Below are 57,671 nucleotides of genomic sequence, written 5' to 3'. Positions count from 1 at the left end.
AGCCACCTGATCAGCCGCGCAGTTGTCGTTCAAGTCAATGTAACACCAGAAGGAATGTATTGTATCCGGTACCTTCAGATAAATCTGATCAGGATCAGGTTCGCCAAGCCAATACAAAAACCCAGCATTGCCCCGAAAAGATTGATGTACTTCAACTGTTCCTCCATGATGGACAGAAGCAACCGCTCCAACTGCAACAAATCAAGTCCATCGACCTTTTCGGTCACTACCCGTTTTATATTGAGGGATTCGACCACGCCAGGCACCTCCCCTATGAATAATCTGTTGGCAGAAAGGACGATATACTCGGAGATGCTCTTACGGATGCCATGGGGGACAAAGCTGTAGAGTGTACCAACCGGCTTGGCCATCAGCGCATCAACCATGGAAGCAGCCAGGGAGTTGACCATCTTTTTTGCAGCTTGTGAACGGATCAGGTTAAGGCTACTCTGCACGCAAACTGTCCGCAACCGCCCGCGCTCATTTTGAGAGAATAAAGCCCCGGCCAGGTCATCCAGCGAACGGCGACCACCGTCCAGCAATTCCTCCGCACCTCGCCGCACCATGGTGTTCAGTCCCTGCAACGCTCCTTCCGTCCTGACCACAGCCAGCAATTGCCCGGACAACACAGAGCACAGGGCATCCAGCCGCTCCTCGCCAATGGTCGCGATCACCTCGGACAACGGCTTTGTCAACAAGCGGTCAAAATGCTCTCCCAGCGCCTCCACCAGGCGTTTCTGGACCTCAGGGCTGTCCAGCCAGGTCACCAGATCATCTTGCCGCTCATCCAGGTAGGCATTGATTTTTCGTACAAAGGTCTCTTTTTCGAAAAATCCCCGGGCCACGGCACCCACTGGACCAAGAGAATCAAGAAAATGTTCGACCCCCCCAAGGATGCCCGCTACCATCGCGCTACGGGACTCAGGTTCAGTGAATTTGCTGGCCAGGTGCTCGAGGATGACTGGCGCCTGGGCATGAATGAAATCACGGAGGGTGACCACCATATCGTCCGGCAGTATATCGCCCATGGTCTTTCCCTCGGCTGCTGAACGCCGCACACCGGCTGCGAGAAAATCCGCCAGCCACTGACGGGTCTTATCGTTACTCAACACATCTCTGAGTACCATTTCGAGGAGAAGATAGAAAACCTCCCTGTTCTCCGCTGCCACAAGATCATTGATTGTCCGGTTGCCAAGGGTATCGAGATGTTGCTCGATCAGGGCTGTTATCTGTGCCTCGGATGATGCATCGGCCAGATATCCATGGATTCCTTCGCCCAACTGCAATTTCATGCTGCGCATACCCACCCGGAAATAAAATTTGAACCGCCCTGGAACAATTTCCGGCAAAGTACCTAGCTCCAATCTGCAGATATTTTCCACATGGCGCTCCACAAGGGCAATCAAGTGCTCCTGAAAGGGTTCCTCGGAAACAGCAGCGCCGATGTCTTTGCTGGTGAGCAGGTGCCGACCCACCATTTCCCCAATATTCACAGACAATTGACGACGCTGCGCAGGAATGACCCCAGGAGTCATGGGGACCCGGATACCAAAAACATACCAGGGATGCAAGGGCCGAAACAGCATGCGGATGGCAATTTTATTGGTGGCGTACCCGATGAAAGCACCGACACAGGGTAGCCCAACCAGGCTGAGCAATGATGGATCCAAAAACAACATTTTCTTTCTTGCGTAAAAAAAATCAGTAGGTAAGCAGTGGCAGCAGTTGGTCCGGCCGGCTGATCAGATAGCGTGCTCCGGCGGCCTGCAGTTCTTCCCTGGTTCGGAATCCCCAGAGAACACCGACGGCATCCATGCCGGCCGCGCTGGCTGTTTGCATGTCTACAGCGGTATCACCGACGTAGAGGATATCGTCAGGTTGACAATCGAGAAAGGCGGCTATCTCGAAAACGGCGGCAGGATCCGGTTTTTTCGGCACTCCAGGCCGCTGGCCGAGCAACGGTGCAAAGGCCCAGTGCGGCAGGAGGCGCTGAACACATATTCGGGTAAAATCATGGGGTTTGTTGGAAAGAATGCTCATCGGCCAACCCGCTGCTGTCAACTGATCCAGCAGGTCAGTGATGCCTGGATAGGGAGCGGAACGCTGGTGCCAGCTTGTTGCATACTCTTTTTCAAACAGCGCCATCGCTGTCTCGATTCCGGCTCGAGACTGCAAGGGCTCGGGAAGAATCCGCGCCATCAGGGTGCGGAGACCATCGCCGACAAAATAACGATAATTGGCAACCGGATGTCCAGGCTGGCCCATCGCTGCCAGCGCTTGGTTGGCTGCCGCGGCCAGATCATCGAGAGTGTCAAGGAGGGTCCCGTCCAGGTCAAAGATGATCGCCTTGTAGCGCATGGTATTGGTTCTCCAGTTCACCGAATCCTCTGTACCATATTTTTTTACTGAATCCATGACGGCTGTACTCTTGTTTTTGATATATCTTGCTGTACTCAAAATATAAATGAAGCGGAACCCTTGATAATACCCTTCACCAGCCGCCCTTCGGGGCGTGCGGACGTTCCCCCCCGAAGGCCGGCGGATGCAAGTTGTGATCAAGGATTCCGCTGCAATGCAATGACAACCTGATTTCAACACGATAAACCCCAACCAAGATTCCCGCAGTCACGGATCAGCATATTTTCAATGTAATAACAAACCACTGCGTTATACGTTGCCATTACCAGCCACCTGAAACCGCCGCCCAAGCCGCATCATTAATGCCGAAACAACACTCTATGGACTTGGAAAAAGGTGTATTTGAGGATATATAACTGAAATAATTCAGGAGCCTGAATCCGTGATAGCTGGACGCTTGTTTTGGATATATCTTGCTGTAATCAATTTATAATTGCAGTGGAATCCTTGATAATAACCTTCACCAGCCGCCCTTCGGGACGTCCGCTTACGGATCGAGGAGAAGAGGTTGCCCAGGCTACCTGGCTGAAGCAGGGCCTGGACACCGGTACCTGATCGTCCCCCCACAGAGCCGCTGAGTTGATAAAGGATTCCATTCAGCTGTTGACCCTGTACCATGAACCCTGTACCTTGAGCCAATGATTCAGGAAACCAGCCCAACCAGTATCATAATCGATCTGATCAAAGTAACCAAGGTATATGCCCCCGACGTGGAAGCACTCGTTGAAGTGTCTCTTTCCATCCATGCAGGTGAGCTCGTTTTTCTTACCGGCATGAGTGGTGCCGGTAAAACCACGCTACTTCGGTTGATCAGTCGCATGGAGCATCCAACCAAAGGCCTGGTCGAGGTAGCAGGGATCGACCTGGCCAAACTGCCACAGCGATCAATCCATCTGCTACGTCGCAGGATTGGTATGGCCTACCAGGATTTCAAGCTCCTGAACGATAAAACCGTGGCCGACAATATTGCCATTGCCATGGAAGTTGCTTACCGGCAACCGGCCTTCATTGAAAAACGGACCAGGGAACTCCTCCATCAGCTCGATATGACAAGAAAATATTCCACCCGCACCGGAGAATTGTCCCGGGGCGAACAACAGCGGGTGGCCATCGCCAGGGCTGTAGCCAACTACCCGGAAATCATCCTTGCCGATGAGCCCACCGGAAACCTTGACGCAGAAACCACCGCAAAAGTCATGGAACTGTTCCATCAATTGAATCAGAACGGCGCCACCATCGTTATTGCCACCCATGACAGCACGATTTACCAACAGGCAACTCACCGGATCGTCACCCTCCATGCCGGTCGCTTGCGGGCCTCGGCCTTCGGTTCACCGACCGCTTTCTCCGACACACGACCAAACGAGGACTCAGCACCGACCGAAGAGGCGCTCACCTCATGAATTTTATCGTCATTCTTCTCCGCCAAACCGGACGTAACATGTTCCATACCTGGAAGGCGCAGACCATGATCATATTCACGGTGGCTCTTTCAGTGCTCATTTTTTCCTTTTTCTACCTGATCTATTTCAATGCCCTCCATCTCGGGGAAAAATTAGGTGAAGACCTGCGTCTCATTGTCTACCTTGAGGAAGAACCGGTGGAATCCCTGCAGGAAGAGTATCGACGGCGAATCCTCCGATTCGATCAGGTCATGCGCATTGATTTCATTGACAGTCGTCAGGCATTCGAACGACTTGAGCGGCAACTGGGCCAGGACAGCGATATTCTTACCGGAGTGCCCAGGAATTTTCTGCCCCCGTCCATCGAAGTCTACCCGGTGCCGTCCCTGAATCACCTTTCCCGGATCAAACGCTTTTCCGACTATCTGCTGACCCTGCCTGGAGTGGTCAAGGTACAGTACGGCAAGGATTGGATTGACCGTTTCTATGCCTTCATTCAACTGATGCGCATAGTCACCCTCTTGTCAGGCATTCTGCTGATCATGACCACAACCTTCATGGTGGCCCATACCATCCGACTGACCCTGCTCTCCCGTCAGCAGGAACTGAAACTGCTGCGCCTGGTCGGAGCCACCAACACCTACATCCGCATGCCCTTTCTGCTGGAAGCCCTTCTGCAGGGCCTGCTGGGAGCGGCTTGCGGCATCACCGCCCTCTTGGTCCTTTTCAATTGGATTAAACTGCAGTTGGCCGGCCCCTTGCCTGCTCTCGCTCATCTGCCCTTTACTTTTTTCCCCTGGCCGATCATCCTCTGTATCGTGCTGCTTTCCTCCCTGCTCTGCACGGTCGGCAGCTATTCGAGTACCAGAAAAATTTTGCAACTCTGATTGTTGTCATGCCTGCTTTACTTGCTATTATCCTGTTCGTTCTCCTGGTGCCACCACCTGTGCTCATGGCGGTTTCTCAAGACCCGCAAGCAGCCTCCATAAGCATTGGCAAACTCCACCAGGAGATCAAAGCACATCAAGACCTGGTCGATCGCAGTGGTCAACAGGAGCGATCTCTTCTCGACGAGATCGAGCATCTGGATAAAAAAATCAGTGCATTGAGTGAACGAATCGAGGATCTCCGCATCCGGATCAAAACCCAGGAGGAAGTGATCGCTGCCGGAGAACAACAACTGGAGGAAATATCAAGGGAAAATGAAGAGCTGCTCCTCCATCTCATGTATCGCCTGCAGGCTTTTTACCTCATGGGAAAAACCGGTTTTGTTGATGCTGCTTTTTCCAGCCGCTCCCTGCCCGAACTGCTGGTGATCAACGATGCTCTACACTCTCTGGTCACCTATGATCAGGAGGTGTTCACCGCCTACCGGGAGAATATGGATACCTTGCAAAGGGTCAAGCGCTCGCAGGAACTGGAAAAAATGCTCCTGGTCCAGTTTCTCCAAGACGCTGACCAGGAAAACAATGCTCTGCAGCTTGCCGCGGAGGAGAAAAGCGAACTGCTGCATCTGGTCCGTACCCAGAAAGGACTCTACCAGTTGGCCCTGGCAGAGATGAAAAAAGCGGAAAAAGAACTGAGCGCGACCCTGAAACGACTCGAAACGCCACAGAATCAGAGAGTCCCAGTCTTCTCTCTGGCCAAGGGCAGCCTGCCGCCGCCGGTGCAGGGTACCCTTGTCAACCAGTTCAATCAGATCGTGCCAGGTGATGAGGAAACCACTTTTGCCAATGGTCTGACCATCAGTACTCCACAGGGGGCCGAGGTGATTGCCATCCATGATGGGGTCATCCTGTTTGCCGGACACATGCGCGGGTATGGACGTATTGTCATTATCGACCATGACCGGCAGTATTACACGGTCACCGCTCGTTTTGATCATATCCGGGTCAAAGAGGGGGATGCGGTCCGCCAGGGTCAGGTCATTGGCACCACCGGGGAGATGGCCACCCTGTTCGGCAAAGGCCTCTACTTTGAAATTCGCCACGGTTCCGTCGCCGTCGACCCTCTTGACTGGTTATGGCCCGGTGCCTATCGTCTGCAATAGAAACCTTCCTGGATCCGTGAGCATTCGTTCGTGCGTCAGCTTTATTGTCTGTGACCGTTCGATTAAAGTTAACTTTTTCGGACGTTTATGGGCAATGAAGATGGCGTGCGCACGGACGCCCCGAAGGGCGGCTGGTGAAGGTTCTCTTTAAGGATTCTGCTGTAATTATAGTATGATTACAGTAATATATATCCAAAACTAGCGCCCAGCCGTCACGGATTCAAGGACTTGGCCCAAGCTTTTTGTATCCCGCTTCATTTTTACCGTCCTTGTGGTCATTAACCGTTGCTTCAGCGATCTTTTCCCGTTACCTTGACCAGTATTCGAAAGCGGTTGTCCGTACGTCCACCAGGGCGGCTGGTGAAAGGTATTCTCAAGAATTCCACTGCAATTACAATGTGATTACAGAAAGATATATCCGAAACAAGCAGCCAGTCGTCACTGATTCGGGCTTGAAGGTGGCCAAAGCCCACCGGACATTTGCCCTGTGCAGGACAACCCCTGGTTATCGCAAACGATCTCTGGCAGCCCATCCTTGCGAGGTCGCCGCGACTGCGTCTATATCGGGAGGGCTTGAGTGGACTGTTATGCCTGCACAGTTCTGGGGCACCTGTAGCTGCGAACAACTCAGGTGCGTGGCGCAGCAAACAGGTCCCCCCCATGTTTGGCACCGTGCCATCTTCTGATTATTCAAGGAGCATCTCACAGATTTTTATCCATTTCCCTGGACGTTCCATGAAACACCCACTCCTTCTGCTGCTTCTGTTCGTCTGTTGCTGCTGCTCACCCGTTTTCGCAGCTGACGGCACAGAGAACCGCGACACCTACCGGCACCTGGAAACCTTTGCCAACGTACTGACCTTGATTCAGCAGTATTACGTTGATGATGTCGACTCAGGCAAGGTCATCAACGCGGCCATCACCGGTATGCTCAGCTCGCTTGACCCGCATTCGGCCTATATGAGTCCTGAGGATTTCCGAGACCTGGAAGAAGAAACCTCGGGCAGTTTTTCGGGAATAGGTATTGAAATCTCCATCCGCGACGGCATTCTCACCGCCGTGGCTCCCATTGAAGGATCGCCAGCCGACCGAGAGGGAATACAGCCGGGAGATCAAATTATTCGGATCAACGGTGAACTCACCAAGGCCATGTCCCTGCTTGATGCGGTGAAAAAACTACGCGGTGAAAAAGGTACTATGGTGACCATCACCATCCTCCGTGAAGGCTGGCAGAACACCCGGGATCTGACCCTGATTCGGGAAGCAATCCCTCTTTATTCGGTGCGAACCATGGAACTGGAACCCGGTTTTTTCTCCATCCGAATTTCCAACTTCCAGGCCACCACGACCAGAGACATCAGGAATGCGCTCAACAGCATGAGCAGGAAGCCGCCTGTTCGCGGTGTGATCCTCGACCTGCGCAACAACCCCGGCGGTCTGCTTGACCAGGCGGTCAAGGTAGCCGATTTGTTTCTCGATCAGGGCATCATTGTTTCGACCCGGGGAAGGGACAAAGAGGAACAGATTGTTTTCCGGGCCCATGACGACGGCGGCAGGAATGATTTCCCCATGGTGGTGCTGGTGAACAGCGGTTCCGCCAGTGGTTCAGAGATAGTTGCCGGCGCCCTCCAGGATCATAAACGGGCAATAATTCTGGGAACCCCCACTTTTGGCAAGGGCAGCGTGCAAACCATCCTGCCCCTGCCCGATGGATCGGGTATCCGCCTGACCACCGCCAAATATTATACACCCAGCGGCGGATCGATCCAGGCCACCGGCATCACCCCCGACATGCTGGTGCCCTTGACCACCCCGACCACGGCAGCGGAAACGCCATCCGAATCAGCCCGGCCGGACACAATCATCCGGGAAAGAGATCTTCCCCATCATCTGAAAAACGATACGCACACCGAACCTCCACCCAAGGAAATCAAAGGGATGGAGCATCCCGAAGATTTTAATAAAATTCAGGAAATCCAAAACATTGAGACGCTGCTGAAAGAAGATAACCAGCTGCGCACTGCATTAATCATTCTCCAGAGTCTGGATCTGGCCACAAAAAAACAGCCGTCAAAAAAATAAACCTGAATCCGTGACGGCTGGACGCTTGTTTCGCAAATATCTTGCCGCTATCAGCTTATAATTGCAGCGAAATCCTTGACAATAGCCTTCTCAAGACGCCCTTCCGGGCGTCCGTCCGCATGCCATCGTCATTGCCCGTACCCGTCCGATACAGTGTCCTTTGATCAAACGGCCACGGACAAGGAAGCTGGAGCACGGACGAAGGTCCACGGATCGAGGATAAAAGGAAGGTCATGCTTAAAACGACCGGAGACTGCCCCTGCACCAGGTCTCATCACAGTTTATTTCGCAAACCCCGTTTCAGTGGATGCATGTGCATGAATCCCGCACCCTGAAACCTGGAGGGCATAAGCAATCACCCAGGGGTTGCAACTCTGTGGTTGACCACACTCCGATCGTACCCGTTCAGGCCAGTCCCAGTTCCCTGAGAATGGCGGCATTACCAGTCCAGTTCTTCTTGACCTTGACCCAGAGGTTCAGACGCACCCGGCAGCCCAGCAATTGACCAATATCGGCAACGGCGCTCTTGCGGATCGCCGCCAGCATGGCTCCTCCCTGCCCGACAAGAATCCCTTTCTGTGAACTCCGTTCTACCAGGATCGTCGCCCGAATACTCACTGGCCGGTCCGTTGCTTCTTCAAACGCATCGATTACCACAGCGGTTGAATAGGGCACCTCCTGCCGGGTGAGGAGAAATATTTTTTCCCGGATGATTTCGGCGGCAATGAACCGTTCCGTCGCATCGGTGGGAATGTCATCGGGATAATATTTGGGCCCTTCCGGTAAACGGGCGCCCAGTTCCATGGTGAGAAGGTCAACTCCCTCACCGGTTAAAGCTGAAACAGGGATTATGGATTCAAAGTCATGCAGGGACCGGTACCAGTCAATCACCGGCAAAAGTCGCCTAGGCTCCAATAGATCCCTCTTGTTCAGGGCCAGCACCACCGGGGAGGTTATCCGGTCCAGGTATTTTTTAAACTCCTCCGCCCGCTGCCCCAGTTTTTTTTCTGCCATATCGGTACTGTCCGCCAGAAAAAGAGCCACATCCGCTTCATTGAGACTTTCCAGGGCCACCCGCACCATCAGCCGGTTCATTTCTTCTCTGGCCTCATGCAATCCGGGGGTATCGAGGAGAATCATCTGATACCCTTCACCATTGACAATGCCCATGATCCGATTCCTGGTGGTCTGGGGCCTGGGCGTGACAATGGCGACCTTCTGCCGAAGCATCTGATTGAGCAGGGTTGACTTACCGGCATTAGGTGGGCCGATGATGGCGACAACCCCGGAGTGAAAGATTGATGTTTCCACAGTTTTGTCCTTTCTGGTTGAGAATCATTATTTCCTCGAAGAAAATAATGACAAAGAGGAGTAATATTGCTATCGAGAGGGATTTATTATGACTCCAGAATTTAGCAATGTGTTGCCACGATGATCGTTCCCGGCAGTCTTATCGAATATATGGACGGCGGCAAGTTGTACTGCGCCCTTGTTTCCGGCGTTGCCGACCGCAAAATCCACCTTGTCAATCAGACCGGCAGGGAAGTCAAACTTCCAGAGGCCAGGGTTCTCATCGTATCCCGGCAACCAGCCCCCCCAAGCGCAGGACGCGAGGCCGCCGTTGCCATGCTGCAACAATGCGCCACCCGCCGGGCTCACCTTGCCGAAGCCATAGTTCTGGATGAACTTTGGCAGGTGCTCTGTGAAGAGCCGGCACGGGAATATTCGCTCGATTTTCTCGCCGAACTCCATTTTGGCGTAGCCGTCGACGATGACCGCCGCGCCGCCTTTCTGCGGGCTGTTTTTGCCGACCCGTTTTTCTTCAAATACAAAAACAGCCGCATCACAGTCCATAGCCCCGAACAGGTCGAACACCTACAGGCCCAGAAGCGGCGAATGGAAGAAAAAGCACAGCTCCTTGACCGCACCGCAGCCAACCTGCGGCAAATCATGCAAGGAGTAGACATAGCAGTTGAACAATGGCCGGACAGGGAGCGCTGTCTGCAGTGGCTCGCCCAGTCTGTCCTGTTCGGCAGCGAAAACCCGGAAGACGATTTTATCCGTCAGGTTCTAAAAAAAGCGGAACTCAATGCACCCCATGCTGGACGGGAAATCCTCATCAAGGCAGGCATCTGGGATCAGGATGAAAATCTGGCACTGCTCAGATCGGACCAGCCGGTAGAGTTTCCATCATCCTGTCTCGAGCTTGCCGATACTCTACGTGAGGCCACGGCGGAGGAACTTCTTGCCAACCCTCGCCGCAGAGACCTGCGGGCTCTGAACACCATGACTATCGACGGCAGTTCCACCCGGGATTTCGACGATGCCATCCATGTCCAGCCTTTGCCGGACGGCTCCATTGAAATCGGTATCCACATCACCGATGTCAGCTATTATGTCCCTCCCAAGGGACCCCTTTTTGAAGAAGCCAGGGAACGATCGACCTCAATTTATTTTCCCGAGGGGATCATTCCCATGCTTCCCAAAAATTTGTCCCTGGACCTCTGCAGCCTGATTCAAGGCAAAGCCCGGCCGACCATCAGCATCCTGGTCACCCTGGCCGCGGACGGCTCTCTGCTGAAGACAAGCATCGTGCCAGCGGTGATTGAAGTTAAACGCCAGTTAAGTTATCGTGAAGCGGACGCTCTTATTGAAAGTGACCCTGACCTACGGACCCTGGATGCGGTGCGCCGACAATTACGACAGCAGCGGATTGACCGGGGCGCGCTGCTCCTGTCCCTGCCGGATGTAAATATCGACATCCGCAACAGGGAACACATACAGGTCTACCTGGCGCCCATGGATACCCCGTCCCGTAATCTGGTCGCGGAGCTGATGATCCTGGCCAATGGGCTTACCGCGGCTTACCTGGCTGCACGGGAGGCACCGGGTCTTTTCCGCTCCCAAGCGCCGCCGAGAAAACGGCTCATCTCCGGGGACCGGAACAGCCTTCAGGATATCGCCCAGCAGCGTCGTTTTCTGGCTCGAGGCGAACTGACCGCCCATCCCAAGCCGCATAGCGGTCTCGGGCTCAACAGCTACACCACCATCACCTCGCCGATCCGCCGCTTTCTCGACCTGGCCATGCAGCATCAGTTGAGCCACATGATCCACGGACGAGGTATCCTCTTTTCCGGAGACCACTGCAAGACCTTTGCCGGCATTATCCAGCAGAAACTCAGCCGGGCCAACGCTTTGCGCCAGCAACGTCATCGCTACTGGATCCTCCGCTACCTCCAGCCTCGAGAAGGACGCATGGTCAACGCTCTGGTGGTGAGTATCGGCCCTCATCGGGTCAACCTCCTGCTTTGCGACTGCCTCTTTGATGTCGATCTTCCCCCCAATCCTGCCTTTCCGGTTGAACCCGGCGACACGGTGCGCATCCGGCTGGCCCGGGTGAGACCCCTGGATAATGTCCTGCGGGTTGAATGGTAGTCTTTTTCAAGGGTACAGACTACCTGGATCGGTGAGCGTTCGTCCATGCGTCAGCTTTGCAGTTCATGCCGCCCGATTCAAGGACACTGTATCGGACGGGTACGGGCAATGAAGATGACGGACGGACGCCCCGAAGGGCGGCTGGTGAAAGGTATTATCAAGGGTTCAGCTGCAATTATAATGAGTACAGCAAGATGTATCAAAAACGAGAATCCAGCCGTTACGGATTCAGGATTCATCTTCTGAAGGGTGCCACAACAAAGGGTCCATTCCCTTGACAGGTGAACGTTGATGGTCTCAGGAATAGACTTCAGCCTCCCGCAGCAACGGTGCCACTCGATCTTTGGCCGAGAGGATCGGTTCTCCACGTATCGGCCAGTTGATGCCCAGATCCGGGTCATTCCAGATAATGGCCCGTTCATGTTCCGGCGCATAGTAATCGGTGGTCAGATAAAGGAATTCCGCCACTTCGGACAGAACAACAAAACCGTGGCCAAAGCCCTCAGGGACCCAGAACTGTTTTTTGTTCTCCGCGGACAGGTGCACTCCTGCCCAGCACCCGAAAGAAGGAGAACCGCGGCGGAGGTCCACGGCTACATCAAACACCTCGCCGACAATGACCCGCACCAGTTTCCCCTGGGGTTGACGAATCTGATAATGGAGGCCGCGCAGGACATTGTGGCTGGATCGTGAATGGTTTTCCTGCACAAAAGTCGTTGTCAGGCCGGTCGATTGCTGCCATTGCCGCTGGTTGAAACTCTCGAAAAAAAAACCCCGCTCGTCACCGAAAACACGCGGTTCGACTATCAGCACATCCGGGATGTCCGTCACCTCTATCTTCATGGTGTTTCTGCTGCCCCCTGGCGGTCGCTGTACATTTTCTGATAATACTGCTGATACGTACCGTTCAAAACCCCCTGCAGCCAATCACCATGGGCAAGATACCAGTCCACGGTGCGCTCAATGCCTTCGGCAAAGGTGAACCTCGGCGTCCAGCCCAGTTCCCGTTCAATTTTGCCGGCATCGATGGCGTACCGCCGATCATGCCCAGGCCGGTCACGAACATAGGTGATCAGCGATCTGCGCGGATTTCCCGAAGGAAGAGGGCCCACCTTCCGGTCGATCATGTCACAGAGCAATTCGACAATTTCGGTGTTTTTTTTCTCGTTGTGCCCACCTATGGCGTACGATTCCCCCGGCCGGCCCTGATCCAGCACCCGGACAATGGCCTCGCAATGATCCTCGACGTACAGCCAGTCACGGACATTGGCGCCGTCACCGTACACAGGCAGGGGTTTTCCTTGCAGGCAATTATTGATCATCAAGGGGATGAGTTTTTCCGGAAATTGATACGGCCCGTAATTGTTGGAACAATGAGTAATCAGCAGCGGCAGCCCATACGTATGGAAATAGGCCCGGGCCAGATGATCGGAAGCGGCTTTGGAGGCTGAATACGGAGAGCGCGGGTCATAGGCAGTCTCCTCGGTGAAATACCCGGTGGGCCCAAGGGATCCAAACACTTCGTCGGTACTGACATGGAGGAAACGGTAGGGGTTCTTCCTTTTGCCCACAACAGACCAGCTGTTTTTCGCCACTTCGAGCAACGTAAAAGTGCCGTGTATATTGGTACGCATAAAAGCGTCCGGACCTTCAATGGAGCGATCGACATGTGATTCAGCGGCAAAATGGACCACCGTATCGATCGCCTGCCCGATGAACAAACTCTCCACCAGTTCACGATCGCAAATATCCCCATGGACAAAAGTGTAGCGGGAATCATCGGCCACATCGTCGAGATTTTCCGGATTTCCCGCATAGGTCAGTTTATCGAGATTAATCACCTGCCAATCCTTTGCAGAGGCAAGAAGCAGGCGAATGAAGTTGGCGCCGATGAAACCGCATCCGCCGGTTACCAGAACATTTCGCATCATGTTCCTCTCTCTCTTGTTGTTTCCCATCCTGAATCCGTGACGGCTGGGCTCTTTGTTGTTGATGTAATCTGCTGTACTCGAGTTAAAAATACGACGATATTTTTGGCGATTCTTCATCACCAGCCGTTCTTCGGGGTGTCCGTCCGCCATCTTCATCGCCCAAACCCGTCCGAAAAAGTCTCTTCTCATCGAACGGTTACAGGCAATAGAGCTGACGCACGGACAAACGCTCACGGATCCAGGCTGAAAAAACACCTATGTTCCAACCGGGCAAGATAAACCAGAGCAGCCCAATTCGTCAATGATCCTGGAATCGATACCCATATAGTCAGTCTCAGACCTGTTCTATTTCAGGAGAAAAACTGCGTCGCCTGTTCACTGACTTGTCATGGACAAAAGGATACCTATCATGTATATGCTATGTATCCTTTTGTTCTCTCCGCCTTGGACCGGTCACAATCTCAATGAACAAAGACTTTGTCCGCCTGATCATCCTGTGTACATTTCTGATTCTCGTTCCGTCCGGCCTCTTGCCGGCTGCCGACAAGAAAGTACCCCCCTCTGTCAAAGACATTATTGTTACCACCTCGGACACCGATCTGCTGCTTTTTGCCACCGTAGAGAACGGTTTTACGCCGAAAATGCTCACCAGCCTCCACAATGGCGTCCCCATTGTGTTCACCTTTCACCTCGAACTGGTCAAAATCAAGAGGACATGGCTGAACACCACCCTTGTCGATTCCACCGTCACCCACACCATGACCTGGGATGAACAGCGCCAGGAATACCGTGTTTCCCTGTCGGAAAAAGAAGGCAAAGACATCGTCACCCGGAACTTTAAACAGGCCAGCCGGCGAATGGCCGAACTCAACGGAGCCAAGGTCATTGCTCTCGACCGACTGATTCCAGATGCCCCCTACGCCATTCATTTTAAAGTGACCCTGATGGAAAGGGACCTCCCCCTCGGTTTGCACCGCATAGTCCCTTTCTCATCGCTGTGGAATATTGAAACCGACTCGCGCACTATCGAGTTCAGATTTTAAAGCGACCGGAAGCGACCACAGGCGCCCTATTCCCCTACCATCGCGACTGCTCCCCATGCTCACCCCGGAACAGAAAAAAAAGAAACAGTACCTCGTTCGCTGGGTCATCATTTTCTGCCTTGTCCTCATTCCCCTTCTGGGCTACCTGCAGAAGGGCCTGCTCACCGGTGACTCCCTCCTGCCGCTGAGCAGCACTATTCTCATTTTCGCTCTGATCAACATCAACGGCCTGTTGCTGTTGCTCATGCTCTATCTGGTGCTGCGCAACCTGGCCGAACTTGTTTTTGAGCGCAATCAGCGCATCCTCGGTTCCAGGCTGCGGACCCGATTGGTGGTCTCCTTTGTTGCCCTGTCGCTGGTGCCGACAGCAATCCTCTTTTTCGTTGCCCTTCGTTTTGTGTCCACCTCCATGGATTACTGGTTCAACGTCCAAGTGGAGGAGTCCCTGCAATCTTCACTGAAATTAGCGAAATTGGTCCTCCACGACACCGGTGAACAAGCCGAATATGCGGGACGACACCTGGCCGCGATTCTTGAGAGCGGCACGCTGGACATCCAGAACCTCGCTGATCTGGAGCAATTCTTTACCTTGACTCTGGAGAGCGATCTGGCCGGAGCGCCGGACAGCGTCCTTCTAATCAACGCCGATCGCAACGTGGTTCTTTCAGCCCGTGGTCCACAGCTCCGTTCCATCGCCCCGCCGATCATCCCCTCGGAAGCCCTGCGGGTAGCGGCTGCCGGCAATCGGGTCGAAGTCCTCACCCAGATGACCACCATCGGTGAACTGATTCAGGCTATTGTCCCCTTTCAGGTGCACACCGATTATTCACCACAAACCTGGTTTCTCATCACCACCCAGCTCATCCCCTTGAACACACTCGAAACAATGCAGTCCGTCTCCCAGGGCATTACGGGATACCAGCAGATGGTCATGTTCAAGGCTCCTATCAAACTCAGCCTGATCATCATTCTCCTCATCATCACTCTGCTGATCCTGTTCGGGGCGATCTGGTTCGGTTTCTACATCGCCCGCAGTCTCACCGGTCCGATCAACAAACTGGCCGAAGCCACCCGACGCGTTGCCGACGGCGACCTTGATTTTATCCTCGAAAAAGAGTCCGACGACGAAATGGGACTCCTGGTGGATTCTTTCAACTCCATGACCTCGGATATCCTGGCCTCCAACCGTAAGCTGGCCAGCGCCCATGCCGAGCTGCAACGCAGCAAGGAAATCTCGGAACAACGCCGCCACTACCTGGAAACTATTCTCGAAAACGTGGCCGCCGGCGTCATTGCTTTGGATGAAAACAACCAGATAACCACCATCAACCGTTTTGCCGAGGAACTACTTGCCATTCAAACCGATGTGTACCTTGGTAAAGATTTTCATCAGACCCTGCCCAAACAGCATATTCTCATCGTTGAGAGTTTTCTCAAGGAACTGCTTTCTTCAGGAAAACAATCCATCGAACGCCACCTGCGGGTCACCATTCGCCGAGGCGAAACCCTGTCTCTCCTGGTCAATGTCACTCGAATGGTCGATGACCGTCATAACCCCATCGGCTTTGTCATTGTCTTTGACAACCTCACCAACCTGGAAAAGGCCCAGCGGTTGGCGGCCTGGCAGGAAGTGGCCCGCCGCATAGCCCACGAAATCAAAAATCCGCTGACCCCTATTCAGCTCTCGGCCCAACGGCTTCGCAAACGTTTTCTCAACCGGATCAACGAGGACCGTGACGTCTTCGACCAATGCACCGCCACCATTGTCAACCAGGTGGTCGAAATAAAAAACATGGTGAGCGAATTCTCTGACTTTGCCCGCATGCCCAAACTGCACAAAGAGCGGAAAAATCTCGGTCAGCTGGTGGAAGAGGTGGTTTTCCTTTACCAGGAAGCCCACAAGCATATCCACGTTCATTGTCGCATTGACTCTGCGGTGCCCGCGTTTCTCTTTGATGGGGTCCAGATCAAACGGGTCCTGATCAATCTGCTCGACAATGCCGTTTCCGTACTCAGTGACAAAGGCACCATCGAAGTCAGCCTGGGGTTTGCTTCCGATCCCCGGTTTATCCGGCTGGAGGTTGCGGACAATGGGCCCGGGATCGCCGAAGATGTCAAAATGCGGATCTTTGAACCATACTTCTCGACCCGCAAATCCGGCACCGGTCTCGGCCTGGCCATTGCCCACACCATTGTTTCCGAACATAATGGCACTATTCGCGCCCGTGACAACAGTCCCGCCGGCACCGTCTTTACGGTTGAGCTGCCCCTGGATACCTGATAAGGTGTGTATCCAATGGACAACCGATTGCCAATAACCTCACCGACACCCACAGCCGAGAACCATGAAAATCACTGAAAACAAGTCCCTTGGCGCTGCCGTTGTCCTTGGGCTTTTTCTCTGTCTGGGCCTCGCTCTGGCCGGCTACTGGGTCGGCAAGGGCCTGGAGCGGTTCCGCTCGGATTCGCGCAGCGTTATTGTCAAGGGCCTGGTGGAACGGGAGGTCAAGTCGGATCGAGCCATCTGGACTTTACGTTTCCGCCGGGCAGGTGACAGTATCCGGGAGGTCCACACGCAAATCAGTGCTGACCGGGAGGCTGTCATGGAGTTTCTTTCCAGACAGGGCTTCAGTAATGAAGAAATACGGCGTCTGCCCACTCGAACCATCGACAAGCTGGCCAGAGAGTATGTCAGCCCCGGCCAGGAAGGTTTTCGCTACCTGGTCACCGCCTCCCTGGCCGTGGCATCCACCGAGGTCGACCGTATCACCGCGGCACTGGAAGCGACGGAGGAACTGCTGACCCTGGGCGTCCTTCTTGACCAGGAAGAAGGCAGCGCCAATCCCAGATACATTGTTTCGACCTTCAACGCCCTGCGACCCGAACTTCTGGCCGATGCCACCCGTAACGCCCGCTTCACCGCCCAGCAGTTTGCCGACGATGCAGGCACCCGGGTCGGCAGGATCCGCTCCGCTAATCAAGGAAGCATCCAGATTTTCGGCAGCGACGGCAACAACGAATCATCCCCGTACAGCGCAACCAGCACACCGGTTAAAATAATTCGCGTTGTTAGTACCTTTGAATTCGAATTGCAGTAACCGGCAATCCGTGTGTTTACCCGCTTGCAACCATGACCAACACCATCCTGATTATCGACGATGAAAGCGCGATCTGTGAGGCCCTCTCGGGTATTCTCGCCGACGAAGGGTTCGCTTCGCTCACCGCCTCTTCCGCTGAAGAAGGGCTGCATGTGCTCGAGGAAAAGGATATCAGCCTCATCCTCCTCGACATCTGGATGCCGGGCATGGATGGTCTTGAAGCCCTGCGTCTGATTAAAAAACGATTCGATCTGCCGGTGATCATGATCTCCGGTCACGGCACCATCGAAACCGCGGTCCAGGCCACCCGCAACGGTGCCTATGACTTCCTTGAGAAACCACTTTCCTACGATAAGGTTATCCTGTCAGTAAACAAAGGGATCCAGTTGGCCCGGCTGAAACGGGAAAACCGCCTGTTGCGCGAAAGCAGCCCAAGCGAAAACTCCATCACCGGGAACAGTCCCGCGGTTCTCAGGCTTCGGGAGCAGATCGAACGTGTCGCTCCCACCGATGCCTGGGTCCTTATCCGCGGTGGTCACGGCACCGGCAAGGAACTGGTAGCCCAGACCATCCATCGATATTCAGCACGATGTAAACAGCCGATGATCGCCGTCAACTGCGCCGCAATTCCCGAAGAACTGATCGAATCGGAACTGTTCGGCCATGTCAAGGGTTCGTTTACCGGGGCCACGGAAAACAAGAAGGGCAAATTCGACCAGGCGAATGGATCCACCCTGTTCCTCGACGAAATCGGTGACATGAGCCTCAAAAGTCAGGCCAAGGTCCTGCGCATCCTCCAGGAACAGAAATTTGAGCGGGTCGGTGGCAGCCGCACCATCGAAGTTGATGTCCGGGTGCTGGCGGCCACCAATAAGGACCTGGACGAAGAAATCGACAAAGGGACTTTTCGGGCCGACCTCTTTTACCGGTTGAACGTTGTTCCCATCATGGTTCCGGATTTGCTCGACCGGCGCGAAGATATTCCGTTGCTGGTCGAGGATTTCAGCAACCAGTTCAGCAGAAAGGGACTTGGCCGAAAAAAATTCACCGATGAGGCCCTTTATCTGCTTCAGCGCCACTCCTGGCCCGGCAATGTCCGTGAGTTGCGCAACCTGGTCGAACGCCTGGTCATCATGACCGGCGGCGATCACATCGAGGCAGCTGATGTTGCGCTCTTCCTTGGCAATGCCCCCCTCCAGCCTCCCCCTGCGCCTGTTGCAGACAGTGATTACCGACTGCTGTCCTTCAAGGAGGCCCGGCGTCAATTTGAGAGCGAATATCTCCTGGCCAGACTCCGGGAAAACGATGGCAATGTCTCGAAAACAGCTGAGCAGATCGGTATGGAACGCAGCCATCTGCATAAAAAGGTCAAAGCTCTGGGCATCGTGGTCAAGTAATTGATCCCTGACCTTGGATTATCCCTGAATCCGTGACGGCTGGACAATTGTTTGCGTTTTGTTTTACTGTCATCAGCTTATAATTGCAGCTGAATCCTTGATAATACCTTTCACCCGCCGCCTTCGGGTTATCGGCTTCTGGTGCCACTGGACAGTGAATCTCCATCTTCACCGGATACACGAACAGGTCTGCCCGGCCTGAAACCTGCGGCCGGATCCCAATCGATGCAAGGTTTTCCAACCACATTTTCCCTGAGGCACCCCATGGTTTTTCCAGAATATCGTCCCCGTAGAATGCGACAGAACGAAACCTTCCGCGCCATGATCCGTGAAACCAGATTGATGCCGGAACAGATGATCTATCCTCTTTTTGTCCGTCCCGGAAAGGACGTTCGGGAAGAGGTCCCTTCCATGCCCGGAGTTTTCCGGCTCTCCGTGGATCAACTGGCCAGAGAGGCCAAGGACTGCCTGGCTGCCGGTGTCCGCTCGGTCATTCTCTTTGGCCTCCCCGATAAAAAGGACGGTCTCGGCTCCGGTGCCTATGCCGGCAACGGCATTATTCAGCAGGCTATCCGTGAACTGAAAAACAAGATCCCGGACATGACCGTGGTGACCGATGTCTGCCTGTGCGAATATACCGATCACGGTCATTGCGGCTGTCTGGCCGGCCAGGAAGTGGATAACGACGCCACCCTGGAATTGCTGGCTCAAACCGCCCTGTCCCATGCCAAGGCCGGTGCCGACATGGTGGCTCCTTCCGACATGATGGACGGACGGGTGAGCGAAATCCGCACCGCTCTTGATGAAAATTCGTACCACATGGTGCCGATCATGTCCTATGCGGTCAAATACGCATCCGCCTTTTACGGGCCGTTTCGCGATGCCGCCGACTGCGCTCCCCAGTTCGGAGACCGCCGCAGTTATCAGATGGATCCGGCCAACAGCAGAGAGGCCCTGCGGGAGGCGACCCTGGATGTGGAAGAAGGAGCGGACATTCTCATGGTGAAACCGGCTCTGGCCTATCTGGATATCATCAGCCGCCTGCACGACGAATTCGACCTCCCGGTGGCCGCCTACCAGGTGAGCGGCGAGTATGCCATGATCAAGGCAGCCGCCGAAAAGGGTTGGATCGACGGGGAGCGGGTTATGGCCGAAACCCTCATCGCCATCCGCCGGGCCGGGGCCGACATCATTCTGACCTATTTCGCCAAGGATATGGCTGGTCTTCTGGCGGCCAACAAGTAATTTTCGAAATCACCTGGCCAGGATTGACACCAGCCTGAATCCGTGACCGCTGGCCGCTTGTTTGGGTTTCATTTTGCTGTCATCGTATTATACTAGCTCCGAAATCTTTAAAAATCACCCCCTGAATCCGTGCGCGTTATGGGGCGAACGCTCATGGGTCCAGGTTTTTTGGTTGATCAGTTTTGGTATTCCGGGGTAATAATATCCATTCAGACTGCAACAGGCAGGCATACGCCCTGTTGCTTGAGATGACATCGAGGAAGAGTAACCATGGCAAAAATCGGCAGAAATCAACCCTGTCCCTGCGGTTCGGGGAAAAAACACAAACACTGCTGCCTCTACGCCGCTGGGTTGCAACAACCAGTCGCCGATCAGGCCAAGGGTTTGAAGATTTCGCTGCTGGCCGAGATTGAAAAAATCCAGCAGGCGGCATCGGTTAAAAAAGAACTCTTCCATGAACTCGGAGTCTTTCTCTTTTTCAGCACCACCAAGGGCGATGCCTGGTTACTGGAAATGACCGATTCCGATGCTCTCCAGGTTGCCCGGGAAAGTGAAGCCCTGGAAGTGGATATCGATGAAAATTCCGAGACCATCGAACTCACCTACAGCCACACATTCACCGTTGCCGATCGCCGGTTGCTGCTGACTTCGTATACCGACAAAAGCGAGATGCACCTGGACGATGCCCCTGGCCTGCGGATCCGTAACGCCATGCGCCGTATCCGTAAGCGCTATCCCGCCGCCATGCTCGATCGGGTTCATGTTCCCGGGTAACCGAGACGGCTGCCTCGAAACAACAACTGATGACGATCTCTGCTCATCGCAGGGTGGATGTTCACCCGGTGCAAGGAAAAGACGCTATGAGCTGGACACAGGAACCATGTACCTTTTGCCAGCAGTGCCTATGTGGATACGCAGGCTGAAGAGCTGGAGTGATTGGATGGACGGTAGCCTGATCGTCTGCGAATCATGCGCTGGTCAACGATTACACTCCCTGGCACATGGTGCCGGGACAGACTGATCAACTAAACTGTTGCAACCATGTATTCTCTGCGCAGAAACTGGTATCGTCCCATACCGTTGCTTCTGGTCATGGCGATGATCTTCTACCAGTCGCACCAGCCCGGCGACAGTTTTTCCCTGCCCCGAATCGCCCACATCGACAAACTCCTGCACCTGCTGGTGTACACTGTGCTGGGGTTGACCGCCCTTTATGCACTGCCACCTGCCTGGCGGCAACAATACCCTGCTCGGGCAGGAGTTGTCGTGGTCCTGTTCTGCCTGCTCCATGGAATCGCCGACGAGTTCCATCAGTCTTTTATCCCCGGACGCTTCCCCAGCTGGGCCGATGTGGTGGCGGACACTCTGGGGGGCGTACTGGCAGTTATTATCGGCTTGGGATGGCAACAAATGCAAACATGGAGAGTTGCAAGGGGAGTGAAATGAGCACGCTCAAAATCGATGATGATTATCATCTTTATTACGAACTGTACCAGGGACGACCGGATCACCCCTGGCTGATTTTTCTCCACGAGGGTCTGGGGAGCGTCGCCCAGTGGCGCAACTTCCCGGAACAACTCTGCCGCAAAACCAGCTGTCCCGGGCTGGTATACGATCGGATCGGCCACGGTCGTTCAACATCGCTGCGGAGCAAGCGCACAATCCACTACCTGCATGAGGCAGCGCTTTGGGAACTACCTCGAGTCCTCTCTGCCCTGATCCCCGACCACCCTTTTATTCTCATCGGCCACTCCGATGGCGGTTCCATCAGCCTCATTCTCGGTGCGGAACAGCCGGCCAACCTGCGCGGCATCATCACCGAGGCAGCCCATGTCTTTGTCGAACCGGTGACGCTTGAGGGTATTCGCGGTGCCGCGGACACTTTTTCCCGGGAAACTCAGACGAAATTGCATCAGCACCACGGAGATAAAACCGTGGATCTGTTCACCGCCTGGTCGGCGACCTGGCTGCAGCCATGGTTTTCTTTCTGGAATATCGAATACCTGCTTCCTGCCATCCAGGTGCCGCTGCTGGCCTTGCAAGGCCGTGACGATCATTATGGCACCCCTGCCCAGGTCGAAGCTATTGTGGCAGGGACAGCAGGGAGGGCAACGCCGATCATGATGGAAGACTGCGGACATGCACCGCATCTGGAATTTCCCGAGCTGACCCTGGACCTCATGTCCTGCTTCGTCAACCGTATTCGTGGTCTGGGGTAGGTCTTCTTTCCCTGTAGCCGTGACGGCTGGACTTTTGTTTTGGGTATATCTTGCTGTAATCAGGCGGTGGGCAAACGGCTGTATCGTTTGCCCACGCGGAATCGTTCCCGCGGCCGATTTCCAACGCACCACCCAGGGTGATGTTTTCCAGGTCGCCCTTGTGGCGCAACGCAACCGTAGCGATTTGTACAAATTACTCAACCGTCATCACAGAGGTTCCGCGTGGGCACGATACTGCTGTGCCCACCCTTACGGATCCCCGGTTGTGACCGAAAGGGATACGAATAGTTTGATGCAGCGGGTGGGGTAAGACACAAAACCCAACTAAAAAACCGGTTGAAACATAATGGTTCATCAGCCGGTTTTTTGAAAAATGGGTGCGACAACTCACCGATCTATCAAGGAAACTGCAAGCCTATGGAATTGTACCGTGCCCAGATATCCTGAAATTCCTCCTTGTTTTCAAGCAGGATATCGACGAGTTTGGGATCGAAATGCTTGCCGCGTTCCTCACGAAAATAGGCGAAAACCTTCTCCCAGGACCAGGCTTCATGGTAAACTCGCTTGTTGGACAAGGCGTCGAACACATCAGCCACCCCGATGATCCGGCCATGGATATGAATTTCTTCCCCTTTGAGCCCCTGAGGATAACCCGTCCCATCCCAGCGCTCATGATGAAGCAGAATAATCCGGGCAGCTGCCTGAATGATCGGATTCGCTGAATGCATCAGCAGGTCATGCCCCCGATACACATGGGACTTGATCGTCTCGTATTCTTCGGGAGTCAAGGGCCCTGGCTTATTGAGAATAGAATCCGGCATGCCGATCTTGCCCAGGTCATGAGGGGTAGAGGCAAGTTTGAGCATGTCCGCCTCTTCTTCGTCAAGCCCGTACCTGATCGCCAGCAGACGCGCATATTCCGACACCCGGCGGACATGACTGCCGGTTCCAGCGGAACGGCACTCCATGGTCTCGGCAATATGAAAGATAATCTCTTTCTGGGTTTCCTCGATGCCTTTATTGAGAAACAGGTTGTCAAAGGCCAGGGAGACATTGGCAAAAAATAGTTCCAGCAGATCGTAGTCATCGTCGCTGAGTTCCTTGGCAATTTCATAATAAAGAAAATTCTCCGGCCCGGTATGACTTTTGAAATACCAGGCACACCTGGATCCCTGACAATAAAATCCGTGCGGCTGAGTCCGAGCCTGATCCAGAGCTGTCTGGATCAATAGCGAATCCACCTCGTCAATTGGCCGATCAACATATTTCTGAAAAGCACCGGTGGCGGCCAGCACCACCGACTGGCCCTCAGCGCCCGTGGCGGTAAACCCCGAGGCGCCGTTGGTATTGAGATCTTCCTTGAATTTGAGAATAGCCGTGAGCTGGTTCAAAACACCGTCACCCAGTTTCTGCAGCGACTGACGTTCAAAAATATCTGAAGAGGCCTCGATAATCTTCCTCAATCCCTTGCGATTGGTTTCTATGGTGGTAATGAAACTGTAACTGCGCAGAGCTGCGATGATGGTGACCATCATCTTTTCCAGGGTCAGTTCGGTCTTCTCCTTATAATCGTTGATATCGTAATCGACGATAACCCGAGCGGCCGGAGCCTTACCGGGCTGGCCGGTGCGCAGAACTATCCGCACCGTGTGGTTTTCCAACTCCTCACGGATAAACTGAACCAGCCGAAGGCCGCTATCATCGGTCTCCATCACCACATCAAGGAGAATCACCGCCATATCTGGATGCCGAGCCAGGATCTGCTGAGCCTCCTCACCGCTGTAGGCATGGTAAAAGGCCAGGTTCCTTCCCATATACTCCAAATCCTTGATCATATAAGTGGTAACACTGTGCACATCGGATTCGTCGTCAACTATGAGAATTTTCCACGGCGCGTTGTTCTCCGTTGCCGCACCGTTCTTTTCCGATGTTTCGTCCTTGAACAGTATTTCATCAAAATCAGCCATAGTCATCTTGCAAGATTGGGTATGATCACTTCATATTTTGTCCCCAGGCCAGGGGCACTTTCGCACCGTATCTCACCCCCCAGGGTACTCGTAACAATATTGAACACAATATGCATCCCCAGGCCCGTGGAGCCCTGGCCCCGAGCTGTGGTAAAAAACGGCTCAAAAGCTCTGTTCAACACCTCAGATTCCATCCCCTTGCCGTTATCGCTGTACAGCAGGTGCAAGGAATTGTTTTGGCGACGTACTTCAATGCGGATTTCCCCCTCCTGCTCCGCATCAAAGGCATGAGTCAAGGAATTGATGATTAAATTAGTGAAAATCTGAGAGAAGGCTCCTGGATAGCTTTCAATATCCAGATTGTCGTCACAGAGAACCTTGACCCGGTGCCTGGTCTTTTTGAGTTTTGGCCGCAGACTGAGAAGAATTTCGTCGATATATTTTTTGACATTGAAAAACCTGCGGGTTTCGGAAACCTGGTCGGCAGCCACCATCTTGAAACTGCGAATCAATTCGGAAGCCCGGTTCAAATTGACCAGAATCATCTCCATGCCTTCCCGCAAATCTTCAATATGGGCAGTCAGATTGGAACGTTTCATCTCACCCCGGGCAAAGAGATCGGCAAGCTTCCGATTTTTTTCAGCCAGAGCGGAACTGGCGGAGAGGGCCACCCCCACGGGAGTGTTGATTTCATGGGCCACACCGGCCACCAGTTCTCCCAGCGCCGCCAGTTTTTCCGAAAGGACCAGTTGACTCTGGGTCCGACGCAGATCACTCAGGGCGGCCTCCAACTCCCGATTGGCAGCAGCCAGCTGTTCGGTGCGCTGCTCCACCCGCACTTCAAGCTCCTGGTTCAAGCGAAGGATCTCTGCCTCGGCCAGACACCGCTCCTGTTCCTTACGTTCCAACCCCTCGGCCATGCTGTCAAAAGCCGCGGACACCTGCCCTAATTCCCCGTCCTCCGCGGACATCCCGGTTCGTACACTCAGGTCCCCGGTTTCCAAACGGTTAGCGGCGGTCGTCAATATTCCCAAAGGGCGCATAATAAAGTATTCGCCCACCAATCGGGCAGTGATCAGAGCAAGAATTGCCGCCAGGACAAGGAAAGCGATATTGCGAACAATCACCTGCCGGGCCCCGGCCAGGGCCTGATCCACTGGGATCCCCAGTCGAATCATCAGATAGGGAAAGGTGGCGCCCTGAAAATGAAGCCGTTTGAAACCGTACAGCCGGCTGATACCGTCCACACCTGTTTCCAGAAAAGTGCCCTCCTCTTCCTGACCGGACATACGGGCCACCATGGCGGGCAGATCCGCGACCCAGGTATGTTTTTTTGTTTCCGGAAAGCGGGTGAGACGAATGCCATAAGCATCGGTGAGAGTGAAAACCGAGTGTTCCGGCAACCGGTTATCGGCAAAAAGTTGGCCAAAAAAATTAAGGTCAAAAGCAGCCACCAGCATCCCCACCGGATTACCGTCACCGTCAATGACCGGCTGGGCGAACTGGACAATCACCCGATGCTGATCTTCGAGCAGGGTGTACTCTCCGACGGTAAACATCAGGGTATCCATGGCGGCGCGAAAATAGGGCTTGTCGCTTATATCAGCAAAATCGTCGACAGGGACCGACATCAACACCCGTCCCCGGACATCGGTCAAGGAGAGGGCAACATATGCGGAATGACCGGTAAGCACATCGCTGAGCAGAACCTTGCAGGCCGTTACGTCAAGCTGACGGATCTCCACCGTTCTCGCCAGGGTCATAAGCAGCAATCGGGCGTTCTCGACAACCCGCTCGTGGTGGGCAGCCATGGCTTGCACCTGGCGTAGGGCATGCTGTTCAGCATCGGCAACCACACTGCTGCGTAAACCATATCCGGTATAGAGAACAATAGCCAGTGCCGGCAGGACCGCCAGCAGGACGAGAACAATCAGACTGGTCCGAAGAGAGTTAATAAAGGCAAAACGCATGGTTTTTCCAGGTGACATTTGTAAAGGTCCGTCGTTCACGGACCGATTCCAGGAACAACATGCATGGTTGTTGTTCTCTCAACTCAATCCACCCGATGCAGAACCGAGACGGTTACCTCGCCGGTTCGGACCGGGACCAGCCAGTACAATTCAGGCTCGGCGGCAATGGCGTCTGCGAGCTTTGCACTGACCCGATGGGAGTCCTCCACCAGGTTGTAAAAAGCAGAATCAATGCCGATGAAGCCATCCAGGAGATGGGTCAGGGTGTGGAGAATCTTGGTGGCATAGCCCTGTTCGAGATCCACCAACTGATTTAGGTGGATGAGTCCTTCCTCTTTGAGATGGTCCAGCATCAGTTGAGCAAAGGCACGGTTGGCCGCCAGGCCGCGATCGAGATCGACCTGGAACCGCTCATCCACGGCGTTGTGGATCTCCTCTTCACGAACAATAAATTCTGCGTAGGTGATGAGTTGATTGCTGGCAAGGTAGCGTTGCACATGACGACCCGCCAACGTTTTCGACCGGGAACGAACAAGAAAAGTGTGCGAGACGGGATAGTCCATGGGAGGTTCCTCCATGATGGCCTTGTTCAACCCTTGGGCGGGCAGTCGGCACGGGCAACGGCCAACACCTGGTTGAGACAGTTGATATCCTGAACACCACAGAACCCCATATCCATGTTCACGTACCAGCTTTCATGCCGGCCATGACGATCGCAACTCCACAACCACTTCAGCGGCTGCCCGCCAACGCGGGGAAACATTTCACAATCGCCCTCGGGCAGCAGGGTCAGCAGTTCGTTGACCGTGGGCAGCCGCCACAATCGTCTCCCCCCGAAAGTATTCTCATTCAAGCCAACCACCAATTCAAAGGCTTCGGTAAAAGTGACCGGATAGCGGCTGGGCTGTCGTTGCCAGACCAGATTTGTAGCCCGGTCAAAGACCACAGCCGCGGAGACTTCCAGCTGATTGAACACCGGATGCAGCGGCCGATACAGTTCGTTGACGGCAAACAGGGCACGGGCTTGCCGGCCGCCGACATTGGCCGGTTCACTCCGTAACGGCGCGGAGGTGTTCTGGCCAGATTTGTCCGGAGGACCTGGCAGGCCGCATCCCTCCCGGAGACGAAGGTGCTCCAGAGCAGCCAACATTTCTCCCGCCGTCTGAAAACGGGCGGCGGGATGCCACTGCAGGGCACTGGCAAAAAAATCATCCCAGGCCTGATCATAGAGGGGATTGATCAGCGAAAGAGAAAAACTCTGCATGCCTGGAAGCTTGCCGGTGAGCATTCGATACATCAGGACCGCCGCTGAATAGAGGTCAGCCCGGCCATCCACTTCTCCAGGATTTTTGCGCTGTTCCGGCGGGGTGTAGCATGGTGAACCGATCTGCATATTGTCCGGTCCGGAAAAGGCAATCCCCTTGACCAGGGCCATGCCGAAATCACAGATTTTGATCCTGTCATCATCAGTGACCAGGATATTCTGCGGTTTGATATCCCGATGGATGATGGCGTTGTGATGGAGAAAATCAAGGGCCTTGAGAATCTGCCTGCCATAGTGAAGGACCTTGGGGGCGCGGATGACCCGGGAATCCTCTTCAATACGAAAGGTTTCACCGATCATATCGCCGAGATTGTTGCAGATATACTCCATGACGAAATAAGGTCGCCCCTGCTGATCCTCAGCAAAGTCATAGGCCGTGACCAGAAAGGGTTGATTGAATGAGGCCATGGTGCGGGCTTCGAAGGTAAAGATCTCCCGCAACCGAGCCGCACCGACCACATCTTCCAGCAGTTCAGCCGGATCCAGCAGCTTGATGGCCACCACCTTGTCAATCACAGGCGTCAGGGCCTTGTACACCGAGCCCATACCGCCCTTGCCCAGACGGCGGATGACCTCATACCTGCCGATCCGTTTCATGAAAACTCCAATGAACAATACAGATAACTTGGGGATAATCCCCGTGCTCCGCGCACTCCTCTCATAACAACCTCCGGGCATTGACCGCGGGAAAGTGCCGCTCTGCAAGCAGCCGAACCGTCGCCTGGACGTCATAGGCCAGGGAGCGGATCTCGATACGATTCTCAACCCGATCCCACAGCAGGTATTTGGCGTAGCGGTTGACGTTGTCCCGAGGCTGACCAACGCTGCCGGGAAGCACAAGATAGCGGGACTCCTGATCAAGGCGCAGCTTGCCCACGGTCAGTTTCCGCCTGTCCACCCGGCCGCCTTGCTCCGCATACAGGCCGAATACATGGGTATGGCCGACAAAACAGAAGCGTTCCGGATAGGAGGCAAACACTCGCTGCAGGCGGTTTTCCGTGGGCGAAAAAAGATACACGGTCATGGACTCGGGCGGGCAGCCATGGACAAAGCGGGCATCATCACGGATGTGCACCGTCGGCAGATCCTCGAGCCAGGCAAGGGATTCAGCGCTCAGCAGGGAGCGGGTCAGAGCCAGCGATTCCCTGGCCGTGCCATGCAGGCGGCGATAATAACTCCGACTGATCAACCCCAGTTCGTGATTGCCCATCACGGAAACGACCTGATGATGCCGGAGGGCCTGCACCACCTCCTCGGGTTCGGGTCCGTAGCCGATGTTATCACCGAGGGAAAGTATCAGCTCGACCTTCATGACGGCGATATCCGCCAGTACCGCCTGCAGTGCCCGGAAATTGCCGTGGATGTCGGCAACGATGGCCAGCCGGTTCACCACCACTCCAGCCCTTTAGAACCTGCCGCTGAGCAGGACCGCTGATCCGATATCCAGGTCAGTCCGGTCCAACCGGTTCTGGAGGTAGGCGCGCACAGTTGAGCACTTGACCAGAAAAAGAAAAAAAATCGGTGCCGGAACATCGGAAAGACATTCGAAGTTGCCCATGCCTTTACTGATGATGCAATCAGCAGCAGCAAAATGGCGGCGGAACTCGTCACTGCACATGGACAAAGGTGTTCCGGGGACATCAGCGCCATTGGTGATCACCGGACAGAGCCGGTCCAACCCGCAGAGGACCGCATCATCAAGGGTCGCATCATTGATGATGGGATCCTGCCGAACAGCCACGGTCACCCGGCAGCCCCGGGCAAGCAGCAGCTCGATCAAAAGCTTGTCAAAAACGATCTCGCCGCAGTTGTCGGCGAGATAGAGGATATCGGGTCGTCCCTCCAATTGCTGGGCCAGGGCGGAAAAATGATCGATAACCGGTGCCTGCCGGCAGGAGTTGAGTATCATGTCCCGGTCGAGCTGATGCTGAGCCCCGTAATCGAGAACATTGGCATTGATGGCAAACTGAACCGCTGCCCGCAGAGGATCGGCTTCCGCGCGGATTACTTCTCTAGTTTGGGCTTCGAGGGCCAGGGCAAAGGCATTGCTCTCCTGTTTTTCAGCGGCATAGGGATCGCGCAGACCTGTTCGCCGGGCAATAAGCCGGTAATAGTGCACGGCATTTTCCGGCGGTGGAATGCGGGAATCAAAAGAGGAGAGCATGGCCCCCACTTCGGCGGTCAGCTGCCAGTGCAGTCGGGGGTCACTGGTGCTGCGACGGGCGGTGGTCAGGGCCTGACGGAGAAAACAGACCAGACAGTCATTGCCGGTTTCCATCTCGCCCCTCCCCGGCTTTTGTCTGCTTGAGCAGGTACTGAGAGCGAACATTCCCCAGAGCGGCAAAAATCTGTTCCCTCGACCCTGGAATCCGTCGATAGATATCCTCGGCCAGGCGTCGGATTTCCAGGCGTCGGGTCTTTTCCCCGAGGGGACAGGAGGAGGAGACAGGCTTCAGCTTCAGATCAGTCCCGAGGGCTTCGATTTCCCGTTTATCGAGGTAGGCAAGGGGCCGAATCAAGCTCAGTCGGCCGGAAAAGAGATCCTGCCGCGGCGCCATGGTGCTGATATTCCCGCTACAGGTGAGATTAAGAAGAAAGGTTTCGATGATATCGTCGCGATGATGGCCAAAGGCGATTTTATTGCAGTCGAATCGGCGCGCCCAGGCAAACAGCTGGGTGCGCCGGGAACGGGCACATTGAAAACAGAGATCTTTTCCCCTCCCGGCCGCTTCGAGCTGCGAGCGGTCCGGGCGCCAGCTGGCAGGAAGTATTTGGACCTGCAGACCAACCGCAGCCAGACAAGCGGCAATCTCCCGGGCTGCCTCACCAGGAGTTTCGATCCCGGGAGCCATGTCAACATGGACTACATGCAGGCTGTATTTGATCGGCGCTTTCCTCTGCCAGGCAAGGAGCAGGCAGGCAAGCACCAGGGAGTCCATCCCGCCGGAAACAGCAACAAGGACCCGGTCACCATGATCGAGCATGGCATAATCGTGCATGGCCCGACCGACGCGCCGGTTGACCTCTGGTGGCAGACGCATGGATCGCAGAAACAGAAAAACCTGGTTTACCTACCGACAAGATAAGGACATCGTTCCAGTTTTTCCTGCACTCCTTCGCGCAACAACTCTTCAGCGGTAATCCAGGTCAGCCCGCGACTCCTCGCTTTGCTCAGAGAGAACAGATTCTCCATGACCGACTGCTGCTGTTCGTCGAAGCGGCCCTGACAAAGCACCCGCCCGGTTTCGGCATGGTAGAGTCTGTAGGAAAAGGTGACTGCCGCCGGCTCCCGGGCGCCGTATTGACCACCGATTCTGTGCCTGTATCTGCTCAGGATGGTTTCCATCACCAGGCTGCAACCGGTCTTTTGCGCAATAATTTTCAGAAAGGGATGATCAACAACGCCGCTTTGATCGTCAATCGCAACAAGCTGCGATTCGGTGAGAAAAACGAGATTCGCCGTGTCCTGCAACTGTTCTCTGAGGAGAACATTGAGGATCTGCACCCCTTCCTGCAAAGTCCTTGTTTCAGCAGTGGAAACGGTATGATCAAAATCAACAGCACTTCGTGCCGGTAACACGGCGATACAGGTCACGGCCACAGCAGGGTCGAGGGCGAAGGGAACAGGTTCCTCAACCCGGGCACAGCCTGCGACAATGAGCAAACAACACACAGTTATCCATCCTTTTTGTATCCGTACAAGTGCTGCCACCCTGCTCCTCCTTTCATGAATCTCTGATCTCTGTTGATTGTCTTGACGGTTCTGTCGGTCTTTTCAGAACCGTACGTCTCCTGGAAAGTCGAGCGCCTACAAAACGCCCTTTGAAGACAGCTGCCCCTGGACCTTTGGATGCGTGGCAACCGCAGCGGAGACAGCCCGGCCAAGAGCCTTGAACACGGCCTCGATAATGTGGTGCCCATTCTCACCATGAAGGAGGTCGACATGCAGCGTCAGGCCGGCGTGGAGCGAAAAAGCGCGAAGAAATTCCTTGGTCAGCGGCGTGTCAAAGGTGCCTATTTTCGCTTCAATCATCGGCACATGATAGTGAAGATACGGCCGGTTGCTGCAATCGACACAGACCCGGGCCAGAGTCTCATCCATGGGCACATAGGCGTGCGCATATCGGCAAATACCCGATTTATCTGCTAATGCCTGAGCAAAGGCCATCCCCAGACAAATGCCCAGATCCTCCACCGTGTGATGATCGTCGACCTCCGTGTCGCCTGTTGCGGTCACCTCGAGGTCAAAAAAACCGTGGACAGTAAACAGGGTCAGCATGTGATCCATGAACCCGACACCTGTGTCGACAACAGCGCTTCCCGTGCCATCCACATGCAGTGTCAGTCGAATATCGGTTTCTCTGGTCCTACGTTCTATACATGCTGACCGGTTGGCAACCTCAGCCATCATCTTCTTACTCCCCTGGGCAGCTCCATGGCCCGGTGAAAAACAATCTATAAAAAAAGCTTTCGAATCCTCCCTGTGGAGACGATAGCCCCCCTTTTCAGTGCAAATATACTCATCGCGACTGTAGTCAATTTTTCCAATGGACTCAACACCTGATCAGCTCTTCCAGGATCGGCGATGAAAAAAGTTGCCCGAGGTACCGCTTGGGCACGATACTGCCGGGCCCACCCGGCTTTCCTCCGTAAAAATATGGATGATGATAATGACAACGAGGCGGCAGGGATCCTGGATAGGGTTGTGTTGGGGTTCGTGCCTCCTCCCAACCTACAGCTCCTCGTTACCCGTACCCGTCTGATAAAGTGTTAATTAATCGAAGGTCACAGACAATCGATCTGATGCACGAACGAACCTTCACGGTTTCAGGCCCGGTCACCTTGGTGTGATTGTCGTCATCCTCATCCCCCAAGGTGAAAAAAACCACCAGAAAATTGGCTGCAAACAATAAAATTTGTATTGACACACCCTGGTAGTCCCTGGTAAATAATCCGGCTGTTACGGAAAACCACCAAGCGGGAATAACTCAGTGGTAGAGTGCAACCTTGCCAAGGTTGAAGTCGCGAGTTCGAATCTCGTTTCCCGCTCCAAATACATTCAAGGTTCGGACCTCCGTTCGAACCTTTTTTTTTCAAATGCTGAGGCGCAGAGCATGAAGACCTACTACACGCCGATAAAAGAAATTGATCGTAAATGGTTGGTAGCCGATGCCGACGGCAAGGTTCTTGGCCGCATCGCGACCGAAATAGCCAGCCGCCTGCGCGGCAAGCATAAGCCGACCTTCTGTAATTTTCAGGACAACGGCGATTTCGTCATCGTGGTCAATGCCGAAAAAATTCACCTCACCGGCACCAAATGGGACGACAAACTCTATCATCGGCATTCCGGATACCCCGGTGGCATCAAAACCCGAACCGCCCGGGAATACCTGGAAAAAAAACCTGAAGAATTGATTCGGATGGCCGTGAAAGGCATGTTGCCCAAGAACAAGCTCGGCCGGGCCCAACTGAAAAAGCTGAAAATTTATACCGGCACCGACCACCCCCATCAGGCGCAGAAACCGGAAACTTTCGAGATTTGATAACGGAGCAGAGCATATGGCCCAGGAAAAGACATACGCCACCGGCAGGCGGAAGACAGCAATCGCCAGAGTCTGGATTGCTCCCGGCAGCGGCAACGTCGAAATCAACAAGATGCCGATGGACGAGTATTTCGGCAATATCTACTTTGAACCAAAAATAGCCAAGCCTTTCGCCGTCACCGAGACCATCGAAAAATATGACGTCTGGGCGTCCGTGAAAGGCGGCGGTAAATCGGCACAGACCGAGGCGGTGGTGCATGGCATTGCCAGAGCTTTGCAGGAACTGAACCCGGAAATGCGGATACCGCTGAAAAGAGCCGGCCTGCTCACCCGTGATCCTCGGGCCAAAGAACGAAAGAAATATGGTCTGCGCGGTGCTCGGGCCCGCTTCCAGTTCTCCAAACGATAAACGATGTAACCGGACCAGCGGCTGTCGCCTATCGTCCTTACAGGCAGCTTCGGTACCCTATCCAGGGCATAACGAATTATCGTTATGCCCTTTTTTATTCAGCCTATCCCCTACGGGGAGAGAGTATCCATCTGGAAACCCGATATGTTACCCTCCATTGAGGTGCGCCGGTCAATTATCCTGAGCAGTACACCGGCCAGTACCACAAAGAATCAGGGGAAAAGAGCCGTTTCTGGACAGGCATAAACAAGGAGCCACCCCATGTTGCACGTCGGCATTGTTGGCGCATCCGGGTACACCGGCGTCGAATTGGCAAGATTACTGGCCACCCACCCAGATGTTCGCATCACTGTAGCCACCTCACGGCAATACGCTGGCTTGCCGTTGGCCGAAGTCTTTCCCAATCTGCGCAAACGGGTGGATATCCGTTGTGAGAACCTGAGCCCGGATGAACTGATTCCCCGGGCCGACTTCTTTTTTACTGCCGTACCCCACAAAACCGCCATGGAGATAGTGCCGCGCCTGCTTGATGCCGGCAAAAAGGTCGTCGACCTGAGCGCTGATTACCGACTCCGTGATGCCGCTGTCTATCAGAACTGGTATCAGGAACACACCAGCCCCCAACTGCTGGGCGAAGCCGTCTACGGCCTGCCGGAATTGTACCGGGAGCAGATCCGCACAGCGCGATTAACCGCCAATCCCGGTTGCTATCCCACCTCCGCGATCCTGGCCCTGGCTCCGGCACTGCGCCAGGGACTGATTGATCCGGCCACGCTGATTATCGATGCCAAATCAGGAACCTCGGGGGCCGGGCGTGCCGCCAGTTTAGGCACCTTATTCTGTGAAGTCACCGATGGATTCAGACCGTATAAGGTCGGCGGCCACCACCGTCACATCCCGGAAATCGAGCAGGAACTCTCTATCGCCGCCGGCAGGCCGGTGACTGTTTCCTTCACGCCCCACCTGCTGCCGCAGTCCAGAGGTATCCTGAGTACCATCTATGCCACTCTGACTCCGACAGCCGGCCATATCGACATCCAGGCCTTGTATGAGGCCGCTTATGCGGATGAGCCCTTTGTCCGAGTGCTGCCCGCGGGTTCCTTGCCCGCGACCCAGCACGTCCGCGGCTGCAACTGCTGTGACCTGGCCCTGCAGAAAGACGAACGCTCCGGCCGCCTGATCCTCATGGCGGCCATCGATAATATCGTCAAGGGAGCCTCCGGTCAAGCGGTGCAGAACATGAATCTGATGCACGATCTCCCGGAAACCGCAGGCTTGATGGGGGCAGCTCTGTTCCCCTGATGTCCAGGGTAATCCGGCTGCTGATCGCCTATGACGGCGGCAACTATCTGGGCTGGCAGCGTCAGTTGCAGGGCAGGACCATCCAGGGTGAACTGGAAAAAAGGCTGACCGCACTCTGCGGTCAAGTGATTACCCTGCACGGTGCCGGACGAACCGATACCGGTGTCCATGCCCTGGGCATGGTAGCTCATTTCCGCACGGCCACGACCATTCCCCTGGTCGCTTTTTTCAAGGGGCTCAACTCCATGCTCCCCGGGGACATTCGTATCCTGGCCGCTGAGCCGGCCCCGAGTGATTTTCACAGCCGCTTCAGTGCCCTTGCCAAAACCTATCGCTACGATTTTTTCACCGGCGCGGTAATGCCGCCATGCCAGCGGCAGTATCGGGCGCACTTTCCCGGCCCCTTTGATCCCCATCGGTTGCACTCGGCTCTGCAGACCATCACCGGCACTCACGATTTCTCCAGTTTTGAACGGGCCGGCTCACGGGATAAAAACGCACTCAGCGGCCGCGGCGCGGTTCGCACCCTGTTTGCCGCCCGCTGTTTTCCCAACCTGGGGCAGGAAGAGTGCTGGTCCATCAGGGTGACCGGGGACGGATTCCTCCGCCAGATGGTGCGGATTCTTGCCGGGACACTGATCACCATCGGCCAGGAAAAAACCGCTGCCAATGCCATGGCTGGGATCCTCGCCGCCCGGGACCGCACCCGGGCAGGCCTCACCGCCCCGGCCTGCGGCCTGTTTCTCGAACAGATCGCATACAGCCCCAGACCATTTCAGCCATAGACCAGGCTCTTTATGTTCACCACTCCCTGCCCGCTCATCCTCGCCTCGGCCTCGCCGCGCCGCCAGGAATTCCTCACTCAGCTTGGCCTTTCCTTTCACGTCCAGCCGGCAATCATCGATGAAACGCCCCGGCCGGGGGAAGCACCGGTCCAGTTCGCCCAGCGGTTGGCCACAGCCAAGGCTGAATCCATGGCCAGCGACCAGCCACAGGCCTGTATCATCGGCGCCGACACGGTGGTCAGCCTTGGCACCACCCTGTTCGGCAAGCCGGCCGATCAACAGGAAGCACTTACCATCCTCAAAAACCTGCAGGGCAAAACGCATCTGGTCACCACCGGACTGGCAATAATCTGCCGGCAGCGAGACATAAAGGAAACAACAACTGTCACCTCTCAGGTCACCTTTGACACCTTTCCCGACCCTGTATTGCAGGCCTATATCGAAACCGGCGACCCCATGGACAAGGCCGGCGCCTACGGTATCCAGGGACAAGGGGCGTTCCTCGTCCGCTCCATCACCGGTTCCTGGAGCAATATCGTCGGCCTACCGGTCAATACCCTGATCCGTACTCTGCTGCGTCTGGAATTGCTGCAGGCAACAGGTTGAGATTTCAAATAAAAGAAAATTCTACCCGCACATCAAAAAATGCCGTCCATACCGTTGGTGCTGTTTGCCAAATCCAAGAGGTGTGCCTCCGGTACAAATTCAGGATCAAGTTCTCTTCATTTATTATCGGCCTTGACTTAGGGAAAAGCGGCATGATACCTTTTAATAAAAGTTATTCAGTCTTACTATAACTTTCTCTTCTGGACATTGTCGATTGCTCCATGTCTCCAGCCAGATCATTTTTTTCGCGATCATTAACCATTACGCCTAAAAATAGAGTATACTCGACAAAATAAGAACAAAACCACATTGCAAGATGCTCAAAATGACAATATGTCAGGGCTCGATCAAATGACATTTATATTTTTCTTTATTCAGCCATTTGACACGATCCTCTCGCAGCGGTCGATTTCAGATTAAAAGCCCTACAGTCCTTAAAAAAAAATATATATATTATCAAAATGAAGCATATTTTCCTGACATCGAAAACTCTTGTATTTACAAAGACATGCCGATAAATTTGCCGAAGTCAAGACCTTACTTTTCGTAACCTGTTCATAACCGTTCATCAGCTCTCCACCTGCAGACGATCAGGCTAAACGTGCATATGATCACCAGAACCCATCAACCTGATTATCCCCATATTGTGCTGGTGAAAGGCCCAAGGACCAGAGATAACTATCATCCCCTTGTACCCGCTGAACGTTTACTGCTGTTCCAGAAAAATTCTCGATAACGAGCAGGACACCCATGGCCACTTCGCGGCAAACCCCTTCACCGGATAGAAGTACCCTGTTGCTCGATTTTCCCATGCGGATATATACGGCGCTGCGCACCATGCGCCTCTATCCTGCCGCCAATCCCCAAGTGCAGCGCAGTAACGATTTTGTCCTCAAGGCCTTCACAGCCCTGATGGCCGACAAGAACGATGACGCGGTCAACCTTGCCCTCTCAGATAAGAAAATCCTAGTCTGCGGTGACCCTCTGGCAGACAGGGACCAGGAACGCCCACAGATCCAGGGCCTGATTACCTTGCTGGACCGACTGAAAATCCATTCCTTCACCTTCCATTCCGGTTTTGATTTTGACCAGTGCGCCCTCTTTATCGAATCACTGGCCAACCTGCTCGGTGAAAGAGACCTCAGTGAACCCCTGGCTGATCTGTTTAACCGTGCAGGTCTCCATGCGGTGTCCGTCGATGCCAAGCGCTATGTTGCTGTGCATAAAGGCGAACAGGTTGTCCGTGAGGAGATGATCGGTGCCGGCCTCAATATCAGTGATGAGGAACTGGCCAATTACGTGCTCGGCAAATCAGGCCCAAATGGCCAGGCCAGAGCCATTGCCCCGGAACTCATCGAAGAACTGCTCAGTCGCCTGCCCAAAAGCGCCGAAGATCAGGGGCAGTCGCACATTCTCAATGAGACGGTTCTTGAACTGCTTGAAAAACTGAGCCGAGAAATCGACTTCGGCAAACGATCCGAGGGCATCAATCAATCCGCCACCGCTTTGACCCGTCTGGACCCCGCCCTGCTGGCCGGCCTGGTGGCGAAGATGCCGGCCACAGCCGTGGCCGATGAAGTGCTCGATTCTACTCTCGACCGGCTGTCTCCAAACCAGCGCAACACTCTGATCGCCAATCTTGTCGCCCGCCTACCGTCAGGAACTACTACCGGTTCCCGCGACCAACAGCGACAGACCGGCATCGATATCCTCGAGCGCCTGGCAGGCCTGCAGGCACAAGACGGCTCGCTGCAAGAGGTTATTGCCCAGAATCTCGACGCCCGCCAACTCCTCGACACCGCCAGCGATCTGGCGCAACTGCCTGACCATCTCCACCAACGGCTCAAAGTACCGCAATGGTCTGCTCCAGTTCTTGCTTCCGCGGTACAACAGATCACTGAATCAAAGGATCAACAAGACGCTGCCATTGATTTCACGGCTTTTGACCATCTTCTTGGCCAGTACGAGCAACTGCTTGACCAGAAAGAGCTGACCCAGGTGGCTCAGCAGGCCGGCGAACAGTTGGTAAGCATGGATGGATTGGCCTTGGGCAGCTTCATAGCCCGCAGATTCAAAGGATTATTTGGAGAACAGCTCTATCAGCAGATTCTCTCCCAGATGCCAGACCAACTGCTTGATGAAACCATCGAACATCTGACCCCCAGGCAGATCAACAGAATGATTGTCGCCCTCATCAGTGACATTCCCCTGTACATCAGCAAAGACAAGGACCCCGCCCACATCGCCGCGGACAATGAGATGCTGAAACGACTGGCCCGGACCAGCAAGGGACCTGAAATCACCAGAGCCGTAGCCCACAACATTGATGCCCATGTCCTGCAGGCGCCCCTTGAGCAGGGTGCTGCCCTGCCGGACCAGCTGGTGAAGCGACTGCAGCAACCGGCCTGGTCTGCCCCGGTCCTGGTCACCGCGGCCCAGCAATCCACCGATCCGGCCAATTTCAAAGAGGGCAAGGCGGATTTTTCCCAGTTCGAACGTATGCTGGCCAAATACGACTCCCTACTCAATAAGGAGAAACAGCTGCAGGTCGCTGCCCAGGCAGGCGGGCAACTAGCAGATTTTGATGAACAGGAACTCGGCCTCCTCCTGGTACAGAAATTCAAAAATCTTTTTGGGGATCAACTCTATCAGCAGGTGATCAACCAGCTCTCCGATGAGAAATTCGCGCACCTTGCCAGCCAGCTGCAAACACTCAGTCAAAACCGCGAAGGGTTACCACTGGACCTCAATGACCAGGATATCGAAAATGCCTACAATCGATTACTGCAGACAGTGCGCGGTGAAAAAATGCGGGCCGTTCTGGCCATGCACAGGAGTCAGCAGGAAAAACAGCAAGTCAAGGTCCGCAATAACCTGGACCAGCTTCTTCAGGGAGAACTCAAGCCTCTTGCCCAAAAGGAAGTACGCCGATCCCTGCCCGAGACCATTGGCACCCTCTTTTCCGAAGGTCGGGAAGGGGATGTCGACAGCCTGCTCATGCAGCTGGCCATAGGACTCCAGAACCAGGAGGTTCCGGTTCGTTCCCATGCGGCGCAGACACTGGCCGGCGTAGCCGAAAAGCTTGCCGACACCGGTCAATGGCAACGCCTGGAAAAACTGGTGCCAGCCCTTGAGCAGGCTGTAGGGACCCAAAACATGGGTGAGGAGGACATTGGTACATGCCTGGATGCAGTCCGTCGTCTCGTTGGCCACTATCTTGATCAAGAACAGCTTGACCGTGCCAATGCAACCATCCACTTTATCCGCAGGCTCTCCGAGACAACAAAACCGGAAGCCACGGCCCCTGCAATCAGGAAACAGGCCCTTGTCGCCCTGAACAATGTGGCTACCAAACCGGTTCTCAAGCACCTGCTGGAGCAATATCTCCACCCTGAACACTCACGGGAAGCAGCAGGCCAGATCCTTGCCGAACTGGGAACTGAATCCGCCAAATTTCAGCTGCAGTACCTGATGAACAGCGACAGCCGCTTTGAGCGCAAACAGTTGCTGACCCTGATCAAGCAGACAGGCAACCCGGCGGTCTCTATCCTTCTCGAACAACTCGACAAGCAATCGCCTTGGTTTGTGACCCGCAACATCATTCGCCTCTTGGGCGAGATCGGCAATTCGGAACTGTTTCCGGCGGCTCGACCCTTCATTTCTCACAATGATCCCCGGGTGCAGCAGGAGGTTTTCAACACCGCTCTCCAGATTGGTGGAGAACATCTCCAAGATTTCCTCCTCCAGGCGCTACAGACAGTGGATGACTCCCTCAAAGGCAAGGTCGTGCGGCATATGGCCACTGCCCACGACGAGCGTTTTGTCCGTCCACTGACCGATCTGCTGGAGGGTGCCAGTTCTATTGTCGGGAAAAATAAAGAGGAACTCCAACTGGCGATTTGCAATACCCTTGGTGCTCTAAGATCGAAAAGGGCGACAGCTCCTCTCAGCCGGGTGGTACAAAGCAAAACCGTTCTTGGCCTTGGTGGCTACAGTGATGCGGTTCGGCGGGCTGCTGACCAGGCATTGGATCAGATACGTGGACAGGCCGAAGTCAAGGCACCGGCAGCAGCCAGGCTTGAGCAGACAGTCGAAGCCAGTGACGACGAGCCTGGTCACGCAGGTGGTGTTCTTCCTGGTCAAGGTACCCGGGAACAAGAAATTTTCGCCCTCGTGGCGCAAGGCAATCGGGAACAGGCCAAGAAAGAACTGCTTGAGCTTATTGGTGTTACGGCTCGAGCCGGTGACTTTGAGACAGCGGAACGGCTTCGGGAGCGTATTTATGAAATTGACAGCCTTGCTCTCGGCGAAATTATCCGCTCCGGCGAAATCATCGAAGATGAAAAACGCGGAGCTGTCAAGGAAGAGGATCTGCAGATCTGGGCAAGTCTCACCGACCGTCTCACCACGGAAGAATTCCTGAACATCTACCACGCATTCAATGAACAACACTACAAAGCGGAAGAGGTCCTGGTCAGTCAGGGAGACAGGAACGATGCCCTTTTTTTTATCAATCAGGGCAGTATCAAGGTCTCGCACATGGCCGGCACCCGGGAACTGTTTATTACCAGCCTGAGCCGCGGCCAGATTGCTGGAGAAAATTTTTTCAGCCCCTCTTTCTGGACCGTCAGTCTGACGTCACTGACCCCATCCAAGGTGTACATTCTTCGCCAGGAAACCCTCAAGACCTGGGAGGAAAGATTTCCGGGACTACGTACCAAACTGCACGAATTCTATCTTGCCTCCAATAATATCAGCTCCATGCTGGAGAAAAAGGGACTCGAGCGACGTCGGGACCAGCGTTTCAATCTTTCACGAAAAATTCAGGTACAGCCAATCAATAATCTTGACGCACCCATTGGTCGCGGTTTCCGTGCGGAGACCGCTGACATCTCACTGGGAGGTCTACGTTTCCTCATCCGCATCTCCCGCCAGGATAATGCCCGCCTCCTTCTGGGAAGACGGATGCAGGTGGTGCTACCCGTGGGTGGGAAAACCAAGTATTTGTATCTTAAAGGTCTGGTTATCGGGGTGCAGCCCTTTCATGTCCTGGAAAATGATTTTTCCGTGCATTTCAAATTCGACCAATCCATGGATCAGCAAGGGTTGCAGACGATTCTCGGTTGAGGGAAGACAGGAATCTGGTCTTGCAAGGCGGATTGTGATGGGATGAGTTTTGGTTTTCTTTTGTTGGGGTTCGTGCCTCACCCCAACACCAATCCCTGCAATGTGACCATAACGGCCTCGTCACCACAGAGTATAGCTGCAACATGGAGTCACTATGTCCGATGCTGTCACCGCTTTTTACCATGACCAGTTTCCCCAGGCGGAACTGAAAAACAATATTCTCCAGGTCCCGTGCCCATTCTGCCACGGTGCCAGCAGTGGCTCAACCGCCACGTTGGTGGTGTATCTCAATCTGGAAAGTTTTTTCCACGGGTATTTCCGCTGCCTGAACCGCTGCCTGGCCGGCGGTTTCCCGCTGCATTTCGCCCGGTTACGGGGAATCAGCCTCAAGCTGGCACCGGGATTTGATCCGGACCGCGAATATTTCGGTCGCGAAATCGATTATCCGGCACGAAACATCAACCAGGAGATCATCGGTTTCACCGACAAACTTACCGCCGAAATCCACGCATTCTTTGCAGAGGGGAAGGTCTCGGCCCCAGTTTTGGAACAGATGCGAATCGGCTACAATGGCCGTTATTTGGTCTACCCTTACATCCAGGCCGATGGTAATTGCTATGCGGCCCATTGCGTTCATCCGGAAAAACCCGAAGACAGCTTCTGGTATGGCGACGAACGTTTTTTCCCCGAGCAGTTTCGCATTTTCAACCGCCAGGAAATCGAGCACTGTGAAAACGGCGCCCTCTTCCTGGTGGAAGGCGAGCACAACCTCCTGCCTTTAATACAGTTGGGCCTGCCGGCCATCGCTGTCCCTTCCGCCGCCGACCTCGAGCACCTTAACCCGCTGCTCCTCTCCTGGATTCACACCATTTTTCTCTGGGTCAACCACAACGCTGAATCCGAGGCCATGGCCAGGAGTTTTGCCACCAGTGCGGGACACAAGGTGCGCATCATCCGTTGGCCGGAAAGCACCCCCCGCAACACTTCACTGTTCCGATTGCCGGCTGGAAACGAAAGTGAGCTGCGTAAAATCGTGTTCACCATGGTTCGGGATGCGCAGGCCTTTTCACCCTTTGCCACTCCAGCCGCGGAATACCACGCCTTCCATGAACGTCTGGGATTGGAATCCGGTACGGCCTATTCCGGTTTGACCAGCGGTTTTTCCAGGTTGGACCAGACCCTGGATGGTGTCCACGGTATCAACATCATGGGAGGGAGCCCCAAGGCCGGAAAATCGGCTTTTTTTATTCAGATCGCCTCGGAAATGGCCTTCCGCAAAATACCGGTGATCTATTACGATTTTGAGAACGGCCGCCAGAAAATATATCTCCGCATCCTCAGCCGCCTCAGTCGTCTGCGGCCGGAGGAGATCCGCCATGCCGCATCTCAGGACCCCGCGGAACACGAGCGTCTGCGCCTGGCGCAGGAGACCCTGCGGACCACTCTCCACTGGCTGCGGGTCGTCAATGACCGCAAGCTCTCGCCGGAAACCATGCGCCGTCACATCGATTTTCTCCGCCACGAGACCAGGTCCGACTACGCGGTTGTGGTCATCGACAGTCTGCATAAACTGCCATTCAAGGATATCGGCCAGCAACGAAGCGGTATTGACGGCTGGCTGCGCCAATTGGAAGCCGTTCGCGATGAACTGGCGGTCAGTTTTCTGGTGATTTCCGAGTTGGAACGAGGGCCGCAAGGCCATTTCGACCGGCAGCCGCATCTCGGTTCCTTCAAGGGTTCCGGTGATATCGGCTACTCGGCGGACAATGCCATGGTATTTCTGCCCCAATGGGATCCCTTTGCCAGTCACCCGCCGCAAACCCGGACCAACGAACTCTGGCTGGTGGCCAGCCGGGAACACAGTCCGGGCCGCATTGCCTCGTATCGGCTTGATTATCCCTATTGGGGCTTTATTGAAGAGGCCCAAGCCGGAATCCCTTCCTGATATCAGGTCAACAATCGGTGCCAGGCATCGATAGCGAGCAGGGCATCTTCGGCCCGGACCCGGCCGCGGTCCCTTTTCGGAATTTTTCGCGGCAAAGGGGGGAACAAGCCAAAATTGACATTGGACGGTTGAAATCGAGCAGGATCGGCATCGGTCAAATGGTGCAGCAAGCCACCGTGGGCAGTGGCGGGCGGCGGTAGGAGACGCACTTTTCCCAGCGCCTGACGACCGGCGTTGATTCCGGCGACCAGGCCCATGGCCGCTGACTCGATATAGCCCTCGACACCGGACAGTTGACCGGCAAGATAGAGACCGGGTTTGCCCCGCATCTCCAGACTGCTTGTCAGGACCCGGGGAGCACAGACAAAGGTATTGCGGTGAATGGAGCCGAAACGAAGGAATTCGGCCTGTTTCAACCCTGGAATGGTGCGGAAGATCCGCTGCTGTTCGCCATAGGTCAGCTTAGTCTGGAAACCAACCAGATTGTACATGGTACCTTGCCGGTTTTCCGCTCGCAGCTGGACCACCGCATGGGGCAGATGGCCGGTTTGCGGATGGGCAAGACCGATGGGCTTCATCGGCCCATAGCGCAGCGTTTCCGGCCCCCGCGCGCACATGACTTCAATCGGCAGACAGCCCTCAAAATATTTTGGCTCTTCAAAAGCATGCAGAGGGACGGTTCGGGCAGCAGCAAGGTCAGCGATAAAGTGTTCATACTGCTGTTTATCCATGGGACAATTGAGATAGTCTCCAGGTCCACTCTCGTCCCAGCGTGATTTGCGGTAAATGACCTCCATGTCGAGGCTTTCGGCATCAACGATGGGAGCAATGGCATCATAAAAAGCCAGATTGTCGGTACCGGTGAGATTTTGCAGGTGATTGGCCAGCGGTCCCGACAAAAGCGGTCCGGCGGCCACAATGACCGGGCCGTTGTCAGGGTCTGGTATTCGCATGACCTCCCGACGGTGCACTGTGATCAGGGGGTGGGCAGTGATGGTCTTGGTGAGGAAATGCGCGAACTGTTGGCGGTCAACGGCCAGTGCTGTACCAGCGGGCACACGGGCCGTATCAGCGGCCCGCATCACCAGGGAGCCCAGGCGGCGCATCTCTTCCTTGAGCAGACCGGCAGCGGCATCCACGGCATTTGAGCGCAATGAATTGGAACAGACCAATTCACCCAGGTGCGGCAACTGGTGGGCCGGGCTGAAGCGCTCCGGTTTCATCTCGTACAGGTCGACCCGCACGCCCTGCTTCGCGGCCTGCCAGGAGGCCTCGCAACCGGCCAGTCCACCGCCGATGACTGTCAGGTGCCCTGTTGATGCCTGTTTCACAAAGCTCACCTGACCTCGGTGGGTCAATAGCGATAATGCTCCGGCTTGAAGGGGCCGTTGATATCAACACCGATGTAGTCGGCCTGTTCCCTGGTCAGGATGGTCAGGTGAGCGCCGATCTTGGCCAGGTGGAGCCGGGCGACCTTTTCGTCCAGATGTTTGGGCAGAAAATAAACCTTATGTTCATAGGCTGAGGTATTGCTCCACAACTCCATCTGCGCCAGCACCTGATTGGTGAAGGAGTTGCTCATCACAAAACTTGGATGACCGGTGGCGCAGCCCAGATTGACCAGCCGCCCTTCCGCCAGGACGATGATCCGCTTGCCATCGGGGAAGATGACATGATCGACCTGGGGCTTGATGTTCTCCCAGGGCAGGTCACGGATGCCGGCGATATCTATTTCAGAATCAAAATGGCCGATATTACAGACAATGGTCTGGTCCTGCATCTGTTCCATATCCGCCCGGGTGATAACCTGCAGATTGCCGGTACAGGTGACAAAAATATTGCCCATGGGCGCGGCTTCCGCCATGGTCACGACCCGATACCCCTCCATGGCGGCCTGCAGAGCGCAGATGGGATCGATTTCGGTGACCAGAACCGTGGCGCCCATGCCCCGGAGGGCCTGCGCACACCCCTTACCGACATCGCCGTAACCGACAACCACCGCGATTTTTCCGGCAATCATGACGTCGGTGGCTCTTTTGATGCCGTCGATGAGTGATTCCCGGCAGCCATAGAGGTTATCGAACTTTGACTTGGTCACTGAGTCATTGACATTGATGGCCGGCGCCTGCAGCGTTCCTTTCTTGGTCATCTCATAGAGCCGAAGCACACCGGTGGTGGTTTCCTCGGAAATCCCGCGCACCTCTGCCATCAACTGCGGATACTTCTCGTGCATGATCAGGGTCAGATCACCGCCATCATCGAGAATCATATTGGGTCGCCAGTTGTCGGGTCCGAAAATGGTCTGTTCGATGCACCACCAGAACTCCTCCTCGGTCTCGCCCTTCCAGGCAAAGGTAGGAATACCGGCAGCAGCCATGGCGGCAGCGGCATGATCCTGGGTGGAAAATATATTACAGGAGGACCAGCGCAACTCAGCTCCTAAATGCACCAGGGTTTCCATCAGGACCGCTGTCTGAATGGTCATGTGCAGACAACCGGCGATGCGAGCGCCGGCAAGCGGTTTCTGGGGGCCAAACTCCTCCCGCAGGGCCATGAGGCCGGGCATTTCGGTCTCGGCGATGGCAACTTCTTTCCGGCCCCACTCGGCCAGACTCAAATCCGCAACTTTATAATCTGTCATAGGTTACTCCTGCTTTTCCCTGGACAGGGAAACATTTTTGAAGACGAAAGATCACTAGCAATCAACTGAGGATACACAGGCTGCCTTGCCTGTGAATCCGTGACGGCTGGACAACGCTCACGGATCCAGGTTGCCGATACAGACTCCAACCCGGGATGCTGCTTTTGCCCATGATAGGTGCTGAAAACGGATGCGAAGGAAGCGGGTTCGATCACCGACCTCACACTACCGGCGACGGTCATAATGGTGATAGACTCAAAGGCCGGCAGCGGCCCGCAGGGCTTCAACCTGATCATTCCGCTCCCAGGTGAACTGCGGCAGTTCACGACCAAAATGGCCATAGGCCGCCGTCTTATGATATATCGGCCGCAGCAGGTCCAACTGTTGAATGATAGCCTTGGGGCGGAGATCAAACACCTCACGGACTACCTGCACCAGACGGTCCTCGGAGATTCTGCCGGTTCCGAAGGTTTTGACGTTGATGGAAACGGGCTGGGAAATACCAATGGCATAGGCCACCTGGACTTCAACCTCGGTGGCTAAACCGGCTGCGACAATATTCTTGGCAACGTAACGTCCCATATACGACGAGGATCGATCAACCTTGGAAGGATCCTTACCTGAAAAAGCGCCTCCACCATGACTGCCCCGCCCCCCGTAGGAATCGACGATGATCTTGCGGCCGGTGACTCCGCAGTCGCCCACCGGCCCACCGATGACAAACCGCCCGGTGGGATTGATGAAAAATTTGGTCTTGGCGTCAATCATCCCCGCCGGCAGGACCGGTTTGATGATTTCCTCCATCACCCCTTCCTTGAGGGCAGCATAGCTCACGTCGGGGTGATGCTGGGTTGAAAGGACCACGGCCTCAATTCGCAGGGGAACATTATCCTCATACTCGATCGTAACCTGACTCTTGGCATCCGGGCGTAGCCACGGCAAGGCACCGATCTTACGCACCTCGGCCTGACGTTTGGTCAGATAGTGGGCATAGGTTATGGGCATGGGCATGAGCACCTCGGTTTCGTCGCAGGCGTAACCGAACATCAGCCCCTGATCCCCGGCCCCCTGGTCAAGATCAAGCCCGGAACCCTCATTGACCCCCAGGGCAATATCCGTCGACTGCTTGTCGATGGTGGTCAGCACCGCGCAGGATTGCCAGTCAAAACCCATGTCAGACGAATTGTAACCAATCTCTTTGATGGTTTCGCGGACAATGCTGGGCATATCAACCCAGGCAGAGGTCGTGATTTCGCCGGCAATCAGAGCCATGCCGGTGGTGACCAGGCTTTCGCAGGCGACCCGGGCATATTTGTCCTGAGTGAGAATGGCATCGAGAATGGCGTCGGAAATCTGATCGGCAACCTTGTCCGGATGGCCCTCGGAGACCGATTCCGAGGTAAAAAGGTGGTTTGACATATGTATCTCCTTTGCAGGGATGGAAAAACGTTAAAACAGTGAAGCATACAAGCTGGAACCGATCTCGAATTTGGTCCCTGTTGTATGATGTATCACGTTGCTGTACTGTAAGCGATCACCGGCAGACCTGGCCCGTACAGACCTTTTTTGTTGACGACCAGGCCCGATGCCAACGGAGCCCTGGATCCGTGAGCGTTCACCCCGTGCGCCCCGAAGGGCGGCTGGTGCAGGATATCAGCATAGATTCCACAGCAAATATAATCTGATTACAGCAAGATATATCCAAAACAAGCGCCCAGCCGTCACGAAATCAGGCAGGCATAAAACCTGTACATATCGAAAAAAAAGATGTATAAATACTAAATCTATCGATATAATTCAAGAGGAATATAGCCTCAGCCGTTTCGAAGTGGTCCGTGGCTGGCAAGGTCTGTTCGCGCCGGTAACTGACTCTTATCCCTCAACGATCTGAATGACGTACACAAGCCAAAACAATTTTTGTCTCATGAGCTAGATTATATACACCATGACTCTGATCCGCCGGACCTTTTACCTCCTGATCGGCCTCACCTTTCCCGCGTTCTGGATCAGCCATGCCAGTGGCTGGGGCGCCTTCCTCTACCGGCCGATTCAGCAACTCTTCGCCACCAGTGCCAGCGGCTGGCCTTCTTTGATTAGCGCCGGCCTGCTCTATCTGCTGCTCATCTTCTGTTTTGAAAGCCTGTACCGGCTGCTGAAACAACACCGTCCTTAAAACCCAGCGCTCTGCCCTAATCCTCAATCCGTGACGGCTGGATGCTTGTTTTGGATATATCTGAATGTAATCATGGTATTATAATACTGGAATCCCTGACAATACCTATCACCAGCCGCCCTTCGGGGCATCCGTTCACGGATCCAGGATACTCAATTGCATTTCAGCGCCACGTGCGGCGTAGCAACATCCGCTTGAGGGTATTTTTTACAAATCGAAAAGGATTGAAGCGTACAGGGCTCAGCTCTTCGGGGATCATAAAATCTTTGACCCTGCACTGGGCTGGCGTCAGCAGGGGAAAGGTCAGATCCGCCAACTCGGTCCCGTCGATTCCTGCCCGCCTGGCCGCCAGCCACAGTGGAATGCGGGCCGGTTCGACACCAAGAACAGCGAGCAACGCCGTGTCCACGGCCACGGGACTGCTGCCGCAGACCATCAGTGCCAAGGGATAGGCCTCGCCATGCACCGGTCCGGTCCGATGCATGGCGACAATACCGTCAACCAGGGAGACTCCGCCGGGCAGCACCGAGAGAAGTTCGACAAGCAAATCCGAAAAACGTCCTTGCCGGCCACCATGCACCATGTGCCACCAGGGTTTTCGTAATCCTGCAAGGCACCCGAAATAATTCTTGATTGCCAGGGTCAACCCCATCTGAGCATGAGCCTTGACCTTGGGCAGATTGATGAGCGCGTCGCAGTCGAGAGCCGCCGTCGCCAGGGCCGCTCGCATTCCTCCGGGCAGGATGATCTCCCGGGTATGCCTGAATTCCACCACCGGGACACCAAGGGCCTGCAGAGAAGGCAAGGCACCGATGGCCATGAGGACCGATCGAGCTGATCCGAAGGCGGGCGAATCACCGACACCTACCCGAGCCCCTTGATCAAGAAACCAACGGGCCACCGCGACAATCATTCTCTGGTCGGTACAGGCGAGAGTGCCGTTGGTGGCGGTGATCAGGTTCGGCTTGAGGAGAATCTGCGCCGTCCGCAGTGAGCTTTGAGAAAAAGAAGAGGCCAGCAGCGTATCCACTGCCTGATCCAGCTGAGCCGGCGCATAGGTTTGCCGCCCCAGCAGGGCCAGAGAAGTATTGTTCGTTTGCACACAGGAGCGAAACTGATTCAATGCAGCCACCAAAAAAAGCAAGCCTTTATCATATGTTCGTGCCCATCCACCAAGGGCTGCTTACCTGGCTCTCAGTTGCCCTTTCAAGCATTGTTTCATGTATCAAGCAGATAACAGAGAATCTAATCGCCAGCGCGCCTTGATTCAGCATAAAAACCTGAACCCGTGACGGCTGGATGCTTGCTTTGGATATACCTTGCTGTCATCATATTATAATTGCAACAGAATCCTTAAAGATAACCTTTACCAGCCGCCCTTCGGGGCGTTCGTCCGCACGCCATCTTCATTGCCCGTAACCGGCCGATAAAATGACCTTTAATCGAACGGTCACCGACAAAAAAAGCTGACGCACGGAAGTGTGCTCACGAATCCAGGAAAATATCATGTTGACGGATGGACACCACTCAACTCGGGCGGTTGCCAGAAAAAAACCGGCTTGATCCACAGGGAACCAAGCCGGAAAAGGAGAGAAGAGATGAAGAATTACCTTTACATTAGCATTCTTCATGCCACTTGAAGAAATGGCCAGGAAAATTTTTTTATCTCCTTATTCAGGGCAGATAGCACCCAACATGTTCCTGACAGGGGTGCAGGCCCTCGAGGAAAAAATTCAACTATTTAAACCGCGCCAGGACCAAAAAGACCTAGGCGGGATAAAAAACATATAAAATCAACAAATTAACTTGTCAACTTTTTTATACGATGCCAAGCCCATCTACCCATGCTTGTGGATACTTTTTATACACCCTGACTGGATTTCCCCCGAATCTCCAGCGGAATGATCCTAACCCGCAGCACTCCCTCCTGCTCTTTGATTTTCGCCTGCACATCTTCCGCAACCGGTCCCGCACAATCTATGATGTTATAGCCCACGGTGCCATTGCTTTTATTGGTGTAATTTATGATATTAATATTGCTGCTTCCAAGAATATTACTGATCAGACCGATCATACCGGGTTGATCGCGGTTGATAACGGTCAGCCGGGTGTGGACATCCACTGTGGGGATAGTTTCAATGTTGGGAAAGTTAACACTGTGGACAATATTGCCATACTCGAGGTAACCCTTGAGTTCCCGCACCGCCATAATGGCGCAATTGTCTTCCGACTCGGCCGTAGAGGCACCCAGGTGCGGCGTCAGCAGAATCTTTTCATGGCCGAGGAATTTTACCGAAGGAAAGTCGGAAATGTGGCCATTCAGTCTGCCGCTATCCAGAGCTGCTAGGACTGCATCCTCATCAACGATGGGACCACGGGAGTAATTGATGAGGACAGCGCCATCTTTGAAGAACTCGAGAAAATCCTTTTCCGTGGCATAGCCCTTGGTGTTTTTATTGAGCGGCATATGCAGGGTGACAAAATCGGCCTGGCTCACCGCTTCCTTACGGGAGCGGGCCAGGGTGACCCCGGGAGAGAGGTGATGAATGTTGTCCAGGGCGGGAAAAGGATCAAACCCGAGTACCCGCAGACCATGTTTGAGGCCGGCATTGGCTACGCCGACCCCGATCTTGCCCAGGCCGATCACCGCCAGGGTCTTGCCGATCATTTCTTCACCCTTGAAAATTTTCTTGCGGGCCTCGACTTCCCGGTTGATCTCCTCATCATTCATTTCGGTGAGCTGATTGCAGAACTCGATACTTTTATCGACATTGCGCAACCAGATGCCCAGCGAAGTGTAGACCAGTTCAACCACCGCATTGGCATTGGCCCCGGGCGTGTTGAATACGCAGATTCCCTTTTCCGTGGCTTCATCCACGGGGATGTTGTTGACGCCGGCTCCGGCCCGGGCCACGGCCAGTAACTTCGGAAAGAGGCTCAGGTCGACTTTGGAGCTGCGTACTACAATGCCCTCAGGATTGGTTTCCTCCGGTTTGACGGCAAATCGCTCGGAAAAAAGCGCCAACCCTTCATGGGCGATGGCATTGATCGTTTTTATTCTGAATTGCTTCATGGTATTGTCCTTGTTAATAAGAAAAAAAGGATTATGATGAAAAAAGAGCTAACCTATCGCACCTCGGCCTTTTTTGTCAAGAAAAAGGCCATCTCATTCACGTAGGAAAACTGAGCACTCCAGTCAGCCGTCAAGCTATTCCGGTAGCCACGCCATGGAAGTACACTTTTTCAGTCCCACACATCACTTCATGCCATGAATCGACACTCCATGCCCCTGACCCTTGTAATCACCGGCCTGCTCGCCCTGCTGGTTACCTTTGCCCAGGCCGCTAATGCCGGCACGGACCATCCCCGGCACCACATCGCCCTCAACTTCACTCTTGACAAGGCACTGGTACACGGCACCTCGCGGCTGACCATCCCGGCGGGCATGGCGCTGCACCTCAACTGCGGTCACCTGCGGCTCACCGGTCTGATTCTGGAAGAAGAAGGGCGGACACCACGCATTCCCCAGGTCTCAGCCTTCAACACCCTGGTCATCGATGAAGCAGCAGGAGTGCAGGTGCTCACTCTTTCCTGGCAGCTGCAGACCGCCCCTCAGGGAGCGGACCGCAACCTGATACGTACCGATGGTATCACCTTGACCGGCTCCTGGCACCCGCAGACGGACCGGGATGTTCTCTTTTCCCTGGAGGCCAACCTACCGCGGGATTTTTCCGCACGGACAGAATCCGACACGCTGCAACTGGTGCCAACCGCCACCGGTCGTCGGGTGACCACATCCTTCTCTCAGCCCCTGAGAAACCTCAATTTTGTTGCCGGTCCCTATGAAGTCCATTCCCGTCAAGCGGGCGAGGTCACCATCGCAACCTATTTTTTTCCGGAAGATGCGCACCTGGCTGCGGAGTACCTCGACGCCACCGCCGAACTCATTCTTCGCTTTGAAGAGCTTATCGGCCCCTTTCCCTACCCGAAGTATGCTGTTGTCGCCAATCGCCTGCCCACAGGGTATGCCCTGCCTACCTTTACCCTGCTCGGCCAGGCAGTTCTTCGTCTGCCCTTTATCAAAGACACCTCCCTTGGCCACGAGATCGTGCATTCCTGGTTCGGCAACGCGGTCAGGGTCAGTGAAAGCGGCGGCAACTGGAGCGAGGGCTTGACCACCTACCTTGCTGACCACAGCTTTGCCGCTGATGTTGACCGCGACCTCCTGTACCGAAAAAATCTTCTCATCCGCGCCCAGGCGTATCTTCGCGAGGACAACACCATACCCTTGAAAGATTTCCGCCACGGCGGAGAAGGCGAGACCATGGACCGTGCCCGCCGGGCCGTGGGGTACGACAAGGCAGCCATGGTCATGCGCATGCTCAACCAACACATCGGCGAGGAAAAGTTCATCGCCGGTGTCCGCGACTTCTATCAGCGCATGCAGGGCCTCAGAGCCGATTGGTATGATCTGGAAGCATCCTTTTCCCGCGTTTCCGGTCATGATCTGCGCCCGTTCTTCCGCCAGTGGCTGGAGCGGACAGACATCCCAGGTATGACCATAGAAGAGGTCTATATTGATCAACGTGGAGGTCGAACCCAGCTCAGTTTTACCCTGGTCCAGGACACAGCGGAACCGTACCTGTTGACTATCCCGGTGCGGGTGATCACCCTGAGCGGCGAACAGGCCATACCCCTGACCACAAACACCGCCAGGGCATCGATGACCATCGAATTGGACAGCCTGCCAATCCGCCTGGTTGTAGATGATCAGTATGATCTTTTCCGCCGGCTGGATCCGGCTGAGCTGCCTCCCACCTGGTCGCAATTTCTCGGTGCCAGAACCAGAAACGTGGTGGCGCCACCGGAGCACCTGCTGCCAATATACCAACCGCTGCTCGATGTTCTTGATCACATGGGTTGTCGTATTCTGGTCGCAGAGGCGATCGATCCCGGCGAGCTGGCCGACGGTAGCTGGCTTTTTGCAGGAGACTCTGCTGCGCGCCAAAGCCTGTTTGCCCGCCCATCACCCATGGGCATCGGCCTTCGTCTGGATGTCCGTCATTCCCCCCTTAATCCTGATGAGGTCATGGTCCTGGTGGACAGCACCTCGGCGCGGGAGACCGCGCAAACGGCCCATAAATTGCGCCATTACGGGGCGTTTTCCCGCCTCCAATTCCTCGATGGCGACAACACGGAACAACATACCGCGACAACAACCAAGGGCATAATTGTCCCTCTGGTCGACAAGCCGCTGGGGGTACCGGACCAGGCACGGACAGATTTTGACCAGATCATCGATGATCTCGTCCGAAGTCAGGTGGTCTATCTGGGTGAACAGCACACCGACTACACGGACCATTTTCTGCAGCTGCAGATCATCCAGGCCCTCAAGGCCCGTGATATTCCCCTGGTCATTGGCCTGGAGATGTTTCCCCGCTCCAGTCAACAGGCCCTGGATGATTTCATTCACGGCAAGATCGACGAAACCGGCTTCATCAGAAGCAGCAGATACTTTGAAGTCTGGGGGTATGATTATCGTCTCTACCGCGATATTTTTCTCTATGCCAGAGCCAAGCGCATTCCTCTCGTCGGCCTCAACCTGGACAAAGGTATCACCAACCGGGTCTTTACGGACGGCTCTACAGCCAACCTGACCTATGAGCAGCGCGCGCAGATACCAAGGGAGCGGGACCTGGACATCGAAGGATACCGCCAGCGGTTGGCAGCTGTGTACCAGGGCCATCCTACAGCCGAAAACGCTGGATTCAGCGGTTTTCTTCAGGCCCAGGCCCTGTGGGATGAAGCCATGGCCGAATCGGTGGCCCGGACTCTGGAACGCTATCCAGGCCACCAAATGGTGGTTCTGGCCGGCAATGGCCATGTCGGCAAGGACAGCGGCATTCCGCCCAGGGTTGAACGAAGGGTGCCAGGCATTGTACAGCGGGTGGTGACCAGCGCCGGTGATCCATTGCCGCGGACAGGGCAGGTCGACTATCTGCTCTACCCTCGTCCGATAACTCTGCAGCCGGCGGCCAGGGTGGGGGTAGTACTCATCGAGGATGAGTTGGATGGACCTGGCCGGGTGAGGGTCAAACAAGTCAGCACCCAAGGCCTGGCCGAGGAAGCGGGATTGCAGCCGGAAGACCGCATCCTTGCTCTGGATGATCAACCGATGCTCGACATCACTGCTTTTCGTATCAGCCTGCTGGATAGAAAACCAGGTGAGGAAGTGCAGTTGCGCATCATGCGTCAGGACAAAGAGATGCTGCTGACGGTGGAGCTTTCAGCTGTGCCTTCGGCCCAGCCCCAGGGGCATCCACGGTAAGCGATCCCAGGTCCACCCCCATCTTTGCAGGTCAATGTGTGCCAAGCGCAAGCACAAAGCGGCATGACCTGGGAACGGCAATCCGCAGGTTTGGTTCAGTGATCCTCTCGCAAAAGATGTTCCATGGTCAAGGCCATCCGGTTCACGCGGATATCGTGGACCCGAAGGATGTCCACACCCTGGCGGGCACAGAAAGCAGAAACCACAGCAGTCGGCCAGTCACGTTCCTGCACCGGCAGGTCGAACAGCTGGCCGAAAAAAGACTTACGGGAATGGCCGATGAGCACCGGGCAGCCATGGTGCTTAAAGGCAGGAATATTGCGGAGGATGGTGAGGTTATGCTCCAGGGTTTTGCCAAAGCCGATTCCGGGATCAATGATGATTCGGCCCCGGTCAATACCCTGCTCTTCCAGCCGGGCGATCCGCTCGGTGAAAAAACCGTTGATTTCGACCACCACGTCCCGGTAGGAGGGCTGCACCTGCATGGTGGCGGGATTGCCCTGCATGTGCATGATGATCACCGGCCCCACATAACCAGCCACCACCCGGATCATATCCGGGTCATGACGCAGGGCAGAGATATCATTAACTATAGTGGCCCCGGCGGCCAGGGCTTCGGCGGCAACCCTGGCCTTAGTGGTATCGATGGAGATGGGCAGGGAAGAACTGCGCGCTCGAATGGCGCGGATAGCCGGCAGGACCCGACGTAGCTCTTCCTCCACGCTCACCGGCCTGGCAAAAGGACGGGTCGACTCGCCACCGACATCGATATACTCGACCCCTTCACGTAACAGGGTGTCGATTCGGTCCATGAGTGCTGCCTGACTCGTCCAGGATCCTCCATCGGAAAAAGAATCCGGGGTGACATTGAGGATCCCCATGATGTGCACAGCGTGTCGCATGTTTCTCTGTATCCCTTGAAAGTTGGCGCAAACAGCCTGCTGTGTGTTGGAGTTCGTGCCTCACCCCAACCTCCCCCCCTCGATATGTTTGACTGCATACCTGGATCCCTGAGCATTCGTCCGCACACCCCGTAGGGCGACTGGTGCAGGTTGCTCTCAAGGATTCCACTGTAGTAATTATAATCTGATTACAGCAAGAGATATCCAAAACAAGCGTCCAGCCGTCACGGATTCAGGATGCATGCATGATAGTATTGCCCCCAAAAAAAAAGGCTTGAATTTTCCGAAGAAAATTCAAGCCGCATTGTCACCCTGAGGTGTTCTGGAGCAAACAGTATCAGTTGCTGGTGGATCTTACGGCCTCATCGGTGGTTTCCGCCACCGGTTGCTTTTCCACCCTTTCTTCCTCCTCAGTTTCTTCAGCTGTTCCCTCCGAGGTCTCTGCCGCGCTTTCCTCCGCCACTTGCTCTGTCGCAGTCTCTGTTGCAGTCTCCTGCCGGGAAGTCTCTTCGCTACTGCTCTTGACAACCGGTTCGCCACGATGCTCGGCAATGATCCGATCGATATCATCGAGTACAATGGTTTCCTTTTCCAAGAGTTCAGAGGCTATGGCCTTGAGAATGGCCATGTTTTCCTGGAGCAGATTAGTGACCTTTTCAGTTGCTTCAAAGATGATCTGCTTGACCGCAGCATCGATATTGCGGGCGGTCTGCTCACTGTAGTCGCGGTGCTGGGCGATCTCCCGACCCAGGAAAATCTGCTCTTCTTTCTTGCCGTAGGACAAAGGCCCCAGCTCATCGCTCATCCCCCACTCGCAGACCATTTTTCGCGCCAGTTCACTGGCCCGCTCGATATCGTTCCCGGCCCCGGTGGTGATTTCGTTGAAAACCAGTTTCTCCGCAATCCGACCACCAAAGAGAATGGCGATGGTGTTGAGCAGATAACCGCGGGCGTGGGTGTAGCGCTCGTCCACGGGCAGTTGCATGGTGACTCCCAGGGCACGGCCCCGGGGAATGATGGTGACTTTATGAATCGGATCGGTGCCGGGCAGCAACCGGGCCACCAAGGCATGACCGGCTTCATGATAAGCGGTGATTTCTTTCTCCCGGTCACTGATAATCATGGACTTACGTTCCGTGCCCATGATGACCTTGTCCTTAGCCCGCTCCAGATGAACGGCGGTGACTTCTTCCTTGCTTTCCCGGGCAGCCATGAGGGCCGCCTCGTTGACCAGGTTCTCAAGGTCCGCGCCGGAAAATCCCGGTGTGCCGCGGGCTATGACCGCCATATCGACATCAGCGGCCAATTTGGTCCGTTTTCCGTAGATCTCGAGGATCATCTGCCGGCCCTTGACATCCGGTACCGGCACCACAACCTGACGGTCAAAGCGTCCCGGTCGCAGCAGGGCCGGATCGAGGACATCGGGCCTGTTGGTGGCGGCAATGATAATGACGCCCTCATTGCCCTCGAAACCATCCATTTCCACCAGAAGCTGATTCAGAGTTTGTTCGCGTTCGTCATGGCCACCGCCCAGGCCAGCGCCACGGTGGCGGCCAACGGCATCAATCTCATCGATAAAAATAATACAGGGTGCGTTCTTCTTGCCCTGGCCGAAGAGATCACGAACCCGTGAGGCCCCGACACCGACAAACATCTCAACAAAGTCCGAGCCGGAGATGGTGAAAAACGGTACTCCGGCCTCACCGGCAATGGCTCTGGCGAGCAGGGTCTTGCCGGTGCCCGGAGGACCGGCGAGGAGCACGCCTTTGGGAATACGGCCGCCCAGGTTGGTGAACTTCTGAGGATCACGAAGGAAATCGATGATTTCTTCCAGTTCTTCCTTGGCCTCGTCAATGCCGGCGACATCCTTGAAGGTCACCTTGACCTCACCCTCCGCCTGCAGTTTGGCCCTGGTTTTCCCAAAGGAGAGGGCCCCGCCTTTGCCGCCCATCTGCATCTGGCGCATGAAGAAAATCCAGACGCCGATCAGCAGCAGCATCGGGAACCAGGAAACGAAAACAGTCAGGTACCAGGGGGTTTCATCCGGTTTTTTAACCGAGATGTCCACCCGCGATTCCCTGAGCATGGGAATCAGTTCCGCATCGTTCGGCGCCACGGTGCGAAAAGGTCGACCATCCTGGGCAGTACCGGTTATTTCGCCGCCCTGGATATGGACCCTGTTAATCACACCGCTTTCCACACTGGACCAGAATTCACTGTAGGTAATGGATTCCGTAGGCTGTTGCGGGGTGCTGAACAGCTGGAACAGCATGATCATGGACAAGCCGATAACCAGCCACATACTTAAATTTTTATAAAAAGTATTCA

General features: G+C 54.9%; 43 protein-coding genes and 1 tRNA gene (1 of these 44 only partly in view). 23 read left to right on the top strand and 21 right to left on the bottom strand.

Going from position 1 to position 57,671, the window contains the following annotated elements; genetic code table 11:
* Nucleotides 1-74 precede the first annotated feature (74 nt).
* Both JWG43_RS07940 and JWG43_RS07935 read right to left on the bottom strand, forming a co-directional pair.
* On the bottom strand, nt 75-1,679 hold the full coding sequence (locus JWG43_RS07940; RefSeq protein WP_205242369.1) for a DUF445 family protein: 1,605 nt from the start codon (nt 1,677-1,679) through the stop codon (nt 75-77).
* 22 nt (nt 1,680-1,701) lie between these two features.
* Nucleotides 1,702-2,415 (bottom strand): HAD family hydrolase, encoded by a 714-nt coding sequence (locus tag JWG43_RS07935; RefSeq protein ID WP_240193458.1) that lies wholly within the window; start codon nt 2,413-2,415, stop codon nt 1,702-1,704.
* Nucleotides 2,416-3,056: 641 nt separating this feature from the next.
* Between JWG43_RS07935 and ftsE the strand changes: the two genes are divergently transcribed.
* The 4 genes from ftsE to JWG43_RS07915 all read left to right on the top strand — a co-directional run bounded on the left by ftsE (nt 3,057) and on the right by JWG43_RS07915 (nt 7,953).
* Nucleotides 3,057-3,821 (top strand): cell division ATP-binding protein FtsE, encoded by a 765-nt coding sequence (gene ftsE / locus JWG43_RS07930; RefSeq protein WP_205242368.1) that lies wholly within the window; start codon nt 3,057-3,059, stop codon nt 3,819-3,821.
* Nucleotides 3,818-4,708 (top strand): cell division protein FtsX, encoded by an 891-nt coding sequence (locus JWG43_RS07925; RefSeq protein ID WP_205242367.1) that lies wholly within the window; start codon nt 3,818-3,820, stop codon nt 4,706-4,708. Before ftsE ends, JWG43_RS07925 begins: the two co-directional genes overlap by 4 nt.
* An 8-nt stretch (nt 4,709-4,716) precedes the next feature.
* Nucleotides 4,717-5,871: a murein hydrolase activator EnvC family protein gene (locus tag JWG43_RS07920; protein ID WP_205242366.1), complete on the top strand. Its 1,155-nt coding sequence runs from the start codon at nt 4,717-4,719 to the stop codon at nt 5,869-5,871.
* A gap of 735 nt (nt 5,872-6,606) precedes the next feature.
* Nucleotides 6,607-7,953 carry a S41 family peptidase gene (locus JWG43_RS07915; protein ID WP_205242365.1) on the top strand — a complete coding sequence of 449 codons (1,347 nt, stop codon included), beginning with the start codon at nt 6,607-6,609 and terminating at the stop codon, nt 7,951-7,953.
* Between the two features lie 405 nt (nt 7,954-8,358).
* On the opposite strand, the gene era is transcribed toward JWG43_RS07915, so the two are convergent.
* Nucleotides 8,359-9,264: a GTPase Era gene (gene era / locus JWG43_RS07910; protein WP_205242364.1), complete on the bottom strand. Its 906-nt coding sequence runs from the start codon at nt 9,262-9,264 to the stop codon at nt 8,359-8,361.
* A 120-nt stretch (nt 9,265-9,384) separates the two neighbouring features.
* Here era and JWG43_RS07905 point away from each other — a divergent pair, with 120 nt between their 5' ends.
* Nucleotides 9,385-11,388, top strand: a complete 2,004-nt coding sequence (locus JWG43_RS07905; protein WP_205242363.1) for a ribonuclease catalytic domain-containing protein — start codon at nt 9,385-9,387, stop codon at nt 11,386-11,388.
* Between the two features lie 297 nt (nt 11,389-11,685).
* On the opposite strand, the gene rfbC is transcribed toward JWG43_RS07905, so the two are convergent.
* Nucleotides 11,686-12,231: a dTDP-4-dehydrorhamnose 3,5-epimerase gene (rfbC, locus tag JWG43_RS07900; RefSeq protein ID WP_205242362.1), complete on the bottom strand. Its 546-nt coding sequence runs from the start codon at nt 12,229-12,231 to the stop codon at nt 11,686-11,688.
* Nucleotides 12,228-13,316: a dTDP-glucose 4,6-dehydratase gene (gene rfbB / locus JWG43_RS07895; RefSeq protein WP_205242374.1), complete on the bottom strand. Its 1,089-nt coding sequence runs from the start codon at nt 13,314-13,316 to the stop codon at nt 12,228-12,230. The genes rfbC and rfbB overlap by 4 nt, the downstream gene beginning before the upstream one ends.
* Before the next feature lie 467 nt (nt 13,317-13,783).
* Here rfbB and JWG43_RS07890 point away from each other — a divergent pair, with 467 nt between their 5' ends.
* The 8 genes from JWG43_RS07890 (at nt 13,784) to JWG43_RS07855 (ending at nt 22,321) form a co-directional block, all read left to right on the top strand.
* Entirely contained in the window at nt 13,784-14,362 is a 579-nt protein-coding gene (locus tag JWG43_RS07890) for a DUF4390 domain-containing protein (RefSeq protein WP_205242361.1), read from the top strand.
* 55 nt (nt 14,363-14,417) lie between these two features.
* Nucleotides 14,418-16,643, top strand: coding sequence for a sensor histidine kinase (locus tag JWG43_RS07885; RefSeq protein WP_205242360.1), 2,226 nt, complete (start codon nt 14,418-14,420; stop codon nt 16,641-16,643).
* 64 nt (nt 16,644-16,707) lie between these two features.
* Nucleotides 16,708-17,460 (top strand): SIMPL domain-containing protein, encoded by a 753-nt coding sequence (locus JWG43_RS07880; protein WP_205242359.1) that lies wholly within the window; start codon nt 16,708-16,710, stop codon nt 17,458-17,460.
* Between the two features lie 32 nt (nt 17,461-17,492).
* Nucleotides 17,493-18,857, top strand: a complete 1,365-nt coding sequence (locus JWG43_RS07875; protein ID WP_205242358.1) for a sigma-54-dependent transcriptional regulator — start codon at nt 17,493-17,495, stop codon at nt 18,855-18,857.
* 264 nt (nt 18,858-19,121) lie between these two features.
* A complete protein-coding gene (gene hemB, locus JWG43_RS07870) occupies nt 19,122-20,102 on the top strand; it encodes a porphobilinogen synthase (RefSeq protein WP_205242357.1) in 981 nt (326 codons plus the stop codon).
* A 270-nt stretch (nt 20,103-20,372) separates the two neighbouring features.
* A complete protein-coding gene (locus tag JWG43_RS07865; protein ID WP_205242356.1) occupies nt 20,373-20,876 on the top strand; it encodes an SEC-C metal-binding domain-containing protein in 504 nt (167 codons plus the stop codon).
* Nucleotides 20,877-21,143: 267 nt separating this feature from the next.
* Entirely contained in the window at nt 21,144-21,548 is a 405-nt protein-coding gene (locus JWG43_RS07860; RefSeq protein ID WP_205242355.1) for a VanZ family protein, read from the top strand.
* Nucleotides 21,545-22,321 carry an alpha/beta fold hydrolase gene (locus tag JWG43_RS07855; RefSeq protein WP_205242354.1) on the top strand — a complete coding sequence of 259 codons (777 nt, stop codon included), beginning with the start codon at nt 21,545-21,547 and terminating at the stop codon, nt 22,319-22,321. The genes JWG43_RS07860 and JWG43_RS07855 overlap by 4 nt, the downstream gene beginning before the upstream one ends.
* A 398-nt stretch (nt 22,322-22,719) precedes the next feature.
* Here JWG43_RS07855 and JWG43_RS07850 read toward each other — a convergent pair whose 3' ends face one another.
* From JWG43_RS07850 to hisB, 9 genes are all read right to left on the bottom strand, one after another.
* Entirely contained in the window at nt 22,720-24,288 is a 1,569-nt protein-coding gene (locus JWG43_RS07850) for a DUF3369 domain-containing protein (RefSeq protein ID WP_205242353.1), read from the bottom strand.
* A gap of 2 nt (nt 24,289-24,290) precedes the next feature.
* Nucleotides 24,291-26,258, bottom strand: coding sequence for a sensor histidine kinase (locus tag JWG43_RS07845; protein WP_205242352.1), 1,968 nt, complete (start codon nt 26,256-26,258; stop codon nt 24,291-24,293).
* 83 nt (nt 26,259-26,341) lie between these two features.
* Nucleotides 26,342-26,821: a hypothetical protein gene (locus tag JWG43_RS07840; protein ID WP_205242351.1), complete on the bottom strand. Its 480-nt coding sequence runs from the start codon at nt 26,819-26,821 to the stop codon at nt 26,342-26,344.
* A 26-nt stretch (nt 26,822-26,847) separates the two neighbouring features.
* The gene (locus tag JWG43_RS07835) at nt 26,848-28,179 is read right to left on the bottom strand and encodes a protein kinase domain-containing protein (RefSeq protein WP_205242350.1); all 1,332 of its coding nucleotides are present in this window, start codon (nt 28,177-28,179) and stop codon (nt 26,848-26,850) included.
* A 61-nt stretch (nt 28,180-28,240) separates the two neighbouring features.
* On the bottom strand, nt 28,241-28,972 hold the full coding sequence (locus JWG43_RS07830) for a metallophosphoesterase (protein ID WP_205242349.1): 732 nt from the start codon (nt 28,970-28,972) through the stop codon (nt 28,241-28,243).
* A gap of 15 nt (nt 28,973-28,987) precedes the next feature.
* Nucleotides 28,988-29,860: a damage-control phosphatase ARMT1 family protein gene (locus JWG43_RS07825; RefSeq protein WP_205242348.1), complete on the bottom strand. Its 873-nt coding sequence runs from the start codon at nt 29,858-29,860 to the stop codon at nt 28,988-28,990.
* Nucleotides 29,844-30,623: a tRNA lysidine(34) synthetase gene (locus JWG43_RS07820; protein WP_205242347.1), complete on the bottom strand. Its 780-nt coding sequence runs from the start codon at nt 30,621-30,623 to the stop codon at nt 29,844-29,846. Before JWG43_RS07820 ends, JWG43_RS07825 begins: the two co-directional genes overlap by 17 nt.
* 26 nt (nt 30,624-30,649) lie before the next feature.
* A complete protein-coding gene (locus tag JWG43_RS07815; protein ID WP_205242346.1) occupies nt 30,650-31,294 on the bottom strand; it encodes a hypothetical protein in 645 nt (214 codons plus the stop codon).
* Nucleotides 31,295-31,390: 96 nt separating this feature from the next.
* Nucleotides 31,391-31,990: an imidazoleglycerol-phosphate dehydratase HisB gene (hisB, locus tag JWG43_RS07810; RefSeq protein WP_205242373.1), complete on the bottom strand. Its 600-nt coding sequence runs from the start codon at nt 31,988-31,990 to the stop codon at nt 31,391-31,393.
* Between the two features lie 569 nt (nt 31,991-32,559).
* Between hisB and JWG43_RS07805 the strand changes: the two genes are divergently transcribed.
* From JWG43_RS07805 to JWG43_RS07770, 8 genes are all read left to right on the top strand, one after another.
* Nucleotides 32,560-32,634 (top strand) — tRNA-Gly (locus JWG43_RS07805).
* A 62-nt stretch (nt 32,635-32,696) separates the two neighbouring features.
* Nucleotides 32,697-33,125 (top strand): 50S ribosomal protein L13, encoded by a 429-nt coding sequence (gene rplM / locus JWG43_RS07800; protein WP_205242345.1) that lies wholly within the window; start codon nt 32,697-32,699, stop codon nt 33,123-33,125.
* Between the two features lie 16 nt (nt 33,126-33,141).
* A complete protein-coding gene (rpsI, locus tag JWG43_RS07795; protein ID WP_205242344.1) occupies nt 33,142-33,534 on the top strand; it encodes a 30S ribosomal protein S9 in 393 nt (130 codons plus the stop codon).
* A gap of 261 nt (nt 33,535-33,795) precedes the next feature.
* Complete coding sequence (argC, locus tag JWG43_RS07790) at nt 33,796-34,836, top strand: N-acetyl-gamma-glutamyl-phosphate reductase (RefSeq protein ID WP_205242343.1); 1,041 nt, start codon at nt 33,796-33,798, stop codon at nt 34,834-34,836.
* Nucleotides 34,836-35,621 (top strand): tRNA pseudouridine(38-40) synthase TruA, encoded by a 786-nt coding sequence (truA, locus tag JWG43_RS07785; protein WP_205242342.1) that lies wholly within the window; start codon nt 34,836-34,838, stop codon nt 35,619-35,621. Before argC ends, truA begins: the two co-directional genes overlap by 1 nt.
* Before the next feature lie 12 nt (nt 35,622-35,633).
* Nucleotides 35,634-36,227: a Maf family protein gene (locus tag JWG43_RS07780; RefSeq protein WP_205242341.1), complete on the top strand. Its 594-nt coding sequence runs from the start codon at nt 35,634-35,636 to the stop codon at nt 36,225-36,227.
* 750 nt (nt 36,228-36,977) lie between these two features.
* A complete protein-coding gene (locus JWG43_RS07775; protein WP_205242340.1) occupies nt 36,978-41,354 on the top strand; it encodes a HEAT repeat domain-containing protein in 4,377 nt (1,458 codons plus the stop codon).
* Nucleotides 41,355-41,508: 154 nt separating this feature from the next.
* Nucleotides 41,509-43,299, top strand: coding sequence for a DnaB-like helicase C-terminal domain-containing protein (locus tag JWG43_RS07770; protein WP_205242339.1), 1,791 nt, complete (start codon nt 41,509-41,511; stop codon nt 43,297-43,299).
* Between the two features lie 2 nt (nt 43,300-43,301).
* On the opposite strand, the gene trmFO is transcribed toward JWG43_RS07770, so the two are convergent.
* The 3 genes from trmFO to metK form a co-directional block, all read right to left on the bottom strand.
* Nucleotides 43,302-44,630 (bottom strand): methylenetetrahydrofolate--tRNA-(uracil(54)-C(5))-methyltransferase (FADH(2)-oxidizing) TrmFO, encoded by a 1,329-nt coding sequence (trmFO, locus tag JWG43_RS07765; protein WP_205242338.1) that lies wholly within the window; start codon nt 44,628-44,630, stop codon nt 43,302-43,304.
* Nucleotides 44,631-44,653: 23 nt separating this feature from the next.
* Nucleotides 44,654-45,940: an adenosylhomocysteinase gene (ahcY, locus tag JWG43_RS07760; protein ID WP_205242337.1), complete on the bottom strand. Its 1,287-nt coding sequence runs from the start codon at nt 45,938-45,940 to the stop codon at nt 44,654-44,656.
* Between the two features lie 255 nt (nt 45,941-46,195).
* Complete coding sequence (gene metK, locus JWG43_RS07755) at nt 46,196-47,365, bottom strand: methionine adenosyltransferase (protein ID WP_371925166.1); 1,170 nt, start codon at nt 47,363-47,365, stop codon at nt 46,196-46,198.
* A gap of 520 nt (nt 47,366-47,885) precedes the next feature.
* Here metK and JWG43_RS07750 point away from each other — a divergent pair.
* Nucleotides 47,886-48,113, top strand: a complete 228-nt coding sequence (locus JWG43_RS07750) for a hypothetical protein (protein WP_205242335.1) — start codon at nt 47,886-47,888, stop codon at nt 48,111-48,113.
* Nucleotides 48,114-48,276: 163 nt separating this feature from the next.
* Here JWG43_RS07750 and JWG43_RS07745 read toward each other — a convergent pair whose 3' ends face one another.
* Complete coding sequence (locus JWG43_RS07745) at nt 48,277-49,236, bottom strand: DUF362 domain-containing protein (protein ID WP_205242334.1); 960 nt, start codon at nt 49,234-49,236, stop codon at nt 48,277-48,279.
* Nucleotides 49,237-49,974: 738 nt separating this feature from the next.
* The gene (locus JWG43_RS07740; protein WP_205242333.1) at nt 49,975-51,186 is read right to left on the bottom strand and encodes a phosphoglycerate dehydrogenase; all 1,212 of its coding nucleotides are present in this window, start codon (nt 51,184-51,186) and stop codon (nt 49,975-49,977) included.
* Between the two features lie 195 nt (nt 51,187-51,381).
* Between JWG43_RS07740 and JWG43_RS07735 the strand changes: the two genes are divergently transcribed.
* Entirely contained in the window at nt 51,382-54,441 is a 3,060-nt protein-coding gene (locus JWG43_RS07735; RefSeq protein WP_205242332.1) for a ChaN family lipoprotein, read from the top strand.
* 95 nt (nt 54,442-54,536) lie between these two features.
* Here the strand turns inward: JWG43_RS07735 and folP are convergent, their stop codons facing one another.
* Both folP and ftsH read right to left on the bottom strand, forming a co-directional pair.
* On the bottom strand, nt 54,537-55,343 hold the full coding sequence (gene folP, locus JWG43_RS07730) for a dihydropteroate synthase (RefSeq protein WP_205242331.1): 807 nt from the start codon (nt 55,341-55,343) through the stop codon (nt 54,537-54,539).
* A gap of 337 nt (nt 55,344-55,680) precedes the next feature.
* Nucleotides 55,681-57,671 carry the 3' portion of an ATP-dependent zinc metalloprotease FtsH gene (gene ftsH, locus JWG43_RS07725; protein WP_205242330.1) on the bottom strand. The gene runs 1 nt beyond the window's last position, so 1,991 of the gene's 1,992 nt are visible here — the last part of the coding sequence; its start codon straddles the right edge of the window (only 2 of its three bases are visible, at nt 57,670-57,671); its stop codon occupies nt 55,681-55,683.

The sequence above is a fragment of the Desulfobulbus alkaliphilus genome (genome assembly GCF_016918545.1).
GTDB classification, from domain to species: Bacteria; Desulfobacterota; Desulfobulbia; order Desulfobulbales; family Desulfobulbaceae; genus Desulfobulbus; species Desulfobulbus alkaliphilus.
This window is presented reverse-complemented; position numbering and strand designations above follow the sequence as displayed.

Bases quoted from the DNA above. Each gene is read 5' to 3' on its own strand.
- JWG43_RS07940 (WP_205242369.1), bottom strand. From the start codon at position 1,679: ATGTTGTTTTTGGATCCATCATTGCTCAGCCTGGTTGGGCTACCCTGT.
- JWG43_RS07935 (WP_240193458.1), bottom strand. From the start codon at position 2,415: ATGGATTCAGTAAAAAAATATGGTACAGAGGATTCGGTGAACTGGAGA.
- ftsE (WP_205242368.1), top strand. From the start codon at position 3,057: ATGATTCAGGAAACCAGCCCAACCAGTATCATAATCGATCTGATCAAA.
- JWG43_RS07925 (WP_205242367.1), top strand. From the start codon at position 3,818: ATGAATTTTATCGTCATTCTTCTCCGCCAAACCGGACGTAACATGTTC.
- JWG43_RS07920 (WP_205242366.1), top strand. From the start codon at position 4,717: ATGCCTGCTTTACTTGCTATTATCCTGTTCGTTCTCCTGGTGCCACCA.
- JWG43_RS07915 (WP_205242365.1), top strand. From the start codon at position 6,607: ATGAAACACCCACTCCTTCTGCTGCTTCTGTTCGTCTGTTGCTGCTGC.
- JWG43_RS07905 (WP_205242363.1), top strand. From the start codon at position 9,385: ATGATCGTTCCCGGCAGTCTTATCGAATATATGGACGGCGGCAAGTTG.
- rfbC (WP_205242362.1), bottom strand. From the start codon at position 12,231: ATGAAGATAGAGGTGACGGACATCCCGGATGTGCTGATAGTCGAACCG.
- rfbB (WP_205242374.1), bottom strand. From the start codon at position 13,316: ATGCGAAATGTTCTGGTAACCGGCGGATGCGGTTTCATCGGCGCCAAC.
- JWG43_RS07890 (WP_205242361.1), top strand. From the start codon at position 13,784: ATGAACAAAGACTTTGTCCGCCTGATCATCCTGTGTACATTTCTGATT.
- JWG43_RS07885 (WP_205242360.1), top strand. From the start codon at position 14,418: ATGCTCACCCCGGAACAGAAAAAAAAGAAACAGTACCTCGTTCGCTGG.
- JWG43_RS07880 (WP_205242359.1), top strand. From the start codon at position 16,708: ATGAAAATCACTGAAAACAAGTCCCTTGGCGCTGCCGTTGTCCTTGGG.
- JWG43_RS07875 (WP_205242358.1), top strand. From the start codon at position 17,493: ATGACCAACACCATCCTGATTATCGACGATGAAAGCGCGATCTGTGAG.
- hemB (WP_205242357.1), top strand. From the start codon at position 19,122: ATGGTTTTTCCAGAATATCGTCCCCGTAGAATGCGACAGAACGAAACC.
- JWG43_RS07865 (WP_205242356.1), top strand. From the start codon at position 20,373: ATGGCAAAAATCGGCAGAAATCAACCCTGTCCCTGCGGTTCGGGGAAA.
- JWG43_RS07860 (WP_205242355.1), top strand. From the start codon at position 21,144: ATGTATTCTCTGCGCAGAAACTGGTATCGTCCCATACCGTTGCTTCTG.
- JWG43_RS07855 (WP_205242354.1), top strand. From the start codon at position 21,545: ATGAGCACGCTCAAAATCGATGATGATTATCATCTTTATTACGAACTG.
- JWG43_RS07850 (WP_205242353.1), bottom strand. From the start codon at position 24,288: ATGGCTGATTTTGATGAAATACTGTTCAAGGACGAAACATCGGAAAAG.
- JWG43_RS07845 (WP_205242352.1), bottom strand. From the start codon at position 26,258: ATGCGTTTTGCCTTTATTAACTCTCTTCGGACCAGTCTGATTGTTCTC.
- JWG43_RS07840 (WP_205242351.1), bottom strand. From the start codon at position 26,821: ATGGACTATCCCGTCTCGCACACTTTTCTTGTTCGTTCCCGGTCGAAA.
- JWG43_RS07835 (WP_205242350.1), bottom strand. From the start codon at position 28,179: ATGAAACGGATCGGCAGGTATGAGGTCATCCGCCGTCTGGGCAAGGGC.
- JWG43_RS07825 (WP_205242348.1), bottom strand. From the start codon at position 29,860: ATGGAAACCGGCAATGACTGTCTGGTCTGTTTTCTCCGTCAGGCCCTG.
- JWG43_RS07820 (WP_205242347.1), bottom strand. From the start codon at position 30,623: ATGCGTCTGCCACCAGAGGTCAACCGGCGCGTCGGTCGGGCCATGCAC.
- hisB (WP_205242373.1), bottom strand. From the start codon at position 31,990: ATGGCTGAGGTTGCCAACCGGTCAGCATGTATAGAACGTAGGACCAGA.
- rplM (WP_205242345.1), top strand. From the start codon at position 32,697: ATGAAGACCTACTACACGCCGATAAAAGAAATTGATCGTAAATGGTTG.
- rpsI (WP_205242344.1), top strand. From the start codon at position 33,142: ATGGCCCAGGAAAAGACATACGCCACCGGCAGGCGGAAGACAGCAATC.
- argC (WP_205242343.1), top strand. From the start codon at position 33,796: ATGTTGCACGTCGGCATTGTTGGCGCATCCGGGTACACCGGCGTCGAA.
- truA (WP_205242342.1), top strand. From the start codon at position 34,836: ATGTCCAGGGTAATCCGGCTGCTGATCGCCTATGACGGCGGCAACTAT.
- JWG43_RS07780 (WP_205242341.1), top strand. From the start codon at position 35,634: ATGTTCACCACTCCCTGCCCGCTCATCCTCGCCTCGGCCTCGCCGCGC.
- JWG43_RS07775 (WP_205242340.1), top strand. From the start codon at position 36,978: ATGGCCACTTCGCGGCAAACCCCTTCACCGGATAGAAGTACCCTGTTG.
- JWG43_RS07770 (WP_205242339.1), top strand. From the start codon at position 41,509: ATGTCCGATGCTGTCACCGCTTTTTACCATGACCAGTTTCCCCAGGCG.
- ahcY (WP_205242337.1), bottom strand. From the start codon at position 45,940: ATGACAGATTATAAAGTTGCGGATTTGAGTCTGGCCGAGTGGGGCCGG.
- JWG43_RS07750 (WP_205242335.1), top strand. From the start codon at position 47,886: ATGACTCTGATCCGCCGGACCTTTTACCTCCTGATCGGCCTCACCTTT.
- JWG43_RS07740 (WP_205242333.1), bottom strand. From the start codon at position 51,186: ATGAAGCAATTCAGAATAAAAACGATCAATGCCATCGCCCATGAAGGG.
- JWG43_RS07735 (WP_205242332.1), top strand. From the start codon at position 51,382: ATGAATCGACACTCCATGCCCCTGACCCTTGTAATCACCGGCCTGCTC.
- folP (WP_205242331.1), bottom strand. From the start codon at position 55,343: ATGCGACACGCTGTGCACATCATGGGGATCCTCAATGTCACCCCGGAT.